Origin of the sequence: Streptomyces sp. NPDC005202 (genome assembly GCF_040608235.1) — a bacterium.
GTDB lineage: Bacteria > Actinomycetota > Actinomycetes > Streptomycetales > Streptomycetaceae > Streptomyces.
The window spans coordinates 1-56,713 of the sequence record NZ_JBEXHW010000020.1 but is presented as its reverse complement, the minus strand read 5'-3'; the positions used below and the strand labels follow the sequence as shown (position 1 = coordinate 56,713).

Here is a 56,713-nt window from a genome sequence, read left to right as displayed (position 1 = left end):
CTGGATGCCCTTGCGGACGATGTCCGCGGCCTCGTTCGGGTTGCGGTCCAGCCAGTCGTTGAGGTGCTCGTAGACCACCTTCTGGACGAAGGTCTTCGCCTCGGTGTTGCCCAGCTTGGTCTTGGTCTGGCCCTCGAACTGCGGCTCGCCCAGCTTGACCGAGATGATCGCGGTCAGACCCTCGCGGATGTCGTCACCGGTGAGGTTGTCGTCCTTGTCGCGCAGCAGCTTCTTGTCGCGCGCGTACTTGTTGATCAGCGAGGTCAGCGCGGCACGGAAGCCCTCTTCGTGGGTACCGCCCTCGTGGGTGTGAATGGTGTTCGCGAAGGAGTACACGCCCTCGCTGTAACCGCTGTTCCACTGCATCGCGACCTCGACGGACAGGAGCTTGTCCTTGTCCTCGGCCTCGATGTCGATGACGGAGGGGTGCACCACGTCTCCCTTGCGGGAGTTGAGGTACTTCACGAAGTCGACGATGCCGCCGTCGTAGTGGTACGTGACAAACTTGACCTCGGCCTTCTCGTCGGCGCCCGCCTCGTCCGCCCCGGTCGTGGCCTTCGCCGACTCACGCTCGTCGGTGAGCCTGATCGTCAGGCCCTTGTTGAGGAACGCCATCTCCTGGAAGCGCCGGGAGAGCGTCTCGAAGGAGTAGTCGGTCGTCTCGAAGATGTCCGGGTCCGCCCAGAAGGTGACCGAGGTACCGGTCTCGTCCGTGGGCTCGTGCTTGGCCAGCGGGGCCGTCGGGACGCCCATCTTGTAGTCCTGCGTCCAGCGGTAGCCGTCGCGCTTGATCTCGACGGAGACCTTGGTGGACAGGGCGTTCACGACGGAGACGCCGACGCCGTGCAGACCGCCGGAGACGGCGTAGCCGCCGCCGCCGAACTTGCCGCCCGCATGCAGCACGGTCAGCACGACCTCGACGGCCGGCTTGTTCTCGGAGGGGACGATGTCCACCGGGATGCCACGGCCGTTGTCGACGACGCGGACGCCGCCGTCGGCGAGGATCGTGACGTCGATGGTGTCCGCGTACCCGGCCAGCGCCTCGTCGACGGAGTTGTCGACCACCTCGTACACGAGGTGGTGCAGGCCGCGCTCGCCGGTGGAACCGATGTACATACCGGGTCGCTTGCGGACAGCGTCCAGACCCTCGAGGACGGTGATGGCGCTGGCGTCGTACGAGGCCGTGACCTCACCGTTCGAGGAGGCGGCCCCGTTCGCGCCGGCGTCGGTGGACGGGATGTTCTCGTTGGGGTTGCCGGAATCGGCCACGAAGCGCCCTTTCTGGCACAGCACGAGCCGGGCTCGTCGGCGGGTTGCCGGAGCGGCTGCGGCATGTTGCGTTGGTAAGCCTTGATCAGCGTTGCTCAGCTTTTCCCGGACGGTCCCCACGATTGGGGCGGGATTGCCCTCCAGTCTACCGGTAGCGCCGACAGCGATGGGGTTTTGCCGGTACCTGAGTCCGCATGTGGCGCCCTGAACCGGTCTCCGCCGGGTCCCGATATGCGGATGGGGGCTCCAAGAGGCTCACAGCGGCACTCAGCGCTTCGAGGTGTCAACCCTTCGCTACTCAAGGGTCAGGTCGGGATTCGCAAGCGCGGTTGCGCGACGGACCGCCGCGGGCCTGCCACGGCCGGACCGCTGTGACCATGTTGTGTGAGGTCTGTCACCCGTAGGTGTCGCCGGGCCCGATGCTGCCCGGAGCGCGCAGCGGGCCGTAGCGGCGGGCCGGGCCGCCGGGGCCGTTGACCTTGATCAGCCGGACCGTGCCGTGGCCGAGGTCCTCGTTGAGGCGGGCGACGAGCGTCGGCGCGAGCAGGCGCAGATTCGTCGCCCAGGCCGTGGAGTCGCAGCGTACGGTCAGCACGCGCTCGTCCTCGTCGTACTTCTCCGGAACGCAGTGCTTGGCCACGTCCTCGCCGACGATCTGGGGCCAGCGGCCCATCACGCCGCCCACCGCGGCCGGAGCCTCCCAGCCGCGCTCGGCGATGAGCCGGTTGATCGCCGCGCCGAGCGCCATCGGATCGCGGCCGTCGGCGCGCGCGCCGGAGCGCAGACCGCCGCGCCGCGCCTGCTTCTTCTGGCGCGCCGCGTCCCCACGCGCGCGTGCCGCCTCCTTCGCCGCCCGAAGCGCCACGCGCGCGAGGTCGACGCCGGAGGGCTCGGGGGTCTTCTTGGCGGCCGGTTCCTCTGTGCTCATGCGCGTTCCACCGTTCCGTCGGACACGGCGAACCGCGTCCCCGTCAGTACGTGCGGTACGTCGTCGTCGACCGCGGCGGTCACCAGGACCTGCTCGCCGGGCGCGACCAACTCGGCCAGGCGTTCGCGGCGACGGGTGTCCAGCTCGGCGAAGACGTCGTCGAGGATCAGCACCGGCTCGTTGCCCTCCGCGCGGAGGAGGTCGTAGGAGGCCAGGCGCAGCGCCAGCGCGTAGGACCATGACTCGCCGTGGGAGGCGTATCCCTTCGCGGGAAGCTGTCCGAGCTTGAGCACCAGGTCGTCCCGGTGGGGCCCCACCAGGGTGACGCCCCGCTCGATCTCCTGTTTGCGGGCGTCGGCGAGCGCGGTCATCAGCTGCTCGAAGAGGTCTTCGCGCGTGTGCGCCTCGCCGGGCGCGGACGGTTTGTACTCCAGAGCGACGGGACCGCCCCCGGGGGCGAGCTGCTCGTACGCCTTGTCGGCGAGCGGCTGGATCGCGGCGATCAGGTCCAGGCGCTGGGCGAGCAGCTCGGCACCCGCGCGGGCGAGGTGCTGGTCCCAGACGTCGAGCGTGGACAGGTCCATGGAGCGGCCGCCGTGCCGGCGGGCCAGCGCGGCCGACTTCAGGAGGGTGCTGCGCTGCTTGAGGACCCGCTCGTAGTCGGAGCGCACGCCGGCCATGCGCGGCGAGCGAGCGGTGATCAGCTCGTCGAGGAAGCGGCGCCGCTCGCCGGGGTCGCCCTTGACCAGGGCGAGGTCCTCTGGCGCGAACAGCACGGTCCGTACGATGCCGAGCACGTCACGGGGCCTGACCTGCGAGGATCTGTTGATGCGGGCGCGGTTGGCCTTGCCGGGGTTGAGCTCCAGCTCGACCAGCTGCTGCCGGTCGCCCTGCCGCACCTGCGCCCGGATGATCGCGCGCTCGGCACCCATGCGGACCAGAGGGGCGTCGGAGGCGACGCGGTGGCTGCCGAGGGTGGCGAGGTAGCCGACCGCCTCGACGAGGTTCGTCTTGCCCTGGCCGTTGGGGCCGACGAAGGCGGTGACGCCCGGCTCGAGCGGGACTTCGACCCGGGCGTACGAGCGGAAGTCGGCCAGCGACAGATGCGTGACGTGCATGGTCGTTCGCCGACCTCCCCCAACGTGGTGCTTCGGGCGTCCCGGGCAGCCCGGGACGCCGTGGCCTTCAGGTTTCCCCCGGCTCGTCCACGGCCTGTGGACAACCGGGCCGTTCCCGAGGGCGCCAGGGCGTCACCCCCAGGGTGTGGATTACTTCTTCTCGACCGCGTGGCCGCCGAACTGGTTGCGCAGCGCCGCGATCATCTTCATCTGCGGCGAGTCCTCCTGGCGGGAGGAGAACCGCGCGAACAGCGACGCGGTGATCGCCGGCAGCGGCACCGCGTTGTCGATCGCGGCCTCCACCGTCCAGCGTCCCTCGCCGGAGTCCTGTGCATAACCCTTCAGCTGGTCCAGGTGCTCGTCCTCGTCGAGGGCGTTCACCGCGAGGTCGAGCAGCCAGGAGCGGATGACCGTGCCCTCCTGCCAGGAGCGGAACACCTCCCGGACGTTCTCCACGGAGTCGACCTTCTCCAGGAGCTCCCAGCCCTCGGCGTAGGCCTGCATCATCGCGTACTCGATGCCGTTGTGGACCATCTTCGCGAAGTGGCCCGCGCCGACCTTGCCGGCGTGCACCGAGCCGAAGTCGCCCTTCGGCTTGAGGGCGTCGAAGATCGGTTGCACCTTGGCAACGTTCTCCGGGTCGCCGCCGTACATCAGCGCATAGCCGTTCTCCAGGCCCCAGACGCCGCCTGAGACGCCACAGTCGACGAAGCCGATGCCCTTGGCGGCCAGCTCCTCGGCGTGCTTCTCGTCATCGGTCCAACGGGAGTTCCCGCCGTCCACGACCACGTCACCGGGCTCGAGCAGCTCGGCGAGCTGGTCGATCGTGGTCTGGGTGGGCTCGCCGGCCGGGACCATCACCCAGACCACGCGCGGGCCCTGAAGCTTGCCCACAAGCTCTTCGAGGCTGTGGACGTCCGCGAGGTCGGGGTTGCGGTCGTATCCGATGACGGTGTGGCCCGCGCGGCGTATCCGCTCGCGCATGTTGCCGCCCATCTTGCCGAGGCCGACGAGACCGAGCTCCATCAGTTGTGTTCCTTAGGTTTCACGACGTGGCGTTACGGCACTTTCGTACCTGCGTCCGAGCCTAAACCCGGACGCTCGCGCACATCCGTGGGCATACGCGCTCACCCGTACGCCCCGACCTGCGGCGTCGCCCGACGTGCCGTGATCCACAGGGCCCCGGGGCGCTGTGGACGGCCTCTGTCCGCCGAGGTCCCCGACCTCAGCCGCTCAGGCGCACCGGCATACTGCGATCTTGTGGGGGACGCCTACCACGCCCCGGCAGTCGTCCGCCCCGAGCCCGGTCGAACGCTCAGCCGCTCAGGCGCACCGGCATGATCAGGTACTTGTAGGCCTCGTCCGCCTCGGCGTCCACCGCCGGCTTGCCGCTGAGCAGCGCGGGCTTCGTGGACGTCGTGAAGGACAGCTGGGCCACCGGGGAGTCGATGGCGCTGAGGCCGTCCAGCAGGAACGTCGGGTTGAAGGCGATGGAGATGTCGTCGCCGTCCAGCTGGGCGTCGACCCTTTCCACAGCCTGTGCGTCGTCGCTGGAGCCGGCCTCCAGGATCAGCACGCCCTGCTCGAAGCTGAGGCGCACCGGGGTGTTGCGCTCGGCGACCAGGGCCACGCGCTTGACGGCCTCCACGAAGGGGGCGGTCTCGATGGTGGCGACCGAGTTGAACTCCGTCGGGAACAGCGTGCGGTACTTCGGGAGGTCGCCCTCCAGCAGCCGCGTGGTCGTGCGTCGCCCGGAGCCCTCGAAACCGATCAGGCCCTCGCCCGCACCGGAGCCGGACAGCGCCAGGGTCACGCTGTCGCCGGCGCTCAGCGACTTGGCGGTGTCCAGGAGCGTCTTGGCGGGCACCAGGGCGACCGCGGAGGCGTCCGGGTTCTCCGGCTTCCACAGGAACTCTCGGACCGCGAAGCGGTAGCGGTCGGTGGAGGCCAGCGTCACCGTGTCGCCCTCGATCTCGATGCGGACACCGGTGAGGACGGGCAGCGTGTCGTCGCGGCCGGCGGCGATCGCGACCTGCTGCACGGCGGAAGCGAAGACCTCGCCGGGGACCGTGCCCGTGGCGTTCGGCATCTGGGGCAGGGCGGGGTACTCCTCCACAGGCAGGGTATGGAGGGTGAAGCGGGAGGAGCCGCAGAGCACCGTCGCCCGTACACCGTCTGTGGAAATCTCCACCGGGCGGTTGGGCAGGGCGCGGGAGATGTCGGCGAGCAGACGGCCGGAGACGAGGACTGTGCCCTCCTCCTCGACCTCCGCCTCCACGGACACGCGCGCGGAGACCTCGTAGTCGAAGCTGGACAGGCTCAGCTGGCCGTCCTCGGCCTTCAGCAGCAGGCCGGCGAGGACAGGCGCCGGCGGACGGGCCGGGAGGCTGCGTGCCGCCCAGGCCACTGCCTCCGCGAGTACGTCGCGTTCCACCCGGATCTTCACCGTAAGCCGCCTCCTGCTGTTGCTACTGAGTCCTCCGACTCGGTGTCACCGCCCACTGCGACGGGAAGGACACCGGGGACCAGTCTGACGCACGGCACTGACAGTAGGTGCCTGTCGGGGTCAAGTCGCACCGAGGGGCGGTCGGGCCCGAGAGGGCGAGTTGTGCACAGGTCCCGCTTCGAAACGAATTCAGCGCTCTCTCTAGTCGGGAGTAGTAGTAGGGCCTGTGGATACCGTGGATAACCACGTTTGCGCAGCTCAGCGCGGAGATTTTGTCCACGGGCCCTGTGGGCGGCGGCAGTGGACAACTGGGGGTCTCTGTGGAGAACAGAAAGTTCTGCACACCCCACCCACAGCCCGAGGGCACTTCTCCCCAGCTGCGTCCCCAGATTTACCCACGTTTCCCACACCCCAATCCGGCACCTTGGTGTGACGCCTTTCACTCGACGCGGTGATCAGGTGCGTCGCGTTGCCGAACAGTGGACAGGGATGTGGAGAAGAGGCCGATCACTGGGGACAACCTGCCGCAGCCTGTGGGCAGCCCGTGGACAACTCCGTGCACACCCTGTGGATCCCCGCTTCGTCCACAGTCTGTGGAGATCGCTCGTCCACGATTCCACAGGCGGCTGAGCTGGGCTGATGGTCATTCAACAGCACAGCCTGTGGATGCGATCTGGACAACTGAGCAGTCCCCAGGATGTGGACGGGAAAAAGTCCCCGAATCTGTGGAGAGTGGCCGTAACCCGACACGTATTCGAACAGCGGGGGGGAGGGGGGCCGGGGTGCGCCTTCGGAACGGCCGGGGGGCGCCCCGGATCGGCATTCGCGTCGGAGGACGACGAAGGGGCCCGAGAGCGGCAGGGCATCCGCGTCGGAGGACGACGATGGGGCCTCGGGAGGGGGCAGGGCACCCGCGTCGGAGAACGACTGAGGGCGCCCCGGGATCTCCTCCCGTGGCGCCCTCAGGGACGTGTCCGGTGGCCTTCAGCCGTTCTTGATGCGGTTGGTCAGCTCGGTGACCTGGTTGTAGATGGAGCGCCGCTCGGCCATCAGCGCGCGGATCTTGCGGTCGGCGTGCATCACGGTCGTGTGGTCGCGGCCGCCGAACTGCGCGCCGATCTTCGGCAGCGACAGGTCGGTCAGCTCCCGGCACAGGTACATGGCGATCTGGCGGGCCGTCACCAGGGCGCGGCCGCGCGAGGTGCCGCACAGGTCCTCGACCGTGAGGCCGAAGTAGTCGGCCGTCGCGGCCATGATGGCCGTCGCCGTGATCTCCGGGGCCGTGTCCTCGCCGCCGGGGATCAGATCCTTCAGGACGATCTCCGTCAGGCCGAGGTCCACCGGCTGCCGGTTGAGCGACGCGAACGCCGTCACGCGGATCAGCGCGCCCTCCAGCTCACGGATGTTGCGCGAGATCCGGGAGGCGATGAACTCCAGCACCTCCGGCGGGGCGTTGAGCTGCTCCTGCACTGCCTTCTTGCGCAGGATCGCGATGCGCGTCTCCAGCTCAGGTGGCTGGACGTCGGTGATCAGGCCCCACTCGAAACGGTTCCGCAGCCGGTCCTCCAGGGTCACCAGCTGCTTGGGCGGCCGGTCGGAGGACAGCACGATCTGCTTGTTGGCGTTGTGGAGCGTGTTGAAGGTGTGGAAGAACTCCTCCTGCGTCGACTCCTTGTCCGCCAGGAACTGGATGTCGTCGACGAGCAGGATGTCCATCTCGCGGTAGCGCTTGCGGAAGCTGTCGCCCTTGCCGTCGCGGATGGAGTTGATGAACTCGTTGGTGAACTCCTCCGAGCTCACGTACCGCACACGCGTGCCCGGGTAGAGGCTGCGCGCATAGTGCCCGATCGCGTGCAGCAGGTGCGTCTTGCCGAGCCCCGACTCCCCGTAGATGAAGAGGGGGTTGTACGCCTTCGCGGGCGCCTCGGCGACGGCGACCGCGGCCGCGTGCGCGAAGCGGTTGGACGCGCCGATGACGAACGTGTCGAAGAGGTACTTCGGGTTCAGGCGTGCGGTCGGCTCTCCCGGCCCGGTCGCCGGCGCGGGCTGTGCGGCCAGCGGACCGGGGGCGCCGGTGGTGGGCAGGTTCGGGCCCACCGGACCGCCGCGGTGCACGTGTCCGGAGCCGCCCGGCGGCTCGGGCAGGTCACGGCGGACGGCGTCACGCTGATCGTAGTCGGCGTGTGACGGCTCGTAGTCGGAGCGCTGCTGGTTGTACGACCGGCGCTCCATCGGCTGCGGACGGTAGTCCTGCGACGGGGCGTATGAGTCGGGGGCATAGGAATCGGGCGCGTAGGAGTCCGGCGCGCCGTACGAGTCCTGCGACGGTGACGCGTACGGGTCCCGCTCCGGGAAGCCGAGCCGCTGCTGCTGCCAGCCGTAGTCGTCCTGCGACGGACGCGGCCAGGCGCCGGGTTCGGGACGCTGGTACTCCGCGTACTCCGAGGGGTACGCGGGACGCGCGGTCGGAAGCGGATCCGTGCCGTCGCCCGGCTGCGGGCCCGATCGCGGCGGCGGCAATTGCTCACCCGGGGCACCCGGAAGCTGGTCGGCGCGGCCCGACCGGTGGCCGTCGGCCCGGTGACGGCCGTAGCCCTCGTATCCGCCGTGGCCGGAGGGCAGCTCCTGCTCCTCGTAGCGCGGCGGGGCGGGAGGCGCGGGGGCCGGGGGCTCGCCCACGGTGCTGTCGACGGTGATCGCGATGCGGATCGGCCGACCGCACTCACGGCTCAGGGTCTCGCTGACGATCGGGGCGAGACGTCCCTCGAGCACGCCTTTCGCGAACTCGTTCGGTACGGCGAGCAGGGCGGTGTCCGCGACGAGTGCGAGGGGCTGGCAGCGCCGGATCCAGTGTTCGTCCTTCGCCTCGACACCCTGCCCGCGGCCCTCGCCGAGAAGCTGCTCCAGTACTCGTGGCCACACTGCGGCAAGATCGGCAGGTACGTCAGCCACAGGGCACGCTCTCTCACAGGTCCCACGAACGTGTGGTTCGGGACGGGTCGGGATGTAAACGGGGTGGGCAGGGACAAGGGAACGAATCGGAGTCCAGCCACGGTAGTCAGGGCGACGGGTGCGGTTCAAGTTGTTGTCCCCAGCCTGTGGACAGTGTCCCTCTGTGACCCCTGGTTTGACCGGATGGCGTAGCCGCGCGTACCGTAACCAGGTCGAGTTGTCGATGGCTGCTGCCGCCTGCCTCCGAAGGGCACAGATCGCGTCAGGTGATCGGTAAGCGGTGCACTCGGGCGTAACGCGAGCTACTCGTGGGCGCACGGTGACAGCCAGGACGGCACCCCGCAACTACCAATCTCTTTCTGGAGCCCCCGAGTGAGCAAGCGCACCTTCCAGCCGAACAACCGTCGTCGCGCGAAGACCCACGGCTTCCGGCTGCGTATGCGCACCCGTGCCGGCCGCGCGATTCTCGCGTCCCGCCGTAGCAAGGGTCGCGCCCGTCTGTCCGCCTGATCCCGGTCAGGTCATGACGTCGTGCTGCCCACCGAGAACCGGCTGAGGCGGCGCGAGGACTTCGCGACCGCGGTACGACGAGGACGCCGGGCCGGACGCCCACTCCTCGTCGTCCACCTTCGTAGCGGTGCCACGGACCCGCACGCGCCCGGGGAGAGCGCTCCCCCGACGCGTGCGGGTTTCGTCGTGAGCAAGGCTGTGGGTGGCGCGGTCGTGCGCAACAAGGTGAAGCGCAGACTTCGCCATCTGATGCGTGACCGAGTCGCCCTGCTGCCCCCCGGTAGCCTGGTAGTCGTACGAGCGCTGCCCGGAGCGGGCGACGCCGACCACGCACAGCTGGCCCGAGACCTGGATGCCGCCCTTGAGCGGCTGCTGGGAGGGGGCACGCGATGAAGTACCCGCTGCTGGCGCTGATCAAGCTGTACCAGTGGACCATCAGCCCGCTGCTCGGGCCGGTGTGCAAGTACTACCCGTCGTGTTCCCACTACGGCTACACGGCCATCGACCGGCACGGTGCGATCAAGGGAACGGCACTCACCGCCTGGCGCATCCTGCGGTGCAATCCGTGGTCGCTCGGCGGCGTGGACCACGTCCCGCCGCGCAAGCGTCCGCGGTGGCACGAAGTGCTGCGCAGCGCTTGGCGCGCACGCAAGGGCGGGCCCTCCGCCGGCGAACCGGCCACCGACGGGGACATCCCTTCGAGCCCGGCCGCAGAGACCTCGTCCCATGCCCAAGGAGCATGATTAGTGGACACGATTGCCAGCCTCTTCAGCTTCATCACCACACCCGTTTCCTGGGTCATCGTCCAGTTCCACTCGGTGTACGGGAAGATCTTCGGTCCCGACACGGGGTGGGCCTGGGGCCTGTCCATCGTGTCCCTGGTGATCCTGATCCGCATCTGCCTGATCCCGCTCTTCGTGAAGCAGATCAAGGCCACGCGCGCGATGCAGACGCTCCAGCCGGAGATGAAGAAGATCCAGGAGCGCTACAAGAACGACCGGCAGCGTCAGTCCGAAGAGATGATGAAGCTGTACAAGGAGTCGGGCACCAACCCGCTCTCCTCGTGCCTTCCCATCCTGGCGCAGTCCCCGTTCTTCTTCGCCCTGTACCACGTGCTCAACGGCATCGCGACGGGCAAGACGATCGGCGTCATCGACGATCAGCTGCTGGCCAGTGCCCGTAAGGCGCACATCTTCGGCGCACCGCTTGCCGCGAAGTTCACGGACAGCGCGGACAAGGTGGCCCAGCTCGGCGCCACGCTGACCGACGTCCGGGTCGTCACCGCGATCATGATCGTCCTGATGTCGGCGTCGCAGTTCTACACGCAGCGCCAGCTGATGACGAAGAACGTCGACACGACGGTGAAGACGCCGTTCATGCAGCAGCAGAAGATGCTGATGTACGTCTTCCCCGTCATGTTCGCGGTCTTCGGCATCAACTTCCCGGTCGGTGTCCTCGTCTACTGGCTGACCACGAACGTGTGGACCATGGGCCAGCAGATGTACGTCATCCACAACAACCCGACTCCGGGTTCCAAGGCCCAGGCCGCCTACCTGGAGCGCCTGTACAAGCACGTCACGCACCACGGCAAGACGCGCAACCGCCGGGAGCGGGCCATTGTCAAGGCGATCGTCTCCAAGGGCCGCGACCGCAACGAGTTCGAGCGCAAGTTCATCAACGGTCTGAACAAGGCGGGCCTGGCGGCCCAGGCCGACGGCACCGTGGTCAAGAGCGAGAGCGCCGCCGTTGCCCAGTCCGAGGACGGTACGACGACGACCACCACGACGGGCACGGCCCCCAAGCGCCAGCAGCCCAAGCGGCAGACCAAGGCCCAGCGCCAGTCGGGCGCGGCGAAGCCGGCGGGCGACGCCACGTCGTCCACGTCGCTGAGCAAGTCCGACGAGCCGCAGGACGCCCCACCCGCCGCTGCCAAGAAGGCCGCTCCGAAGCCCGGCAACGGCACCCGGAGCAAGGCCCAGTCCGGCCAGCGCAAGGGTCCGCAGCGGCCCAAGTCCCCGTCCAAGAAGTAAGAAGGAGCCCATCCCGTGACGGAAGGCACCACCTCCGCCGCTGCCGAGGGTGCAGACGCCCTGACCCGCCTGGAGCAGGAGGGCGAGATCGCGGCGGACTACCTCGAGGGTCTGCTGGACATCGCCGACCTCGACGGCGATATCGACATGGACGTCGAGGCCGACCGCGCCTCTGTCTCGATCGTCAGCGACACCGGCAGCCGCGACCTGCAGAAGCTGGTCGGGCGCGACGGCGAGGTGCTGGAAGCGCTGCAGGAGCTGACGCGCCTGGCAGTGCACCGGGAGACCGGCGACCGCAGCCGCCTGATGCTGGACATCGCGGGCTACCGTGCCAAGAAGCGGGCCGAGCTGTCCGAGCTGGGCGCCAAGGCCGCGGCCGAGGTCAAGAGCAGCGGCGAGCCCGTGAGGCTGAAGCCGATGACCCCGTTCGAGCGCAAGGTCGTGCACGACGCGGTCAAGGCCGCGGGCCTGAGCAGCGAGTCCGAGGGCGAGGAGCCGCAGCGCTTCGTCGTGGTGCTCCCCGCCTGAGCGGTCCCACGTTCCATCGGCCCCGTCTGTTGCGCAGGCGGGGCCGAACTTTGTCAGGCTGGTGTGGCGCATCCTCGTCAGGTCGGCCCCGACGCATCTCTGTCAGCCTGGTCCTGATGGCTGATGGTCCCTGGTAGTCCTGGTGGTCAGCGCTCAGAGCGCTGTGGCGATACGGAAGGACGGTCCTTCGTGACGGAGGCAGCGGAGCTTCCCCCCGCGCCCGAGCAGGCGCGCGAGGTCTTCGGTGATCGCTTCGCGGATGCGGTGCGCTATGCGGAGCTGCTCGCTGAGCCGGGTGTGCAGCGAGGGCTCATCGGCCCCCGTGAGGTGCCCCGTCTGTGGGAGCGGCATTTGCTGAACTGCGCAGTGCTCTCCGAGGTCGTCCCCGAGGGGGTGACCGTGTGCGACGTCGGCTCGGGCGCCGGTCTTCCGGGCATCCCCCTGGCCCTCGTCCGGGACGACCTGAAGATCACGCTGCTGGAGCCGCTTCTGCGGCGCACCAACTTCCTCACCGAGGTCGTCGAGCTCCTGGGGCTCGACCATGTCACCGTCGTCCGTGGCCGCGCCGAGGAGGTCATGGGAAAGCTGCCGCCGGTCCATGTGGTGACGGCCCGGGCGGTGGCGCCACTGGACCGTCTGGCCGCCTGGGGCATTCCGCTGCTCCGCCCGTACGGAGAGATGCTCGCGCTCAAGGGGGACACGGCGGAGGAGGAGCTGAAGAGCGCGGCCACCGCGCTGAGCAAGCTCGGTGCCGTCGAGACCTCCATCCTGCACGTGGGTGAGGGGGTCGTGGATCCCCTTTCCACGGTGGTGCGGGTCGAGGTCGGGGAGAGCCCGGGCGGTGTGCGCTTCGCGGCGAAGCGCGCGAAGGCGGCCCGGACGGGGCGGACGCGTCGGCGCCGGTAATCCGGCCTGACGACCAGCCGTACTCCACACAAGCTGCCAAACCTACGCATACCGGAGTGTCGCGACACTTCGGCCACTGCTGCTGTGCATCGTGTTTCACGTGAAACGTCGCTCACTGCTGCACGGCATCATCAACCGTGGTCGCGCTGCGGCCCAAGCCCGCGACCGTAAGCCTCTCGGTTCACTCCGAGAGGGAACGGAGTTGTCCACAGAGGTGGATTTCTCCACAGAACGCAAGGCCTCACTGGTTCGCGACCCCGAAGACATGGGAGGCTCTGTTCATTGCGAGCCTGAAGTCGAGGAGAGTGAATCCTTGCGGTCCGACGCCAACATCGCGGGACCGATGACCGATCCGGTCCCCGGTCCCCGTACCGAGTCGATGGGGGAGGATGTTTCACGTGAAACACCGCCCCCGATGGACGACACTCCCATCGGTCGTGCTGCCCAACTGGCGGTCGAGGCTCTAGGCCGCGCCGGCGAGGGTCTACCACGACCCCAACAGACCCGCGTCATCGTGGTCGCCAACCAGAAGGGCGGGGTGGGCAAGACGACGACGACCGTCAACCTTGCCGCTTCGCTGGCTCTGCACGGCGGCCGTGTCCTGGTAATCGACCTCGACCCTCAGGGCAATGCCTCCACCGCGCTGGGAATCGACCACCACGCCGAAGTCCCCTCCATCTATGACGTACTGGTGGAGGGCAAGCCGCTCGCGGAGGTCGTCCAGCCCGTCCTCGATGTCGAGGGTCTCTTCTGCGCCCCCGCCACGATCGATCTCGCCGGTGCGGAGATCGAGCTGGTGTCCCTGGTGGCACGGGAGAGCCGGCTGCAGCGGGCCATCCAGGCCTACGAGCAGCCGCTGGACTACATCCTCATCGACTGCCCGCCCTCGCTCGGCCTGCTGACGGTCAACGCGTTGGTCGCCGGGCAGGAGGTCCTCATCCCGATCCAGTGCGAGTACTACGCCCTGGAAGGCCTGGGCCAGCTGCTGCGCAATGTCGACCTGGTGCGGGGGCACCTCAACCCCGCCCTGCACGTGTCGACCATCCTGCTCACTATGTACGACGGCAGGACGCGGCTTGCGTCCCAGGTCGCGGAAGAGGTGCGCAACCACTTCGGCGACGAGGTGCTGCGGACGAGCATCCCCCGCTCGGTCCGTATCTCCGAGGCGCCGAGCTACGGGCAGACGGTGCTGACTTACGATCCAGGATCGAGCGGTGCCCTCTCTTATCTTGAGGCGGCACGAGAAATTGCGCTGAGGGGTGTCGGCGTCAGCTACGACGCGACGCACGCCCACATCGGCGCCCAGAGCGACCCAAGCATGGTGGAGGGGATTCAGTGAGTGAGCGACGGAGGGGGTTGGGCCGTGGTCTCGGCGCACTGATCCCTGCTGCCCCGACGGAGAAGACACCGACCCCAGCCGCAGTGGGGGGCGCTGCTTCCACGTCCCCCACGGCCGTGCCGGTGCTGACTTCCGACCGCGGGGTGGCCGCGGCGAAGGTGGCCACGCTGCCGCCTGTTTCACGTGAAACGGAGGAGCCGTCGACGAGCGGCGCCGTGGAGACACCCGCTCCTCCGATGGGCGCCCACTTCGCCGAGATCCCCCTCGACTCCATCACGCCGAACCCGCGCCAGCCGCGTGAGGTCTTCGACGAGGACGCGCTGGCCGAGCTCGTCACCTCCATCAAGGAGGTCGGTCTCCTCCAGCCTGTCGTCGTACGGCAGCTCGGTCCCGCGCGCTACGAGCTCATCATGGGCGAGCGGCGCTGGCGGGCCTGCCGTGAGGCGGGACTCGAGGCGATCCCGGCGATTGTGCGGGCCACTGACGACGAGAAGCTCCTCCTGGACGCCCTGCTGGAGAACCTGCACCGGGCCCAGCTGAACCCGCTGGAAGAGGCGGCCGCCTACGACCAGTTGCTGAAGGACTTCAACTGCACGCACGACCAGTTGGCGGACCGCATCGGCCGATCCCGCCCGCAGGTCTCCAACACCCTGCGTCTGCTGAAGCTTTCCCCGGCGATCCAGCGGCGGGTCGCCGCCGGAGTCCTCTCCGCCGGGCATGCGCGGGCGCTGCTCTCCGTCGAGGACTCGGAGGAGCAGGACCGTCTGGCTCACCGGATCGTGGCCGAGGGGCTTTCGGTCCGGGCCGTCGAGGAGATCGTGACCCTGATGGGCTCGCGCCCGAAGGCGGCTCCGCGCTCCAAGGGCCCGCGGGCCGGCGCACGGGTCTCCCCGGCCCTGACCGATCTCGCGACCCGTCTGTCCGACCGCTTCGAGACCCGGGTGAAGGTCGACCTGGGGCAGAAGAAGGGCAAGATCACCGTAGAGTTCGCCTCCATGGAGGACCTTGAGCGGATCCTCAACACGCTCGCCCCGGGCGAGGGGCCGGTCCTGCAGAAGAGCCTTTTGGAGGGCGGGTCGGAGGAGACGGACGACTGAGCCCCATCCGATGGAGGGGTTTCGGCTCGGCCGATTGGCGGAAGCGGGCCGTGTCCGGTGTGTACCGGAACACGGCCCGCTCTTTGCTTTCATGCGGTATCGACGGAATCGCATCATGGATACGATGCGTTCGGGTATGGCGCATCGACCAGGCGGCACCTCTGAGTGGGAGGCGGGGGCCATGCGAACGGTCAGCCGCACCGGACTGGTGGGCGCGGCCCTGGGACTGGGTGCGGTCGGCGGCTTCGTCGGCAGCCTGCTCAGGGAACGAAGCGCTCTGACAGCTGCCCGCGATGCTGCGGGCGAAGGAAGCGAGGAACAGCCTTCATGGGCCGTAGGCTCGTACCGCTCACGCTGGACAACCTTCAGGACCTTCCCAAGCGCTGTCGCGCGTGTGTCTTCTGGGAGTTGGACCCAGTCAGCGGCGAAGGAGCGGTGAAGGCGGGCACGGCCGCACTGGAGAAGGAAGCCTGGATTTCAGCCGTCCTGCTGGACTGGGGGTCCTGCGGTCGGGTCGTCTACGTCGACGACGTACCGGTGGGCTTCGTGCTCTACGCTCCCCCTGCCTATGTGCCCCGCTCCACGGCGTTCCCCACGAGCCCGGTCTCCCCGGACGCGGTGCAGCTGATGACCGGCTTCATCATGCCGGGCTACCAGGGGCAGGGACTGGGCCGTGTGATGGTCCAGACGGTCGCCAAGGACCTGCTGCGGCGGGGCTTCAAGGCCATCGAGGCGTTCGGAGACGCCCGCTGGAAGGAGCCCGCCTGCATGCTGCCGGCCGACCATCTGCTGGCCGTGGGCTTCAAAACGGTCCGGCCTCATCCCACTCACCCGCGGCTGCGTCTGGAGCTGCGGTCGACGCTCTCCTGGAAGGAAGACGTGGAGATGGCGCTCGACCGGCTGCTGGGGGCCGTCCAGAAGGAACCGGCGCTGCGGCCGCTCTAGGGCCGCCGTCGGCAGCTGCCGTCAAAACGAATGGGCCAACCCCTTCGGGTTGGCCCATTCGTGTTTCACGTGAAACATGCGCCGCCGACTCGACGGCGTGCCGGTCATTCGGCGATGAAGTCCTCGAGGTCGCGGACGATCGCGGCCTTCGGCTTCGCACCCACGATGGTCTTGGCGACCTCGCCGTTCTGGTAGACGTTCAGGGTCGGGATGGACATGACGCCGTACTTGGCGGCCGTACCCGGGTTCTCGTCGATGTTGAGCTTGACGACCTCGATCTTGTCGCCGTACTCGGCGGCGATCGCCTCGAGGGACGGAGCGATCTGGCGGCAGGGACCGCACCAGGCGGCCCAGAAGTCCACCAGGACGGGCTTGTCGCTCTTGAGGACGTCCTGCTCGAAGGAGTCGTCGGTCACGTTCTTCAGGGTGCCGGCCACGGCTGGGCTCCTTAACTGGTCGTGCGGTGGGATGGGTGGGGGTCTCAGACGGTGGTCTTCTCGGGCTCGGCCTTCTGCTCGTTGTTCGCGAGGGCGGCGAGGAAGCGCTCGGCGTCGAGGGCGGCGGAACAACCGGTGCCGGCTGCGGTGATCGCCTGGCGGTAGGTGTGGTCGACCACGTCACCGGCAGCGAAGACACCGGTCAGGTTGGTGCGCGTGGACGGCGCGTCGACCTTCAGGTAGCCCTCCTCGTCCAGGTCCAGCTGGCCCTTGAAGAGCTCGGTGCGTGGGTCGTGGCCGATCGCGATGAACAGGCCCGTCACCGGCAGGTCCGAGAGCTCGCCGGTCTTGATGTTGCGCAGCTTCAGGCCGGAGAGCTTCTGGTCGCCCTGGATCTCGGCGACCTCGCTGTCCCAGACGAACTTGATCTTCGGGTCGGCGAAGGCACGCTCCTGCATCGCCTTGGAGGCACGCAGGGTGTCCCGGCGGTGGACGATCGTCACGGACTTGGCGAAGCGCGAGAGGAAGGTGGCCTCCTCCATCGCGGTGTCGCCGCCGCCGATCACGGCGATGTCCTGGTCCTTGAAGAAGAAGCCGTCACAGGTGGCGCACCAGGAGACACCGCGGCCGGAGAGGGCGTCCTCATTCGGCAGGCCGAGCTTGCGGTGCTGCGAGCCGGTGGTGACGATGACGGCCTTGGCCCGGTGCACCGTGCCCGCCGTGTCCGTGACGGTCTTGATGTCACCGGTCAGGTCGACGGAGACGACGTCGTCCGGGACCAGCTCGGCACCGAAGCGCTCGGCCTGGGCGCGCATGTTGTCCATGAGCTCGGGGCCCATGATGCCGTCGCGGAAGCCCGGGAAGTTCTCCACCTCGGTGGTGTTCATCAGCGCACCACCCGCGGTGACCGCGCCCTCGAACACCAGCGGCTTCAGCGACGCGCGTGCGGTGTAAAGCGCCGCCGTGTAGCCGGCGGGCCCGGAGCCGATGATGATCACGTTACGGACGTCGCTCACGGCTTGATTCCTCGTCTCTGGACTGTGTCGTACGGCCGGTGGGAGCCTCTCTCACAGCTCTCACCCCACCCAACGGATCCTACGGGGCGCGCATTCCCGGTGTGCTTGGGCACACGGAGGCGGGACAGCGTACGGGATACCACGCAGGGCGAAGGCCACGCGTTCGCGCTCAGGAACGCGCGTAGGAGTGCAACAGCAGAACCTTGGCGGAGGTCGACGGGTGCTGCACACAGGTCGCGTCGACGACGTAGGCCGTGAGCCGGGTGGTGTCGCCGGAGGCGTCGGGCAGCACGACGAGATAGGCGTCCTTCCCGTCGTAGGTGCCTTCCTGAGCCGCCAGGGGTGTGCCGGTGCGGTCGATGCCCTGCCGGACGCATGTGGGGACCGAGACGGTGGGCTGGTTCTTCAGCACGTTCGGCTTGTCGGTGCCCGGAGCGGAATCCACGCCGAAACTGTGCGGGGGGTGGGTGGTGCCCTGCGACTTCTGAGCCTTGGTGAGGAGATCCGCGACCTGGTTCTTGAGCGTTCCCTCGGAGAAGGTGTCCGCGGAGGCGGACGGCTGGCCATGAGCCGCGGTGTCGGATCCCTTGTCGTCGTGCAGAGACGCCAGCACCACGGAGACCACACCGAGGGCGGCGACCGTGAACACGGAGCCCAGGACCGCGATCCTGCGGCGTCCGCGCCGTTTGTGGTCCTTGCGGCCCGGGCCGGTGGTGGAGGGCCGAGCGTGACCCGATGGACGATCCGCCGCCGATGTTTCACGTGAAACATGCGCGTCGCCGTCGGCCGCTGCGGGCTCCGCAGGGGTGACACTGACGAGGGCCGGTGTGTCGGTGTTCTCGGGTGCCGTGGCGTTCAGCAGCGCCTCTGCGGCGAGAGCCGCGTCGATCCGGCCGACGACGTCGGCGGGCATGCGCGGGGGGCCCGGCAGCGTACCGAGCAGGCCCCGGATCTCCTCCAGGGACGCGTAGACGTCCGCACACAGCTCGCACTCGTCCAGATGCCGGCGTACGTCCGCGGTCCTGGACGGAGCGAGCAGACCTTCGGTGAGGTCGGAGATCTCCGCGACGTCCGGGTGCCCGGCCGTGTCTGTCGTGGATGTCACGCTCGCCCACCTCCGCCCTTCACAGCAGCTGAATCGCTCGGCCCCGTGTCCCGTGGACCTCTGTCATGAGGTTCCGCTGCCGGTGGGACGGATGTCCCCTGCGTCCGGTTCCGTTCCAAGCCCGGTTCCCATTTGTCACCGGTGCTGTCCGGCCGCAGATGCGTGAGCAGGGGCAGGAGTCTGGCTCTGCCCCGGGCGCAGCGGCTCTTCACCGTCCCGGTCGGCACGTCGAGAATGCGGGCGGCCTCGGCGACGGGGTAGCCCTGCATGTCCACGAGCACGAGGGCGGCCCGCTGGTCGGGCGGGAGGGTGCCGAGCGCCTCGACGAGCTGCCGCTGCACGTCGTTCCTCTCAGCGGGCGCCGACGCCGACTCATGCGGCTCCAGCAGCTGCTCCAGACGCTCGGTGTCGTCCACCGGCGAGGTCTTCCGCGAGGCCGCCTTGCGGGCCCGGTCCAGGCAGGCGTTCACCGTGATCCGGTGCAGCCACGTCGTGACTGCCGACTGCCCCCGGAAGGTGTGGGCGGCCCGGTAGGCGGAGACGAGGGCGTCCTGGACCGCATCAGCGGCCTCCTCGCGATCCCCCAGCGTCCGCAGGGCGACTGCCCAGAGGCGATCACGATGCCGCCGCACGATCTCCCCGAAGGCGTCCGGATCGCCCTCTACATGGCGGGCCAGGAGGTCCTGATCGCTTGCGTCGCCGTATGCGGTGTCATCTGCCATCGGACCCCCTCCCCTTAAACGAAGTGCTCAGCCCGTGAACTTCAGGTCCGTGATGGCCTGCTTGTAGCCCGCGTCGCTGTAGGTGTCGCCTTGCGCGTACGGCAGCGCGGTGAACCACACCAGCACGTACCGGCTCTTCACCGGCTTGGCGACGGTCACCTTGGCAGTCGTGCCGACGGTGGTCACCGATCCGAGCTTCTTCATCGAAGTCAGCGGGACCGACGAACTCATGGAGTCCGTTGCGTACAGGGTGACTGTGGTGTGGTCGCCGCCGAACAGGAGCCCTATCGAAGCGGCCGAGACCTCCTGCGCCGAGCCAAGGTCGTAGACGATACCGACGCCGGGCTTGAAGGCCGGGTTCATGTCCGGGCCGTCCTTGTAGCTGGCGGTGCGCCAGTACGTGGTGCTGTCGCCGTCGTACGTCTTGTCGACGTCGTTGGGGTGCTGGGCGCTGCCCTTGGCGATGTACTCCTGCGCGCCCTCGATCTTGAGCGTCCTGACCGGCTTCGGCTGCTTGCCGTCCTTGTCGTTGCCGTCCTGCGTCTGGTTCGTGTTGTCGGACTTGCCGCCCTGGTCCATCAGGGCGTCCGCGAGCTGCCAGCTGCCCAGGCCGAGGGCGGCGATGAGGAGGGCCGAGACGGCCCACTTCAGGGCCTTGCCGGTGCGGCTCTGCAGCGGGGGCGGCGGGGCCGGGACCGGCTGGGTGGCGCCGGGGCGCGGGGCCTGACGGCCGTACGAGCCCTGCTGGTACGTCGTGCGCTGGTACTCCGGCGGCGCGGTGAACGCGGGCTCCGGCGGGCGGATGCGCGGCATCTCGCCGATCGCCTTCACCAGCTCCTCCGGCGTGGTGCAGGGGGACTCGTGGCGGGAGGCGGTGGCGCCGTCGTTGGCGAGGGCGCGCATGGCGAGTTCGGACAGACCGCGGTGGACGCCGGCCCGCACCTGGTCGGGCGCGATGAGACCGACATCCTTGGGCAGGCCGGACAGGCCGTAGGCGTCGTTCTCGTACGGCCAGCGCTGGGTGAGCGCCGCGTACAGCAGCGCGCCGATTGCCTCGGTGTCGGTGCGCTGCGGGGTGTCGGAGCTGATGCCGCGCAGTGCGGCGTTCACGGCGAGGCCGCGGATGCGCCACTGGCCGGTGGAGGCGCGCAGCACGGCATTGGGGTTCAGACGCAGATGGGCGAGGCCCTCGCGGTGGGCGGCGGCCATGGCGGAGGCGACCTGGCTGACCATCTGGTAGGCGTCGTGCGGTTCCAGCGGCCCGGAGGAAAGGAGCGTGGTCAGTTCGGTGGCATCCGGCAGCCACTCGTGGACGACGTAGACGAGGTCGTTTTCCTCGACGGCGTCCAGGACCTGGACGAAACGGGGATCGCCGAGCAGGGCGGAGGAACGGGCCGCGGCCAGCACGGAGCGGGCCCGCGCATGGTCCGCGGGCAGGATGTGGACGCCGACGGCGCGACGGAGTTTCTCGTCCACCGCTCGCCAGCTGCTGAATCCGTCCAGACGGGTGACGCACTCCTCGAGGCGGTAGCGTCTGGCGAGCTTGTGACCGCTGTGCAGTTCGGGCGGTGAGGCCTTTCCGGGACCCTCGGTCCCGCCGCTCCCCTGTGCCTCGTTGTTGTCCGTGTCCCGCTCCCGCTTCTGGGCCACCCCGTCGGCCGTGGACTGGTCCGCCTTGGCGGTCAGCGACTCGTCGCCGCTGTTGTCTGCCACGTCGACGGCAGCCGTGCTCCGTTCCGCCACCGTCGCTCCTGCCTCCCCATCCGTTGCGCGCTGTCCGACGCCGAAACCAATTGTGCCCACAGTCCGCCGCTATGCACGACACACAGCTGCGGACGATGGTTGTGCGCGTACCCCCGCCTCAACGCCCCAGGCGCCCGCGGACCATACCCACGAGCGAGTTGAGTTCCTCGATGCGCATGCGGCGGGCGGCGACGAAGAAGATCCCGAACAGGAGGACACCGCCGGCCAGCAGCGCTGCGAACGAGCCGACGACGCCCTGGCCGAGGGTGTGGCCGATGCCGTAGCAGGCCGCGCCGCTGAGCAGAGCCGCCGGTACCGAGGCGATGCACAGCCGGGCATATGTCTGCAGGACGCGGGAGCCGTCGAGGTCGCCGCCCAGCCGCTTGCGCAGCCGGTTCCACGCGACGCCGACGCCGATGGCGTAGGCGAGGCCGTACGAGGCGGCCATGCCGATCACGGCCCAGCGGGCCGGGAGCAGGAAGTAGCAGAGGGCCGAGGCGCCCGCGTTGACCGCGGCCACGATGACCGTGTTGTAGAAGGGGGTCCGGGTGTCCTCGTAGGCGTAGAAGGCGCGCAGGACGACGTACTGCACCGAGTACGGGATCAGGCCGAGGCCGAAGGCCATCAGCATGTAGCCCATGTTGGTGGCCTCGCTGGTGCCCGAGGAGCCGAAGATCAGCGTGCACATCGGGATGCCGAGCGCGACGAAGCCGAAGGCGACCGGCACGATGGCGACGGCCGTGGTGCGCAGACCCTGCGAGATGTCGTCGCGGACGGCGCCGCCGTCGCCCTCGGCGGCCGAGCGGGAGATCCGCGGCAGGAGGGCGGCCATCAGGGAGACGGTGATGATGGCCTGCGGCAGGCCCCAGATCAGCTGGGCGTTGGCGTAGGCGGCAAAGCCGGTGCCGTCGACGGGCGAGTGCTTGCCCGCGGACGTGGACAGCTGAGAGACGACGAGCGCGCCGGCCTGGTTGGCGAGGACGAACAGGACGGTCCACTTGGCGAGCGTCGCGGCCTTGCCGAGGCCGTGGCCCCGCCAGTCGAAGCGCAGCCGCAGCCGGAACCCGGTCTCGCGCAGGTACGGGATCATCGCCAGGGCCTGTACGACCATGCCGAGCAGCACGCCGACGCCGAGGAGCCGCTGGCCCTCCGGCGGGATGTTGGTGACCTTCATCCCGGAGTCGGCGGCGGTGCCGTACACCCAGATGAACGTGCCGAGCGTGACGATGATGACGATGTTGTTCAGGACCGGGGTCCACATCATCGCGCCGAACTTCCCGCGCGCGTTGAGGACCTGCCCCATCACCACGTGGATGCCCATGAAGAAGATCGAGGGCAGGAAGTAGCGGACGAACGTGACGCCGACCTGATTGGCCGCCGGGTCGCCGGCGACCGAGTCGGACAGCAGGCGGATCAGGAAGGGCGCCCCGAGGACGGCGACGACGGTGAGTGCGCCGAGCGCCACCATGACCAGGGTCAGCAGCCGGTTGGCGTAGGCCTCGCCGCCGTCCTCGTCCTCTTTCATGGCCCGGACGAGCTGCGGCACGAACACGGAGTTGAGGCCGCCGCCGACGGTCAGGATGTAGATCATCGTGGGCAGCTGGTAGGCGACCTGGAAGGTGTCGCCCAGCAGGCCGACGCCCAGCGCCGACACGATCAGCGCGGAGCGGATGAAGCCGGTGAGGCGGGAGACCATCGTGCCCGCCGCCATCACGGCGCTCGACTTCAGCAGGCCCGAGGCCCGTCCGCCCTTCTTCGCGGCCGGAGCGGGCGCGGCTGCCGCACCGGCCGCGGCCGGTGCCGGTGCGTACTGCCCCAGCGGTCCCTGACCGGTGACCGGGGCCGGCGAGGGGCCGGGGACCGAGGGGGCGTCCATCGGCGGGCGCCCTCCGGCCTGCTGCGTGTTCTGGAAGCCGCCCGGCCCGGGGTCCTGGTATCCGCTCTGCCCGGGGTCCTGGAAGCCGCCGCCCTGATGGGGGCTGGGAAAGCGGCCCTGCCGTGGGTCGGGGAACCCGCCCTGCTGCTGGTCCCGGAAGAGGTGCGCGAAGGCGTCCGGCTCGTTGCGCTCCTCGCCGGAGTGGGTGACCAGGTCGTCCACGCCCACGTATTGCGTGGTCCGCGGATCGTCGCCCTGGGGCAGGTACTGCGTCGGTCCCGACGGCTCCGGCGGCGGGGTCTGGGCCCACACGCGCGGGTCGGGGGCGTACGGCGACTGCGGCGGCGGCCCGTACAGCGGCTGGTGCGGCTGGTACGTGCCCGGGGACGGCGGGGGGTGTGCGGCACGGTCGTACAGCGCCTCGCCGACCGGGTCCTGCGCGGTGAGGTCCTGCGCCCGGTAGGGGTCCTCCGCGTAGGCGTCCTGGAGGTACATGTCCGCCGGAGGCTGCGGCGGCACCTGGCCGTGCTCGGGCGGCGGGGCCTCGGGGTAGCCCGAGCTGCCCACGGCCTGGCCGCGGTCACCGTCGTACGGCGCGTTCATGGTTACCCCACCTCATCGTCCCGGGCCCACCGGCCACGACATCCTCAACGGTCCACTCTCTCACCCGTCCCGGACGGGTCGGCGCTTTCCGCTGCGGTGTCCGGTGTCGGGTCACTCGGCTGCTCCGGGTCGTCCGGCCCGGACCGGGTGCCGGACTCCTCCTTGAGACGGTCCGCGGGGCCCTCGGGGTTCTCCGGCTCGTCAACGGTCTCGCCGGTCTCGTCTGGGCCGTCCTCCGCCGCCTCCCGGGCGGCCGCGCGCTTGCGCTGGGTGTACATGCGGAAGCCGGCCAGGACGAGCAGCAGGACGCCGCCGCCGATGACCAGCATCACGGTGGCCGTGACCTCGGTGACCTTCACGTCGAAGGTGACGGGATCCCCGTACTCCTGGCCGTCCTGCGTGTACAGCTGGGCCACCACCGTCACGCGGCCGTTGGCGTTGGCCGACGTGGTGAACTTCACGGACTGGCTGTGCCCGCCGGAGACCGCTACGGGCTGCTCCGCGTAGGCCTTGCCGCCGATCTTGAGGCGCGTGGGGTTGGTCGAGGTGAGCCGCAGCACGAGGTGGTCGACGCCCTGCACCAGGTTGTTCTGCACGGTCACCGGGATGGTGGCGCTGCGCCCGGAGAGCTTCGTCTCCGACTTGTCGATCAGCTTGACCTGTTCGGCGAGGTCGTCGAGGTACCTTTCCACGCCGTTCCGGAAGGTCTCCGCCGCAGCGGTCCGGCCGCGCCAGGACGTGGACATCTCGCGGTTCATGGCCCGTCCGAAGGGCGTGACGACCCGGGACTGGTCGGTCAGTACCACCTTGAAGTTGTCGACCTTGTCCTGCGTCCTGGCGATCGCTTCGAAGGCGGGGCGCGTCAGCTCCCGCTTGCGCAGCGAGGAGGGGTAGTCCGAGGTCGACGGGACCCTCGTGGTGGCTCCGGGGTCCGGCTTGGCCTTGGCGGCCGCGGCGAGGTCCTGGGACTGCGACCAGGTGCCCTGCTGGAGGGCCGTCAGCGCCTGCGCCATGGCCTGGGCCTGGCTCGCGGTCGGCATGCGCTGCGGGGCGACGACGATGCTGCGCTGCTTGCCCGTCTGCAGGTTGAGCGCGAGGCTCTGGGCGAGGAACTGCTGCACGGCGAGCGTGGTGGTGCCGGCCTGCGTCATGTCGCCGTCGAACGCCGTCGACAGCGGCGCGTCCGCGACCACCGCCGTGGTGCCGCCGCCGACGGGGCGGGCCGCGGACGGCGTGTAGGTCAGGCCGCCGGTCTCCTGGAGGCTGTCGCTGCGCGCGATCACCTTGTCGGCGCCCGCGGAGGTGGCGACCTTGACGATCGAGGGGTCGACGGCGCCATCGACGGGCCAGGCGAAGTCCGTGCTCGGTTTCACGTGGAGCACCGTCTCCACCGTGCTGGCGGCGACGTCGGTGGCGTCCTTGAGCTGGCTCAGCGAGCCGGTAACGCTCGTGCCGATGTGGGCGAGGGAGGCCAGGTCGGGGTCGGCGAAGGGCAGCGCCACGACCTCCTTGCCGGCCACCGCCTCCTGCAGCTTGGCGAGCCACTGCTTGGCGACCGCCTGGTGGGTGCCCGCCGTGGTGGTGCCGCTGTCCGTCCGGATGCGGTAATTGCGCGTCATGGCGTCGACCGAAGCCAGCAGGTCCGGGTCGATGACCCAGGTGACGTCGAGGTCCTTGCCCAGCGACAGCATCTCGTCCAGGCGGCCGCCGGGGGCGAGGTCCTTGGCGAGGTCGTCGTTGAGGAAGACCGGCGTCTGCTGTTCACCGGGACCCGTCTCCGCCGTCATGTGGACGGTGGACACGAGCGGCCACAGATAGGTCGTCTTTGTCTTCGTGTCCGCCTCGGCGGGCTGCCACGGCAGGAACGTGTGCTGGATGCCCAGCACCTGTTCCCAGGGCTGCGCGGAGGTCTGGCCCGACAGCGAGACGGAGAACTCGTAGACCCCGTCCGCACCGAGGTTCAGCTTGTCGACCGGCACGGAGATGCTGAAGTGCTCGGCGACGCCCGGAGTGAGCTTGGCGAACTTCTGGACGTACTTGCCGCCGACCTCGGAGCCGTCGGCGCCCGGCACGTACCCGGTGCGCTGGGCGACCGCGTCGATCGCCGAGCGGGTGCTCAGTGCGGGGCCCACGCGCAGGCCCACGTGGGCGCCGGTGACCGCCTGCTTGCCGTTGTTCGTCACCGTGCCGGTGACGGTGAGCGTGTCCCCGTCCGAGGGGGCGCTGGGGCTGAGTGAGTCGAGTGAGACGGCCACCGTACGCGAGCCGGATGCGGCCCGGACGGAGTCCTGGCCGACGGCATGCGCGGACGGTGCGGCGGGCAGCTGGAGCAGGCCGGCGAGCAGGGGAGCCCCGGCGAGCAGTGCCCCGGCGCGCCGTAGCCAGCGGCGGGCAGGTGAGGGACTGGTCCCCTGGAAGTCTGCCGCCTCGGCCACGCGCTCGCCCGTCCCTCGTCGTCGTCAGTGGTCGTCGGAATGTGCGTCCAGGCATGGTAACGATGTGCGCCGAGCGGAAGTGCCGCGGAGTCTTCCACAAGATCGGGAATACCGGTGGGCAGCGCCGAATCTGCCCATATCCGGGGGGAGTGTTCCGTACATCACAAGGGCAGCGCTTTGGCCTGTACAGGGGGATCTGTAGGGGGAGCTGCTTACCGCGCGTGGGGAAAGCCGTCCACGCGCGATTAATGGCGGCGCGGCCGGTCGCCCGGGCCACGTACCCTGTTCTGTTGTGCCGAACGCCAACGAAGACACCCCCACTGCCCTGAGCCAGGTGCAGCAGCGCGCGGTGAGCGAACTGCTGCGGGTGGCCCCCGTCGCCGACGACCTCGCGCGCCGTTTCCAGGAGGCCGGGTTCTCACTCGCCCTGGTCGGCGGCTCGGTCCGGGACGCGCTGCTCGGCCGGCTCGGCAACGACCTGGACTTCACGACCGATGCCCGCCCCGAGGACGTACTGAAGATCATGCGGCCCTGGGCGGACGCGGTGTGGGAGGTCGGGATCGCCTTCGGCACGGTCGGGGCCCAGAAGCAGGGCTACCAGATCGAGGTGACCACCTACCGGTCGGAGGCCTACGACCGCTCGTCGCGCAAGCCCGAGGTGTCGTACGGCGACTCCATCGAGGAGGACCTCGTCCGGCGTGACTTCACCGTCAACGCGATGGCCCTGGCGCTCCCGGAGAAGAAGTTCATCGACCCGCACGGCGGGCTCGAGGACCTCGCGGCGCGGGTGCTGCGCACCCCCGGCACGCCCGAGGAGTCCTTCTCCGACGATCCGCTGCGGATGATGCGGGCCGCGCGCTTCGCCGCCCAGCTCGACTTCGAGGTAGCACCCGAGGTCGTCACGGCCATGAAGGACATGGCCGAGCGTATCCAGATCGTCTCGGCCGAGCGGATCCGGGACGAGCTGAACAAGCTGATCCTGTCCGCGCACCCGCGCAAGGGCCTGACGCTGCTGGTCGACACCGGGCTCGCCGACCGGGTGCTGCCCGAGCTGCCCGCCCTGCGTCTGGAGAGCGACGAGCACCACCGGCACAAGGACGTCTACGAGCACACGCTGATCGTCCTGGAGCAGGCGATCGCGCTGGAGGGTGAGGACGGCCCCGACCTCACCCTCCGCCTGGCCGCCCTGCTGCACGACATCGGCAAGCCGCGCACGCGCCGCTTCGAGAAGGACGGGCGGGTCTCGTTCCACCACCACGAGGTGGTCGGGGCGAAGATGGCCAAGAAGCGCCTGACGGCCTTGAAGTACTCCAACGAGCTGGTGAAGGACGTCTCGCGTCTGGTGGAACTCCACCTGCGCTTCCACGGCTACGGCACCGGCGAGTGGACGGACTCCGCCGTCCGCCGCTACGTCCGTGACGCCGGTCCGCTCCTCGACCGCCTCCACAAGCTGACGCGCTCCGACTGCACCACGCGCAACAAGCGCAAGGCGGCTGCGCTGTCCCGCGCGTACGACGGCCTGGAGCAGCGCATCGCGCAGCTCCAGGAGCAGGAGGAGCTCGACGCCATCCGCCCGGACCTCGACGGCAACCAGATCATGGAGATCCTGAGCGTCAAGCCTGGACCGGTCGTCGGCCGCGCCTACAAGCACATGCTGGAGCTCCGCCTGGAGTATGGGCCGATGGAGCACGACGCGGCGGTGGCGGCCCTCAAGGAGTGGTGGGCCGAGCAGGGCTGAGGTCGCAGGTCGCAGGCCGCGAAGCGCGGGTCATGTTTCACGTGAAACATGACCCCCAGGAAGCGCCGAGGGGCGATGTTTCACGTGAAACATCGCCCCTTCGTCATGAGTTGACCGAGGTGTTACTTGGTCTCCTTCAGGCAGAGCACCACGTCGTGGCCACCGCCGTACTGGACATAGGAGATCGTTGCGTCCGTGACGGCCTTGCACTTGTCCGTGTCGGTCGAGCCGTCGAACTTCTGGACCACCTTGTACTGGGCCTCACTGGACGAGCAGTCGACCTCCTTGAGGTCGGCCTTGGACATCGTGCCGTCGTTGTGCATGCAGGCGCCCACGGAGGTGGTCTCCGCGTCGTCGCGCGTCAGGAACCAGCCCGCGCCGAACTTGAGGATGCCGACGATGACCGCGACGACGATGGTGCCGACGATGCGTATGGCCTTCTTGCCCATGCGCTTGCCGGCCGGCGCGGGCGGCGGGGGAACGGGGGCGCCCTGCTGCTGCGGGAACGGGGCGTACGGCTGCTGCGGCGGGACTCCGGGCTGGCCGGTCTGCTGCGGGAAGCCACCCTGCGGCGGGTAGGGTGCCTGGGCCTGGGCCTGCCCGTAGGGCTGCTGGTCCTGGGCGTACGGGTTCTGGCTCTGGGGCGGCGGAGTGGTCACTTGGGGGTCCCCCTAGAACATCGGCGCGTGTGACGCGGGCATGGCGCGAAATAAGACGCACGTAAGCTACCGGTCCTCACTGACAACCCTGTAACCCAGAGGGGCCCTGTGTCATTGATGTGACACTTACTGACGCCCAGAACGGGCCATAGCCACCGCAACTGCTCCGTAGGCAAGGGCCACTGTGACCACCAGCACCGCGGAGTGGCCGTCCGGTGGCAACATCAGAGCGGCCACCCCGGCCGCCCCGACAAAGGCGACATTGAACAACACGTCGTAAACGGAGAAGATCCGGCCACGGAAGCCGTCGTCGACCGCGGACTGCACGACCGTGTCCGTGGAGATCTTCGCGCCCTGGGTGGTCAGACCCAGGACGAAGGCTGCGACCAGCAGGGGGCCGGTGGCGAACGGAAGGCCGAGGGCGGGTTCCAGAACCGCGGCGGACGCGGCGCACACGACGATCCAGCGGGTGGGACCGAGTCGCCCGGCCGCCCACGGGGTCACGACCGCCGCCGCGAAGAATCCGGCGCCGGAGACGCCCAACGCCAGCCCCAGCAGGCGCACCCCGTCGTCCGCGTTCGATGTCAGGCCGTACCGGCACAGCATCAGCACCATGACCGTCAGCGCGCCGTAGCAGAACCGCATCAGCGTCATCGAGGTCAGCGCCCAGGCGGCCTCCCTGCGCGGCGGGGCGGTGAGGTGCCGTATGCCCGCCACCAGGTCGCGCGCGGTGCCGGTCAGCGCAGCGGAGAGCCGTGGCTGCACCAACTCCTGGTCGGGGCCGAGCAGTTCCGGCGCCATGAGCAGCGACGCGAGAGCCGCGCACAGGTAGAGGGCGGCTCCCAACAGCACCACGGCCGCGTCGGAGTGCGCCGCCACCAGGCGTGCGACGAAGGCTAGGCCTCCGCCCGCGAACGCGGCCAGGGTTCCGGCGGTCGGCGACAGGGAGTTGGCCATCACCAGGCGCTCGGCGTCGACCACCCGCGGCAGGGCGGCGGACAGGCCCGAGAGGACGAAGCGGTTGACGGCGGTGACGCACAGCGCGGAGACGTAGAACAGCCAGTCCGGGACCGCGGCGACCATCAGCGCGGCCGTCGCCGCCGCCATCACCGCGCGCACCAGGTTGCCGTACAGGAAGACCTGGCGGCGCCGCCAGCGGTCCAGCAGGACGCCGGCGAAGGGGCCGACCACGGAGTACGGGAGCAGCAGCACCGCCAGCGCGGAGGCGATCGCGGCGGCCGAGGTCTGCCTCTCCGGGGAGAAGACGACGTAGGTGGCGAGCGCGACCTGGTAGACGCCGTCGGCGCCCTGGGAGAGCAGCCGTACGGCGAGCAGGCGCCTGAAGCCCTGGAAGCGCAGCAGGACGCGCAGGTCACAGACGACGGCCATGGGGCACAGCCTCACATACGCGAGGTCCCCGGGTCGTACAACCCGGGGAACCCCAGCAGCCCTGGCAGGAGCAGGCTTGGCGCGCGGCGCGGTGTCGAGCTAGCGCGCGGCGCTGTGCTAGCGCTCGACCTCACCGCGGATGAACTTCTCGACGTTCTCGCGGGCCTCGTCGTCGAAGTACTGGACCGGCGGGGACTTCATGAAGTACGAGGACGCCGACAGGATCGGGCCGCCGATGCCGCGATCCTTGGCGATCTTCGCGGCGCGCAAGGCGTCGATGATGACGCCGGCGGAGTTCGGGGAGTCCCACACCTCGAGCTTGTACTCCAGGTTCAGCGGGACGTCGCCGAAGGCGCGGCCCTCGAGGCGGACGTAGGCCCACTTGCGGTCGTCGAGCCAGGCGACGTAGTCGGACGGGCCGATGTGGACGTTCTTCTCGCCGAGGTCCCGGTCGGGGATCTGGGAAGTGACGGCCTGCGTCTTGGAGATCTTCTTGGACTCCAGGCGCTCGCGCTCGAGCATGTTCTTGAAGTCCATGTTGCCGCCGACGTTCAGCTGCATCGTGCGGTCCAGAATGACGCCCCGGTCCTCGAACAGCTTCGCCATGACGCGGTGCGTGATGGTGGCGCCGACCTGCGACTTGATGTCGTCACCGACGATCGGGACGCCCGCCTCGGTGAACTTGTCCGCCCACTCCTTGGTGCCGGCGATGAAGACCGGGAGGGCGTTGACGAAGGCGACCTTGGCGTCGATGGCGCACTGGGCGTAGAACTTCGCCGCGTCCTCGGAGCCGACGGGCAGGTAGCAGACGAGAACGTCGACCTGCTTGTCCTTGAGGACCTGGACGACGTCGACCGGCACCTCGGCGGACTCCTCGATAGTGGCGCGGTAGTACTTGCCGAGGCCGTCGAGGGTGTGGCCGCGCTGGACCGTCACACCGGTGGTGGGCACGTCGCAGATCTTGATGGTGTTGTTCTCGGAGGCGCCGATGGCGTCCGCGAGGTCGAGGCCGACCTTCTTCGCGTCGACGTCGAAGGCGGCGACGAACTCGATGTCACGCACGTGGTAGTCGCCGAACTGCACGTGCATGAGGCCCGGGACCTTGGACGCCGGGTCGGCGTCCTTGTAGTACTCGACGCCCTGTACCAACGACGCGGCGCAGTTGCCCACGCCGACGATGGCTACGCGAACCGAACCCATTCCGGTTGCTCCCTGTGTGTACTCGGTGAAGCCCCGACGGGACCTCACGTGGCGGTGTCGTCGGGCGTATCCGGCCGGGGAGACTCCCCGGACCGGGGCAGGCCGCCCGTCGCTCCAGATGTGGTGTCCTGCTGAGCGGACCCGCCGGAGGCGGAACCCTTGAGATCCCGCCCGGCCCGCTCGCTCTCGATGAGCTCGTTCAGCCAGCGCACTTCGCGCTCCACGGACTCCATCCCGTGGCGCTGGAGCTCGAGGGTGTAGTCGTCGAGGCGCTCCCGGGTGCGCGCCAGGGAGGCGCGCATCTTCTCCAGGCGTTCCTCCAGCCGGCTGCGGCGGCCCTCGAGCACGCGCATGCGTACGTCGCGCGACGTCTGCCCGAAGAAGGCGAAGCGCGCGGCGAAGTGCTCGTCGTCGTACGTGTCGGGGCCGGTCTGCGAGAGCAGCTCCTCGAAGTGCTCCTTACCTTCCGCCGTCAACCGGTAGACGATTTTGGCGCGGCGCCCCGCGAGCGGGGCGGCGACGGCGTCCTCGGAGGTGTTCCCCGGCTCCTCGGTCAACCAGCCGTTGGCGACCAGCGTCTTGAGGCAGGGGTAGAGCGTCCCGTAGCTGAAGGCACGGAACACACCCAGTGACGTATTGAGTCGTTTGCGCAGCTCATAGCCGTGCATCGGGGATTCGCGGAGCAGGCCGAGTACGGCGAACTCGAGGATTCCGGAACGCCGGCCCATCGTCGCCTCCTCTCTGCCGCGACCCGTGGTGACAGGTGCCGTGACGGTTTTATGTCGCGCTGATATATCGACTCGATACATCACGACGATAGAACGGCCATCCGGATGCGACAAGAGGGGGCATGGTGAACGGGATCACATCACCGATTCGTTGGCGGCAAGTTGCCTTATTTGGGGTGAACTTCAGGGCTAGGCAGGTTTTGACGGTGCGTAGTCTGTGCGCCATGCACACCACCGGGAACCGAGTGACGCCCGGGGACGTCCTCGTCCTCGGTGCAGTACGGGTGAATGCAGAACCGACCACATCCGTACTTCGGGGGGACCGGAAACCAGCCGCCGTTTCCAGGCGCGCAAGGGTGCGCCTGCCCGAGGAGTAATCGTTCGATGAGCGAGCACCGTCGCAAACCGCCGCAGCCGCAGGGAGGCGGACGTGCCGCGGCCCGACGCGGCCAGCCCGGCTCGTCCTCCGGTCGCCGTGCGGCACCGCGAGGCGCCACCGGATCTCCTGCCGACTCCTATGGGTCCAGTTCCTATGGGTCGGGTTCCTATGGCGCGGGGGGTGAGGAGCGCCCGTACGGCGGCCGTGCCGAGGCCCGGCGGGCGGCGCAGAGAAACGCCGGCCGGCGCAGAGCGGCCGAACCCGGCCGGCGCGGCGGTCCCGGCGGCCCGAACGGGCCCGGGCGCGGGCGGACGGCTCCGCCCGGCAGGAAGCGGTTCATCGACTACCCGCGCGCGGGTAAGTACGGCGCAGCACGCTGGCTGCCGTCCTGGAAACTCGTCACCGGGACCTTCCTCACCTTCATCGGCGGCCTGATGGTCGCCGCCGGCATCGGGTACGCCATGGTGAGCGTCCCCGTCGCCAACAAGACGGCCCTGGCCGAGAACAACGTCTTCTACTGGTCCGACGGCAGCCAGATGGCGGCCACCGGCGGCCAGACCAACCGCCAGATCGTGCAGCCCTCGGAGATTCCGAAGGACATGAAGAACGCGGTGGTCTCCGCCGAGAACGCGTCCTTCTACAGCGACAAGGGCGTCGACCCGATGGGCATCGCGCGCGCCCTGGTGAACATGGCCCGGGGCGGCCAGACGCAGGGTGGCTCGACCATCACCCAGCAGTTCGTGAAGAACACCTACCTGAGCCAGGAGCAGACGCTTACCCGCAAGTTCAAGGAGCTCTTCATCTCCATCAAGGTCAACTCGAGGATGTCGAAGGACGAGATCCTCGCGGGTTACCTCAACACGGCCTACTACGGCCGCAACGCATACGGGATCCAGGCGGCCGCCCAGGCCTACTTCGGCGTGGACGCCAAGGACCTCACCACCGAGCAGTGCGCCTTCCTCGCGGCCGTCCTCAAGGGCCCGAACCTGTACAACCCCGACGGCGGCGTCGGCGCCAGCGCCACACCGGATGCCAACACCCAGCGGGCCAAGGCGCGGTGGAACTGGATCCTGGGCCGGATGGTGGAACTGAAGAAGCTGTCCGCTTCCCAGCGGCCCTCGCCCAGCCAGTTCCCCAAGTTCAAGAAGCAGTCGTCGTCCCTGTCCGGGCAGACCGGATACCTCGTCGACATCGCCAAGGAGTACGTGGCGAAGAAGGCCGGGCTGACGCCCGAGGACCTGGAGAAGGGCGGCTACCGGATCTACACGACCTTCGACAAGAAGAAGGTCAACGAGCTGGAAGCGGCTGTCAAGAAGACCGAGAAGAGCTTCCTCAACCCCAAGATCCGCCCGGAGGACAAGCACGTCCAGTTCGGTGCGGCCTCGGTCGACCCGAACAGCGGCGCGCTCGTCGCCCTCTACGGCGGTGAGGGCTACGACAAGGGGCACTACACCAACAACGCCAACACGACGGGTGTCCCGGTCGGCTCCACCTGGAAGCCCATCGTGTTGGCCGCCGCGATGAAGTACGGCACCTACAAGACCCGCCCGGAGCCCCTTTCGCCGCTGGCCAAGTACAACGGCAACGACCTCGTCGTGATCCGGAACCAGAACGGCGACCCGATCATGGGCAACAACGGCAAGCCGTTCCGCCAGAAGAACGAAGGCACCACCAACTGGGGCATGGTCACCCTCAAGAAGGCCATGGAACAGTCGATCAACACGCCGTTCGCCCAGCTGGGCATCGACGTGGGCCTGGGCAGGACGCGGGACGTCGCGCAGTCGATCGGCATCCTGCCGGAGTCCTTCGACAAGGGGAACCTCAACAACGTGTCCTTCTCGCTCGGTACGTCGACGCCGAGCGCCATCCGCATGGCCGACGCCTACGGCACGTTCGCCGCCTCCGGTGAGCACCACGAGCCGTACTCGGTCATCAAGGTGATGAAGGACGGCAAGCAGCTCCCCGGCTTCACCGCCCCCAAGGCACAGGAGGCCCTGGACGCGAACGTCGCCAACAACATCACGGACGTCCTGCAGAACGTGGTCCGGAACGGCACTGGCAAGAAGGTCGCGGACATCGGCTTCCCGGTGGCCGGCAAGACCGGTACGACCGACAAGAACAAGTCGGCGTGGTTCGTCGGATACACCCGGGAGCTGTCCACGGCTGTCACGCTGTTCCGCACCGACCCGGCCAAGGGCAAGCTGCTGTCAATGAACGGCACCGGCGGTGTCCCCTCCATCCACGGTGGTGACATCCCGGCCCAGATCTGGAAGGACTACATGGCGGAGGCGCTGAAGGACGCCTCCCACAAGCCCTTCCCGCCTGCCGAGCCCATCGGTGAGGTCATCAACGACACCCCGACCCCGTCGGCGACCCCGACCCCGACGCAGACCGTCGAGGACAGCCCGACGCCGACCCCGACGCCCAGCCAGACCACCACCAGCCCGACACCCACGCCGACCGATACCTGCGGCTTCTTCGGCTGCAACAACGGCGGTGGGAACGGCAACGGAGGCAGCACGGACGGGGGCACCACCCCGACCCCGACACCGACGGACACCGGTGGCGGCGGCACCAGCAGAGGCAACGGCAACGGTGGCTTCTTCGGAGGCCCGAACGGTTGAGCGTGGTCGGCCGTCGCAGCCGACACGGCACACGAGGCGGTGCCACCGGTCCATCCGGTGGCACCGCCTCGCGGTTTCCGCCGGAGATACCGACCCCCTACGCGGACGCTCGGCCGGTAAACCACCGCCGGTCCGCCCACGAGCTTCCCGGGCCGTCCCGCACGGCGAACGGACCGGGTGGCTGTGCCACGGGTCACAGCACGGTGAGGACGATTGGTTGTGACTGCCCAGGAGAGGCGGAACTCCGACGGCGGTGATCGCGGCGGGAGGAGTTCCGGCGGGGCTGATCCAGACCACCTGGAGACGGCGCTCCTGGGCCGCGACTCGGGACGACGGGGCAGCCACGCTCAGGGACGTACGGCAGGATGTGGCCCATGCCCAGTGCTGAATCGACGCACGCGCGCGTGCACGAGCCCGACCCGGTGCGGCCGACCAAGGAGGACGAGGTCGCCGCGGCCGGCAGCGAGCTGATCGGCGGCCCCGTGGGGCGGCGCGCCCTGCTCGGGACGTCCTGGTGGACTCCCGTGCGGGTCGTCGCGCTCGTCGCGATCGGCTTGTTCGCCCTCGGCCTGGTCCAGAAGGCGCCCTGCTACAACGGCGCCTGGTTCTTCGGTGCCAGTTCGCAGTACACGAAGGCCTGCTACTCGGACATCCCGCACCTGTACCAGGGGCGTGGCTTCGCCGACGGGCTCGTGCCGTACTTCGACAAGCTTCCCGGCGACATGGACTACCTCGAGTACCCGGTGCTGACCGGCGTGTTCATGGAGGTGGCCGCATGGCTGACGCCCGGCAGCGGCAGCATCCAGCACCAGGAGCAGTGGTACTGGATGGTCAACGCCGGGCTGCTGATGGTGTGCGCGGCCGTCACCGCCGTCTGCGTGGCCCGCACGCACGCCCGGCGGCCGTGGGACGGCCTGCTGGTCGCCCTGGCGCCGGCCTTCGCGCTGACCGCCACCATCAACTGGGACCTGCTGGCGGTCGCCCTGACGGCCGCCGCGATGCTGATGTGGTCCCGGGGCCGGTCCCTCGCCTTCGGCGTCCTGCTGGGGCTCGCCACGGCCGCCAAGCTCTACCCCGCCTTCCTGCTCGGCCCGCTGCTCGTGCTGTGCTGGCGCGCCGGCAAGTGGCGGGAGTACGGCAAGGCGCTGGGCGGCGCCATGGTCGCCTGGCTGGTGGTGAACCTCCCCGTGATGCTGTTCGCTTTCGAGGGGTGGTCGAAGTTCTACCGGTTCAGCCACGACCGGGGCGTCGACTTCGGGTCCTTCTGGCTGATCATGGCCCAGAACTCCAGCAACCCGCTCAGCACCGACACCGTCAACACGCTCGCCACGCTGCTCATGCTGCTGTGCTGCGGGGGCATCGCGGCGCTCGGGCTGACCGCCCCCCGCCGCCCACGCTTCGCCCAGCTGGCCTTCCTGATCATCGCGGCCTTCATCGTCACCAACAAGGTCTACTCCCCGCAGTACGTCCTGTGGCTGGTGCCCCTGGCCGCGCTGGCCCGGCCGAAGTGGCGGGACTTCCTGATCTGGCAGGCGTGCGAGGTGGCGTACTTCCTGGGGATCTGGATGTACCTCGCGTACACGACCAGCGGAGAGGCCCACAAGGGTCTGCCGACCGACGGCTACCACTGGGCGATCGGCATGCATCTGCTCGGGACGCTGTACCTGAGTGCGGTCGTCGTGCGCGACATCCTCATGCCGGAGCGGGACGTGGTGCGCCGGGCCGGGGACGACGACCCCTCGGGCGGCGTGCTCGACGGCGCGGAGGACGTCTTCGTGCTCGGCGCCGCTGCCCATCCGCCGCGCCACGCGGCCCACTTCGACGGGCCGCAGGTGGAGTGGGGCAGCCCCGGCACGTCCTCCCCGGGAGACAGTTCGCTCTGAGCGAACAAGGCGTAGGAAGGCCACACGAAAGAAGGCCGTACGAAAAGGCCGTACACGGGACCTCCCGTGTACGGCCTTTTCGTACGGCCTTTCGTTTACGCAGAGACTCTCAGCGGTCCACGAGGCGGTCGAACTGTGTCGTGGTGTGCCGCAGATGGGCCACCAGCTCGTCGCCGACCTTCGGCTCCGGGGCGTCCGCGGGCACGAACAGGATCGAGACCTGCATGTGGGGCGGCTCCGCGAACCAGCGCTGCTTGCCGCCCCAGACGAACGGAGAAAGGTTCCGGTTGACCGTGGCGAGGCCGGCGCGCGCGACGCCCTTGGCACGCGGCATGACGCCGTGCAGCGCCTTCGGGGCCTCCAGGCCCACCCCGTGCGACGTACCGCCCGCCACGACCACCAGGAAGCCGTCGGAGGCCGCCTTCTGCTGCCGGTAGCCGAAGCGGTCGCCCTTGGCGACACGGGTGACGTCCAGGACCGCGCCGCGGTACTCGGTGGCCTCGTGGTCCCCCAGCCACAGCCGCGTGCCGATGCGGGCGCGGAAGCGGGTCTGCGGGAACTGCTGCTGCAGCCGGGCGAGTTCCTCGGCCTTGAGGTGGCTCACGAACATCGTGTGCAGCGGCAGCCGGGCCGCGCGCAGCCGGTCCATCCAGCCGATGACCTCCTCGACGGCGTCCGAGCCGTCGGTACGGTCCAGCGGCAGGTGGATGGCGAAGCCCTCCAGGCGGACGTTCTCGATGGCGGCGTGCAGCTGCGGCAGGTCCTGCTCGCTGATGCCGTGCCGCTTCATCGAGGACATCACCTCGATGACGACGCGGGCCCCGACGAGGCCGTACACGCCGTCGACCGACGACACCGAGCGGACGACCCGGTCGGGCAGCGGCACGGGCTCCTCGCCGCGCCGGTACGGCGTCAGCACCAGCAGGTCACCGCTGAACCAGTCCTTTATGCGCGCGGCCTCGTACGTCGTGCCGACGGCGAGCATGTCCGCGCCCAGCCGCGTGGCCTCCTCCGCCAATCGCTCGTGCCCGAAGCCGTAGCCGTTGCCCTTGCATACCGGGACGAGCCCCGGGAACTGCTCCTGCACGTGCTTGTGGTGCGCCCGCCAGCGCGCGGTGTCGACGTAGAGCGTGAGCGCCATGGCCGGACCTGGAACCTTTCTGGTTGCTGCGGTGTATGGGAGGTATGAGAGGAGATTGTGGCGACTCAGCGGCGCGACATGTAGATGTCGAGCGCCTTGTGGAGCAGCTTGTTCAGCGGGAAGTCCCACTCGCCGAGGTACTCGGCGGCCTGACCGCCGGTGCCCACCTTGAACTGGATCAGGCCGAAGAGGTGGTCGGTCTCGTCCAGCGAGTCGGAGATGCCGCGCAGGTCGTAGACGGTGGCGCCGAGCGCGTAGGCGTCGCGCAGCATCCGCCACTGCATCGCGTTCGAGGGCCGGACCTCACGGCCGATGTTGTCGGAGGCGCCGTAGGAGTACCAGACGTGCCCGCCGACGATCAGCATCGTCGCCGCCGACAGGTTCACACCGTTGTGGCGGGCGAAGTACAGCCGCATGCGGTTGGGGTCCTCGGAGTTGAGGGCCGTCCACATGCGCTGGAAGTACGCCAGCGGGCGGGGCCGGAAGTGGTCACGCACGGCCGTGATCTCGTACAGCCGCTGCCACTCGGGCAGATCCTCGTAGCCGCCCTGGACGACCTCGACGCCGGCCTTCTCGGCCTTCTTGATGTTGCGGCGCCACAGCTGGTTGAAGTTCTTGTGGACCTCTTCCAGGGAGCGGTTGGCGAGCGGCACCTGGAAGACGTAGCGCGGCTGTACGTCGCCGAAGCCGGCGCCGCCGTCCTCGCCCTGCTGCCAGCCCATGCGGCGCAGCTTGTCGGCGACCTCGAAGGCGCGCGGCTCGATGAAGTCGGCCTCCAGGTCCCGCAGACGCTTCACGTCCGGGTCCTGGATGCCCTGCTTGATGGTCGACGCCTCCCAGCGCCGGATGACCACCGGCGGGCCCATCTTCACGGAGAAGGCCCCCTGCTGCTTGAGGTGCGCCAGCATCGGCTGGATCCAGTCGTCGAGGTTCGGCGCGAACCAGTTGATGACCGGGCCCTCGGGCAGATAGGCAAGGTACCGTTTGATCTTGGGCAGCTGGCGGTAGAGGACGAGGCCCACGCCGACCAGCTCGCCGGTCCGGTCGTCGAACCAGCCGAGGTTCTCCGAGCGCCACTCCGCCTTGACGTCCGCCCATGCCGGAACCTGCATGTGACTCGCCGCGGGCAGGCTCTGGATGTAGGCCAGATGCTGCTCTCGACTGATGGTCCTCAGGGTCAGGCTCATTCGGGGCGCTCCTCGGGCTGGCGTGTCCCCATGGGTTCAGGGGCTCCGGCTCTCGCGCCGAAGCCTACTGCGCCTTGGGAGCGCCCCAAATGACCGTACGGAACCTTCGTCCCGGCCTGTGGGCCGCCGAGGCGTTGAGCAGTAACAGATGGAGGGTGCGCCTGGCGTCAGCCGACGAGGCCGCCGAAGAGGCCGCCGTGCGCCATGCCGAGAAAGAAGCCGACCGCCGAGGCACCGAGGCCGAGGATCAGCCCGAAGCGCTGGCGCGTCGTCTCCGAGACCCACTGGCCGTACGCACCGGTGAGGATGCCCACCAGGCCGGTCCAGGAGCTCAGCAGGTGCAGGTTCTCGAACATCGCCGTGATGATGGCCGTCACGCCCAGCACCAGGGTCACCGCGAGGAGGGTGTCCTGGAGCGGGTGGGACTTGCCGTCCGTGGCGAAAAGGCCGCCGGCGGCGGTGTTGGGTCGCATCGTCTGTGCCATGGGGCACCTCCTGCGAAAGGGCGGCGCATCGTAGCGCCGTGCACACCCGAGGTGTCCAGGTTGACGGGTCCTGCGACCCGATTTCAACCGGAAGCGGGGGTGCGGGTACTCTGTACGGTCTGCACCGGTGTCTGCCCAGGCAGAGTCAAGGCGAACCTGGCGATTCCGTCGGCTGACCCCCGATTGTCAGTGGCGGCCGATACCGTTGCGTACGCATCACAACCCTCCTGCCACGGAACGACCGTGGCCGCTGAGTCCAAAGGAGGTGGGTTCCACATGCGTCACTACGAGGTGATGGTCATCCTCGACCCCGATCTCGAGGAGCGCGCTGTCTCCCCGCTGGTCGAGAACTTCCTTTCCGTCGTCCGTGACGGTGGCGGAAAGGTCGAGAAGGTCGACACCTGGGGCCGTCGTCGTCTCGCGTACGAGATCAAGAAGAAGCCCGAGGGCATCTACTCGGTCATCGACCTGCAGGCCGAGCCTGCGGTCGTCAAGGAGCTCGACCGCCAGATGAACCTGAACGAGTCGGTCCTCCGGACCAAGGTCCTCCGCCCCGAGACCCACTGAGCTCTCCCGCTCAGCTGATCCCGGGATTCGAGTAGCAGCACAAGCAGCCAGCAGCAGCAAACCCGCCGAGAGGTTCCCCCATGGCAGGCGAGACCGTCATCACGGTCATCGGCAATCTTGTCGACGACCCCGAGCTGCGCTTCACCCCCTCCGGTGCGGCGGTCGCGAAGTTCCGTGTCGCGTCCACCCCCCGCACCTTCGACCGCCAGACCAACGAGTGGAAGGACGGCGAGAGCCTCTTCCTGACCTGCTCGGTCTGGCGCCAGGCGGCGGAGAACGTCGCCGAGTCGCTTCAGCGAGGCATGCGTGTCATCGTGCAGGGCCGGCTGAAGCAGCGGTCCTACGAGGACCGCGAGGGCGTCAAGCGCACGGTCTACGAACTGGACGTCGAGGAAGTCGGCGCCAGCCTGCGCAACGCCACGGCCAAGGTCACCAAGACCACCGGCCGCGGTGGCCAGGGCGGTTACGGCGGCGGTGGCGGCCAGGGCGGCGGCTGGGGCGGCAGCCCCGGTGGCGGCCAGCAGGGCGGTGCTCCGGCCGACGACCCGTGGGCGACCGGCGCTCCCGCCGGTGGCAACCAGGGCGGCGGCTGGGGCGGCGGCTCCGGCGGCTCCGCCGGCGGTGGCGGCTACTCGGACGAGCCCCCCTTCTAGGCCTTCTGGCCGGGTCCTTCGGACCGGGCCGGGTCGAGGGTGGGTCGTACCCAAACTTCTTGATCACACAGGAGAAACACCATGGCGAAGCCGCCTGTGCGCAAGCCGAAGAAGAAGGTCTGCGCTTTCTGCAAGGACAAGGTCACGTACGTGGACTACAAGGACACGAACATGCTGCGGAAGTTCATTTCCGACCGCGGCAAGATCCGTGCCCGCCGCGTGACCGGCAACTGCACGCAGCACCAGCGTGACGTCGCCACGGCCGTCAAGAACAGCCGTGAGATGGCGCTGCTGCCCTACACGTCCACCGCGCGCTAAGGGAGGGTGAGTCACTCATGAAGATCATCCTCACCCACGAGGTCTCCGGCCTCGGTGCCGCGGGCGACGTCGTCGACGTCAAGGACGGTTACGCTCGCAACTACCTGATCCCGCGGAAGTTCGCGATCCGCTGGACCAAGGGGGGCGAGAAGGACGTCGAGCAGATCCGTCGTGCTCGCAAGATCCACGAGATCCAGACCATCGAGCAGGCCAACCAGATCAAGGCCCAGCTCGAGGGTGTGAAGGTCCGCCTGGCCGTCCGCTCCGGCGACTCCGGCCGTCTCTTCGGTTCCGTCACCCCGGCCGACATCGCCTCGGCGATCAAGGCCGCCGGCGGTCCCGAGGTCGACAAGCGTCGCATCGAGCTGGGTGCGCCGATCAAGACCCTGGGCGCCCACGAGACGTCCGTGCGTCTGCACCCCGAGGTTGCCGCCAAGGTCAACATCGAGGTCGTCGCGGGCTGATCGCCGGGCTCGGCTGGAACAGCTGACAGAAGGGGCCGTACCCCGTGGGGTACGGCCCCTTCTCTGTGGTCGAAGGCGGAAGCGGGGCATGTTTCACGTGAAACGGCGTGAAGGGGGCGTTGTTTCACGTGAAACGGACGGCGTCGAGGTCGGCTCGCTCAGCGCGTCGCCCCCGTCACGAGCCATCGGCCCGAACGGGCGCGTAGCCACAGCGTCAGCATCCGCACGGTCATCATCAGGGTCATGGCCGCCCAGAGCGCGGTGAGTCCGCCGCCGAGCGTGGGGACGAGCAGGGCGGCCGGGGTGAAGACCACCAGGGTCAGCAGCATCGCCCATGCCAGGTACGGACCGTCACTCGCGCCCATCAGCACTCCGTCGAGGACGAAGACGATGCCGCAGATCGGCTGGGAGAGCGCCACCATGAGCAGGGCGGGAAGTGCGGCGCCCTTCACAGTGGAGTCGTCGGTGAACAGCGGCAGGAAGAGGGGCCGGGCCACGATCACCAGAAGACCTAGCAGCACACCCACCCCGATACCCCACTGCACCATGCGTCGGCAGGCTTCCCGGGCCCCCTGGGCGTCCTCGGCGCCGAGATACCGCCCGATGATGGCCTGCCCGGCGATCGCGATGGCGTCGAGTGCGAAGGCGAGCAGACTCCACAGCGACAGGATGATCTGGTGGGCGGCGATGTCCGCGTCACCGAGGCGGGCCGCGACCGCGGTGGCGATCATCAGGATTGCCCGCAGGGAGAGCGTGCGGACGAGAAGAGGCACACCGGCCTGCGCACAGGCTCTGATACCGGAGGCGTCCGGACGCAGGGAGGCGCCGTGTCTGCGGGCTCCGCGGACGACCACAGTGAGGTAGACCGCGGCCATGCCGCACTGGGCGATGACTGTGCCCCAGGCCGAGCCCGCGATGCCGAGGCCGGCGCCGTAGACGAGACCGGCGTTGAGAGCGGCGTTGCCGACGAAGCCCGCGAGGGCGACGTGGAGCGGTGTCCTCGTGTCCTGCAGTCCGCGCAGGACACCCGTGGCGGCGAGCACCACGAGCATGGCCGGGATGCCCAGGGCCGAGATGCGCAGATACGTGGTCGCGTACGGAGCCGCTGTGTGCGAGGCACCGAAGAGGTCGACCAGGGCGGGCGCGGTGGGCAGGACGACCGCGATGACCGCGGCGCCCAGCAGCAGCGCCAGCCAGATGCCGTCCATGCCCTGGCGGATGGCGGCCTGGAGATCGCCCGCACCGACGCGCCGGGCGACGCCTGCGGTGGTGGCGTAGGCGAGGAAGACGAAGACGCTGACGGCGGTCGTCAGGAGGGCCGAGGCGACGCCGAGTCCGGCGAGCTGCGCAGTGCCGAGATGGCCGACGATCGCACTGTCGGCCATGACGAAGAGCGGCTCGGCGACGAGTGCGCCGAAGGCCGGGACGGCCAGCGCGACGATCTCTCGGTCGTGCTGTCGCCGGGCGGCCGTGGGGCGTGCGGAGGCCTGTGTCACGAGCACCAATCTAATCGTCCACAGGTAAGAGATGCAAAGGCTTTGCACCCCTTACTTGTCGTCTCGAGGCGTGCACTTGTGTGCACCGTTCGAAGCGATCTTGGCCCGACTGGGGAAGTTTTTCTTCTGCACAGCCGGTGGACTGTAAAAGCACAGGTCAGAGGGGGTCTGTTGAAAACGGTGAGGGCTTGTTCACAGCCCTGTCCACCGGGTCGTGCACAGGTTTCGCGGAGTTCTCCACAGCATCCGCGCGCTCGTCCACATGGCCTGTGGATAACCAGATTGGCTGACGGTGCTCGGAGGCCTACCGTGGTCCGGCGCCCGCTCCGTCCGTCGGCTTCCAAAGCGTCACAAACCTGACGCGCCAGAAGCGGAGATGGGCCTCTCATTTGTCAGTGCCGTGCCGTAGAAAGAGGGGCACGGCGAGGTCCGCTCGGCGGACGGGAGGAGGTCGCTCGGTGAGCATTTCCGAGCCCTTGGACGACCCGTGGGCCGACAGCGGTCCTGGTGATCGTCTGCCCGCCTCTCGCCGGCGCCCCGACGGAGGCCGCGGCCGCGACGATCAGCACGACCGCGGCCGGGACAACGGCGCGTGGGACGGCGCGAGCTCCTCCTTCGAGCGCGTCCCGCCGCAGGACCTCGACGCCGAGCAGTCCGTCCTCGGTGGCATGCTCCTGTCCAAGGACGCCATCGCCGACGTCGTCGAGATCCTCAAGGGCCACGACTTCTACAAGCCCGCCCACGAGACGATCTACCAGGCGATCCTTGACGTCTACGCCAAGGGCGAGCCGGCCGACCCCATCACGATCGCCGCCGAGCTCACCAAGCGCGGCGAGATCAACAAGGTGGGTGGTGCCTCGTACCTCCACTCGCTCGTCCAGACCGTGCCGACGGCGGCGAACGCCGCGTACTACGCGGAGATCGTCCACGAGCGCGCCATCCTGCGCCGCCTGGTCGAGGCCGGCACACGCATCACGCAGATGGGATACGCGGCCGACGACGACGTCAACGAGATCGTCAACCGGGCCCAGGCCGAGATCTACGCGGTCACCGAGCAGCGCACCAGCGAGGACTACCTGCCGCTGGGCGACATCATGGAGGGCGCGCTCGACGAGATCGAGGCGATCGGCTCGCGCAGCGGGGAGATGACCGGTGTCCCCACCGGGTTCACCGACTTCGACTCGCTGACGAACGGCCTGCACCCGGGCCAGATGATCGTCATCGCCGCGCGTCCCGCCATGGGCAAGTCGACGCTCGCGCTGGACTTCGCGCGGGCGGCGTCGATCAAGCACAACCTGCCGAGCGTCATCTTCTCGCTCGAGATGGGGCGCAACGAGATCGCGATGCGTCTGCTGTCCGCCGAGGCCCGCGTCGCTCTGCACCACATGCGCTCGGGGACGATGACCGACGAGGACTGGACGCGGCTGGCCCGCCGGATGCCGGACGTCTCCGCGGCTCCGCTCTACATCGACGACTCCCCGAACCTGTCGATGATGGAGATCCGTGCCAAGTGCCGGCGCCTCAAGCAGCGCAACGACCTCAAGCTGGTCGTCATCGACTACCTCCAACTGATGCAGTCCGGCGGCTCCAAGCGCGCCGAGAGCCGTCAGCAGGAGGTCTCGGACATGTCCCGCAACCTCAAGCTGCTCGCCAAGGAGCTGGAGATCCCGGTCATCGCGCTCTCCCAGCTCAACCGTGGTCCCGAGCAGCGCACCGACAAGAAGCCGATGGTCTCCGACCTGCGCGAGTCCGGATCCATCGAGCAGGACGCCGACATGGTCATCCTGCTGCACCGCGAGGACGCCTACGAGAAGGAGTCGCCGCGCGCGGGCGAGGCCGACCTGATCGTCGCCAAGCACCGCAACGGTCCCACGGCGACGATCACTGTTGCCTTCCAGGGCCACTACTCGCGGTTCGTGGACATGGCGCAGACCTGATCGACGGATGTGTAGGGTCTCAGATTTCGCGGCACAGTCTCATCTCCGATGGCACATCGGCGGCACTTATGCCGTCTTCGTGAGACTCGCTGGTCGGGGTTCTCACCCTTTCGGGTGGCGGGGTTCCGGCCCGCTCCGCCCGTCAGTGCCTGCGTGACGGGCGCTCAGCGCCTCGTCTCGTACCTGGTCAGGATCACGCCGCAGGGAAGCGTCCGCGTCTCCACCAGGTTCACGTTCACCCAGCTGTCCAGCGCGGTGAAGAACGGCGTGCCGCCGCCCACCAGGACCGGCGCGGTGGCCAGCACGTACTCGTCAATCAGCCCGGCCCGCATGGCCGCCCCGGCGAGCGTCGCGCCGCCGATGTCCATCGGGCCGCCGTCCTCGGCCTTGAGCCGGGTGATCTCGGCGACCGCGTCGCCGGTGACCAGGCGGGTGTTCCAGTCGACCTTGTCGATCGTCGAGGAGAACACCACCTTCGACATGTCCCGCCAGCGGCGCGCGAACTCGATCTCCGCCGGGGTGGCGTTGGGCTGCTGGTCGCCGGTCGGCCAGTAGGAGTTCATCGTCTGCCACAGCTTGCACCCGTACAGCGACAGGTCGGTCGCCTGCAACTGGTCGGACCAAAACTGGAACAGCTCGTCGCTCGGCACGCTCCAGCCGATGTCGTCGCCGGGCGCGGCGATGTAGCCGTCCAGGGTCAGGTTCATGCCGTAGATCAGTTTCCGCATGGCGCCAGCCTTCCGTGAGTCGGTCTCACGCGTACAGACCGGCGCGGCGCGGGAAACTCATCGGTGCGCGATCTGAGCTCGCATGTAGTCCTCGTGCTCGGTGGCTCAGCCGCAGACTCATCGTTCCGCCGAGGAAATGGCATCGATCTGAGACTGATCTTGGGTGACATCGCGGTGAGACAACAGAGAACCAGCAGGTCACAGAAGATCGACATGTCATCGGCGGCGAGACCCTACAGGATGGCCCGCGCGATGACTACTTGGGACGTGCTGTCGATCGCCGCGGACGAAGTCCGGGACTCACCGCTCAGGCCCCTGCCGCCGACAGCGGCCGACCTGGTGCAGCGCGTTGGCGTCCCGCCTCGTCTCGTCGCCCACCTTCGAGCGGTCCACGACGTGGCGTCGCAACTCGTCGACTGGATCGAGCTGCACTCTCCCACGCTGGTCTTCGACCGGGAGACGGTGCTCTTCGGCGCCGCCACGCACGACATCGGCAAGGCGCTGCACATCGCCGAGCTCTCCGGCCCCGGACCACAGCACGAGGAGGCCGGGCAGGAACTCCTCCTGGCTCACGGGGTGAGCCCCGGTCTGGCCCGGTTCGCCGCCAGTCATGCCTCGTGGGGCGCCCCGGGTGTCGGCATCGAGGATCTGCTGGTGAGCCTGGCGGACAAGATCTGGAAGAACCAACGCGTCTCCGAGCTCGAGGACCTCGTCGTGGCGGAGCTCTCCCGTGGCGGGTGGCAGACCGGCGTGGGAGGAGTTCGTGCAGTTGGACGAGGTCCTCACCGGCATCGGCGAAGGCGCCGACAAGAGGCTGGCGTACCACATGTCCCACCCAGTGCAGGGGTGAAGCCACCAAATACGCTCGACGTGCGCTGCCGCGCCGGATGGACTGGGGGCATGACGACAACCCAGGAAGAGCTGCTGCCCACCACGCGTCGCGCGCTGTTGCACCGGATCGCCTCGCTCAGGCCGAAGGACGCGCGCCGTCGCTGGTGGCGGCGGTCGTGCGGGACGGGCGTGCCGTGTGGCACGGGTCGCGGACCTCGGTGGACGGGCACGGGCCGGACGAGAACGTGCAGTACCGGATCGGCTCCATCACCAAGACCTTCACCGCCGTCCTCGTGCTGCGGCTGCGCGACGAGGGCGTTCTCGACCTCGGCGACCCGCTGGAGAAGCATCTGCCCGGCACCGGAGTGGGCGAGGTCACCGTCGCCGAACTCCTCGCACACACCGGCGGGTTGGCGGCCGAAACACCGGGGCCGTGGTGGGAGCGCACCCCCGGGGCGCTGCGCCCCGGCCTGGCGGACCTGCTCGGCGAACAGCCCTTCCGGCATCCCGTCGGCCGGCGGCACCACTACTCCAACCCCGGTTACGCGCTGCTGGGGGCGTTGGTGGAACAGGTGCGGGGAGCGACCTGGGAGGACGTACTTCGACGCGAAGTGCTCGAGCCCCTGGGCCTGGATGGGACGAGCGTGCGGCCACAGATGCCGCATGCGGGCGGCTGGGCCGTCCATCCCTGGGCCGATGTGATGCTGCCCGAGCCCGCCGAGGATCTCGGACGGATGGCCCCGGCCGGCCAACTGTGGTCGACCACAGCGGACTTGGCCCGCTTCGCCGCCTTCCTGGTTCGGGGTGACGATCGGGTACTCAGTGCGGAGTCCGTGCAGGAGATGCGCACGCCCGCCGCGCCGGCCGAGGCGGCGGATGTGGCGGACGGCGTCACCTACGGACTCGGGCTGCAGATCCAGCACCGGGAGGGCCGGTTGCTGGCGGGGCACTCCGGATCCCTGCCGGGCTTCCTGGCGAACCTCACCCTCAGCGTGGAGGACGACGTGGCATCCGTCGTCCTGGCCAACTGCACCTCCGGCCCTCTGCTGTCCGCGGTGGGCGCCGATCTGGTGCGCATCGTCGCCGAGGCCGAGCCGCGGATCCCCGAGCCGTGGCGGCCACTGCGGGACGTCGACCCGTCCGTCCTGGAGTTGGCGGGGCAGTGGTATTGGGGGACCCAGGCCATCGCCCTGCGATTGACGGCTGACGGGCTCGTCTCGCTGGAGCCGCTGTCCGGGAAGGGCCGACGTTCGCGGTTCCGGGCGAATGGTGACGGCACGTGGACGGGCCTGGAGGGCTACTACGCCGGAGAGCTGCTGCGGGTCGTGCGGCGCCCCGACGGCTCGGTGAGCCATCTCGACCTCGGGTCGTTCGTCTTCACGCGGCAGCCGTACGACGAGGCAGCGCCGGTGCCCGGTGGGGTGGACCCGAAGGGGTGGCGCGGGGTGGGGTAGGGCCTTGCTCACCGAGGAGGGGCCTGTTTCACGTGAAACAGGCCTTTCTGGGCGTTCACAGCTGGAGCTTGAAGCCCACGTGCGAGGCCGTGAAGCCGAGCCGCTCGTAGAAGCGGTGGGCGTCCGTGCGGGTCTTGTCGGACGTCAGCTGCACCAACTGGCAGTTCAGACGCCGGGATGCGTCGATCGCCCACTCGATGAGCCGTGTCCCCAGGCCGCTGCCGCGTTCGTCGGCATGGACGCGCACGCCCTCGATGATCGAGCGGGTCGCACCTCTACGGGAGAGTCCGGGGACGACCGTCAGTTGAAGGGTGCCGATCACGCGGCCTTCGCGTACCGCCACGACGAGATGCTGGTTCGGATCCCCGCTCAGCCGCTCCAGCGCTGCCAGGTAGGGGGTCAGGTCGTCCGGTGACTCCCGCTGGGCGCCCAGCGGATCGTCCGCCAGCATCTCCACGATCGCAGGGATGTCGTCCGGGGTCGCGGGCCGTATCTCAAGATCTCCCATGCGCGAACCCTACGCGGGCACGTGCAAAGACTCCACGGCGCGGACCAGAGGCGCCAGCTCGGGGTTCTTCGCGGCCTCGTCGAGTGCCTCGCGCAGCGCGGCGTCGTTGGTCGGCCGGGCCTCCTCCAGGAGCTTGAGGCCGGCCTCGGTGACGTTGGTGTAGATGCCGCGGCGATCGGTGGGGCACAGGTAGCGCTCGAGCAGGCCGCGGTCCTCGAGTCGGGTGACCAGCCGGGTGGTGGCGCTCTGGCTGAGGACGACCGCGTCGGCAACCTGTTTCATCTGCAGATGGCCCCCCTCGCCGTCGTGCTGTCGGCTGAGCACGTCGAGCAGGGAGTACTCGCGCACGCTCAGGCCGTGCCCGGCCTGCAGGGCGCGCTCGATGTGCGCCTCGATCCTCCCGTGCAGCAGGGAGAGGGCGCACCAGCCCTGGGCGAGGGCAGTGAGCGCGGGGTCCGTCGCTGTCATTGGCGTTTCCTCCGTCCCGGAGCGGCTGAATCCAGGATAGGGCAGCGCTGAAATAGCCTGCGGTTGCATATAGCCAGCGTCTGCAACTATTGTGAACGCACGTAAAGCGCATCTGCAATCGTCTGGGAAGGTGTACCCCCCCATGCCTCTCGCGCTTCTGGCCCTCGCGATCGGGGCCTTCGGAATCGGGACGACCGAGTTCGTGATCATGGGCTTGCTGCCCGAGGTCGCGAGCGACTTCGGGGTCTCCATCCCCATGGCCGGCCTCCTGGTGACCGGCTACGCGCTCGGCGTCATGTTCGGCGCCCCGCTGATGACCGTGCTCGGCACCAAGATCTCCCGCAAGCGGATGCTGATGCTGCTCATGGTCCTGTTCATCGCCGGGAACCTTCTCTCCGCGCTCGCCCCCGCCTTCTCCGTCATGCTGATCGGCCGGGTGATCGCCTCCCTCGCCCATGGCGCCTTCTTCGGCATCGGCTCGGTCGTCGCCGCGGACCTGGTCGCCCCGGACAAGAAGGCCGGCGCCATCGCGATGATGTTCACCGGTCTGACCGTCGCCAACGTCGTCGGCGTCCCGCTCGGCACCCTGGTCGGACAGTTCGCCGGCTGGCGCGTCACCTTCGCCGTCGTCGCCGCCCTCGGCGTCGTCGGCCTGGCCGGCATCGCCAAGCTTGTCCCCGAGATGCCCAGGCCGAAGGGCGTGCACCTGCGCCACGAACTGGCCGCGTTCAAGAACGCCCAGGTCCTGCTCGCCATGGCGATGACCGTCCTCGGCTTCGGCGGTGTCTTCGCGGCCATCACCTACATCGCGCCGATGATGACCCACATCGCCGGCTTCGCCGACGGCTCCGTCACCTGGCTGCTGGTCCTCTTCGGCCTCGGCATGGTCGGCGGCAACCTCGTCGGCGGCAGGTTCGCCGACCGGGCCCTGATGCCCATGCTGTACGTCTCCCTGGGCGCCCTGGCCATCGTCCTGGCGGTCTTCACCCTCACCGCGCACGACAAGGTCCTCGCGGCTGTCACGATCGCCCTGATCGGCGCCCTGGGCTTCGCGACCGTACCGCCGCTGCAGAAGCGCGTCCTCGACCAGGCGCACGGCGCACCGACGCTGGCCTCGGCCGTGAACATCGGCGCCTTCAACCTCGGCAACGCGCTGTCCGCCTGGCTCGGCGGCCTCGTCATCGCCGCCGGCTTCGGCTACACCGCCCCCAACTGGGTCGGCGCCGCCCTCGCCGCGGGCGCCCTGCTCCTCGCCGTCCTCTCCTCCGCTCTGGAGCGCAGGGACACCGCCCCCAGCACGGTCGTCGCCGGTGCCACCCCGGCCGAGCAGCGGACCGCCGTCCACCTCTGAACCGGACCGGACCGGTTGCGGGGCCAGGGCCGTCCCCGCGCCTTCCGGCTCACCACCCCTTCATGGCAATACCCGCAAGGAGAAACGCGCTCATGAGCACCACCACCGCCGTCGCACCGCTGACCATCCAGGACGCCGAGGTCCTCGTCACCGCCGCCCAGAGCGCCGCCGAGGCCGCCGGAGTCACCGTCAGCGTCACCGTGCTGGACGCCGGCGGTCACCTGCTCGCCTTCCGGCGCGACGACCGGGCCGTGCTGATCTCCGGGGAGACCAGCACGCGCAAGGCCTATACGGCCCTCCAGTTGGACACCCCCACCGCCGACCTCGTCGACGCCGTGCAGCCCGGAGGCCTCTTCAACACGCTGCCCACCGCGCTCGACCGGCCGCTGCTGTTCATCGCGGGCGGCGTGCCCGTCCACCGTGACGGTCGCCTGATCGGCGCGATCGGCGTGGGCGGCGGCGCACCGGAGCAGGACCACGCCTTCGCCGTCGCCGCCGTGGAGACGCTCGCCTGACGCCTCTCTCAGTGGCAACGCCGGTTCCCGACCCAGCTCGGGGACCGGCGTCCTGCTGTAAGGGGGTGGGCCGGGCCCCTCAGCCTGCCGCCACCGTCAGCGGGGCGAACCGGCGGGTCCAGTCCCCCGGCAGCTCGGTGATCCCGTGCGTCATGACGGCGTTGAAGGCGACGGAGGCCAGCCCGCGCTCCTTCACCCAGGCCAGCAGTTCCTCGTGCCGTACATCGATGTCGGTGCGCAGCGGACGGTCGGTGTGGGCGGCGAGCGAGGCGAGAAGGGCCATGGCCGTCTCCGCGTCCCGTGCGATCAGCGGGCCCACGACATGGGTGTCCATGTTGGGCCAGGCCGCCGCGTACCCGATGATCCGGCCGCCGGCCTCGGCGACGCGCAACTGGTCGGCGAACGCGGGCAGCCGGGTGACGATGGGGGTGCGGTCGGCGCCGAACACCTCCTCGTCGAGCCGGAGGATGCCCCTGAGGTCCTCGGCGGTGGCGGCACGCGTGGCGACGCGCAGCTGCGGCCCACCGGACGTGAAGTGCCCGCGCACCGTCTCCGCCCGGCCGGTGACCTTGAAACCGAGCTCCTCGTAGAGCGGGCGGCCGTACGGCGTCGCGTGCAGTGTCAGCGGTGTGGTGCCCATCGCCGAGACGACGTGGCGCATCAGCCGGCGTCCCACGCCCTGGCGGGCATGCCTCTCGGCCACCAGGACCATGCCGATGGCACCCAGATCCGGACGGCCCTGCGGTCCGTACTCCGTCACGACGCACGCGGCGACGAGTCCGCCGTCGGGGTCATCGATGCCGTATCCCTTCCCGGCTGTGAGGAGGAAGCTCCACTTATGCTCCTCGCGCGGCCATCCCCGGTTCTCGGACAAGTCGGCGCAGGCGGTGAGATCGCGAAGCGTCAGACGGCGAATGGGCAGAGCGGCGGGGGAGGGAGTCAACACGCAGGTCAGGCTGTCCGACGGGCGCCCCCGGCGTCCACCCGTTTCGGGGGAGACGTACGTGGTTTTGGCCATGTCGTGGCCACCTGCGGAGCACGCAGACAGGCGCCGGGTGTTTCACGTGAAACTGGAGCGAACGAAAGATGTTCGAGGCGAGGTCCGCGCATATGGGCCGTGGAACGAGTACGACGCCTTTCCCTGGGGCCCGCCCGGCATGATCCGCAGCGGGGTGGACGCGCTGCGGATCGATCGACGTCCCCTCGGAGCGCATCCGCACGACTCGGTCGGGGAAATCGTCGCCGCCGGGCACTGACCCGGCGCTCCCGGTGGCTGTCAGCCCAGGTCAGGGGCGTGCATGGCCCGTACGCCCTCGATGTTGCCGTCGAGATAGTGCCGCAGCGACAGCGGGACGAGATGGACGGAGGCGATCCCGACCCGGGTGAACGGCACGCGCACGATTTCGTACTCGCCGGCGGGCTCGTCCACCTCGGGGCCGTGCCTGAGGGACGGGTCCATGGACTCCAGCCGGCAGACGAAGAAGTGCTGCACCTTCACGCCGGTCGCGCCGCCGTCCTCGCCGATGTGCTCCACGGTGTCCACGAAGCAGGGCACCACGTCGGTGATCTTGGCGCCGAGCTCCTCGTACACCTCGCGGTGCAGGGCGTCGACGACGGTCGTGTCCGCCGGCTCGACCCCACCACCGGGAGTGACCCAGTAGGGATCGACACCGGGCTTGGTGCGCTTGATCAGGATCAGGTCGTCGCCGTCGAGGAGAACGGCGCGGGCGGTGCGCTTGACCACGGGTCGGACGGTCATGGGAGAAATGTGGCCCGGTTGGTTCCACGTGAAACATCGCGAAACGTCACCAAGCGAGCTCACCGGGTGACACCTCTCGGGCGGGGGTTCAGCACCACTCGGCAGCCGCCCGCAGCAGCCACTCGTGGGCCCGCGCGATGTGCGGCATGGCCAGCGTGCCGGTGCGGACCACCAGGAAATACGTCCGCAGCGGGGGCACCGCCGGTTCGTAGAGGGCCACGATGTCACCGCGCTCGAGGGCGGTCGCACACAGATAGCGGGGCAGCACCGCGAGCCCGGCGCCCGCCACCGCGCAGGCGAGGACGGCACGCAGGTCGGGGACGATCACGGTGCCCGAGGCGGCGGGCCGGGAGTCGAAGACGGAGGCCCAGTAGCGGGAGACGAAGGGAAGCGACTCGTGGACCTCGACCACGGGGACGTTCTCCAGGGCGGGCGCGTCCTTGCGGTGCAGCTTCAGGGAGCCGATCTCCTCCGCCCAGCGTGGGTCGGCGACCAGAACGTGCTCCTCGTCGCACAGCGGAGTCGCCGTGAGCAGCGCGCCGCGCGGCCGTGCCGTACTGATGGCCAGATCGTGATGTCCGGCGGACAGCCCCTCCAGGGTCTCCTCGGCATTTCCGAACGAGGCGCGCAGCGCGAACCCTTGCCCGTCGTCGCCGGTCAGCTCGGTAAGCGCGGGCAGGGCCCGCTCGGCGGTGAACTCGGGCGGCCCGGCGAGGTGCAGGGTACGTAAGGAGGACTCGTCGTCGAGGCCCGACTCGGCGATCTCCACCAGGGCGTCGAGATGCGGCGCGGCCTTGTGGGCGAGCTCGTCGCCGATGGTCGTCGGCGTCACGCCGCGGGCCTGGCGCAGGAACAAGGGGCGGCCCAGCTGCCGCTCCAGCGTGCGGATCTGGGAGGTGACGGCCGGCTGCGAGAGGCCGAGCAGCGCCGCGGCCCGGGTGAAGGAGCCCGCCCGGTGCACGGTCACGAACGTACGCAGAAGCGCCAGATCCATGGCACGCCTCCCCTCTCGGTGCCCTCTACCCGGCCCCCCGGCCGCGCCCAACTATAAATATGTCGATAGGTCTCTGTCGCTACCGTGATTGGACACTGACACAGAGTCAACTAGCCTTGGTCGCACGGTTCTTCGCGCGCGGAACCGAGGACGGTCCGAGCCACGAGGGGGGAGGCTCGGACCGTCCGTTGTGCGTAGACGGACATCGCACGGCGTCCGGAAAACAGTCAGTCCGCCGACTCGTCCAGCGCACGCAGCACATCCGCCACGAGGTCCTCAGGGTCCTCGGCACCGACCGAAAACCGGATGAAGCCCTCCGGCACCGCGTCTCCGCCCCAGCGCCCGCGCCGCTCGGCCGTGGAGCGCACTCCACCGAAGCTCGTCGCGTCGTCCACGAGTCGCAGCGCGCCCAGGAAGCGGTCGGCACGCGCGCGTGTGGGCAGCGTGAAGGACACCACGCACCCGTAGCGCCGCATCTGCCGCGAGGCGATCTCGTGCGAGGGATCGTCGGGCAGCCCCGGATAGCGCAGTCCGGTCACCTCGGGGCGCTCACGCAGCGCCTCGGCGAGTGTGAGGGCGGTGGCGTTCTGCCGGTCGACGCGCAGCTGGAGCGTGGCGATCGAACGGTGCGCGAGCCAGGCCTCCATCGGCCCCGGGATCGCGCCGACGATCTTGCGCCAGCGGCGTACTGCGGCCATGGCCTCGGCGTTGCGGCCGGTGACGCATCCCAGCAGGATGTCGCCGTGTCCGGTGAGCTGCTTGGTGCCGCTGGCCACCGAGAAGTCGGCGCCGAGCTCCAGTGGCCGCTGGCCGAGGGGCGTCGCGAGCGTGTTGTCGACGGCGACCAGGGCGCCACGCGCGTGTGCCGCCTCGACCAGCCGCCGGATGTCGCACACGTCGAGCCCCGGGTTCGACGGTGACTCGATCCACAGCAGCCGCGCGCCGTCCAGGACGCCGAGCTGGGCGTCGCCGCCGGTCGGCGCGGTGCGCACTTCGATGCCGTACGCCTCCAACTGGGCGCGTACCAGGGGCAGCACCTGGTAGCCGTCGCTGGGCAGGACCACCGCGTCCCCGGCGCGCAGCTGCGAGAAGAGCACCGCCGAGATGGCGGCCATTCCGGAGCCAAACACCAGCGTCTCGACGCCGTCCTGCCCGGGCGCCTCCAGCTCGCCGATGGCCCGCTCCAGCAACGTCCAGGTCGGGTTCTCGTCGCGGCCGTAGGTGTACGGACCCGTCGGGTCGCCCGGCAGGTGGAAGTGGGCGGCGAACACCGGTCCCGGCAAGGCAGGCTCGTGCTTGACCGGCTCGGGCAGCCCGGCCCGCACCGCGCGCGTGCCCTCACCGGCGGCAGGCAGAGCCGCCGTACCGCTCTCGTTCTCCGCAGCGGAATCGTTCATGCGGCCTGTCCCTCCACGTGTTCTCGCACCGCGGCGAGCAGACCCGTGCTCGCCGCCTCCACCATCTCAAGGCACTCCTCGAAGCCGTCCATGCCCCCGTAGTACGGGTCGGGGACGTCGAGGTCGGGGCCGGCAGCGGGGTCGTAGGAGCGCAGCAGCCGTACCTTCGCCGCGTCCTGCTCGGTCGGCGCGAGGCGGCGCAGCGCCCTGAGGTGGCCGGAGTCGAGGGCGATCACGAGATCGAGTCGGGCGAACCAGGACGGCTGGAACTGCCGCGCCGTGTGATCGATCTCGTAGCCGTGCTCCTCCAGGACGGCCACGGTGCGCGGGTCGGCGCCGTCGCCCTCGTGCCAGCCGCCCGTGCCGGCGCTGTCGACCTCGATCAGGTCGTCCAGCCCGGCCTCCTCCACACGGGCGCGGAAGACCGACTCGGCCATCGGGGAGCGGCAGATGTTGCCGGTGCAGACGAAGCAGACGCGGAAGGTCATGGGCTCGCTCAGTCCTCGTCCGGCAGGAGGATGTGCAGCGCCCATGAGACGACCGAGATGATCAGGCCGCCGACGACGGCGGTCCAGAAGCCCTCGACGTGGAAGCTCAGGTGGAGCTTGCCGCACAGCCACGAGGTCAGCAGCAGCATCAGCGCGTTGACCACCAGGGTGATCAGGCCGAGCGTCAGGATGAACAGCGGGAAGGTCAGCACCTTCACAATCGGCTTGAACAGGAAGTTCACCAGGCCGAAGACCAGGGCGACGCCGATCAGGGTGCCGACCTTCTTGCCCGTGCTGTCACCGGTCAGGGTGATCTTGTCGAGCAGCCACACGGCGACCGCCAGGGCGCCCGCGTTGGCGGTCGTCTTGACTACGAAATTCTTCATGTGTCTGATCGTGGCAGACGAGATCGGCTACGAGCGTGGGCGAGGGCGATGAAGGCATTCCGGCTGGACGAACTGGAGGCGGAGCGTGCCGCCAACGAGGGCGCCTACCTTCAGTTTTTGCGGGAGCGGAACATGTCGGTCGGTCTGTACGCGCTCGACGCGGGCGAGCACGACCCACAGAAGCCGCACAATCAGGACGAGGTGTACTTCGTCGTCAGCGGCCGCGCCTCGATCACGGTCGGCCTGGAGACCACCGAGGTGGCGCGCGGCAGCGTGGTGTACGTGCCGGCCGGAGTCGCCCACAAGTTCCACCACATCAGCGAGGATCTGCGGGTCCTGGTGGTGTTCTCTCCGCCGGAAGCCTGACGCGCCGTCTCGGGGTTCCCTAGGGGATCGGTCAGGGGAGGACAAGGGATGCGAGGCCACCGCCGGGCCCCCTGCCGGCCCTAGCATCGAGTGCAGGACATCAACAGGATCCGGCGCCAAGAGGTGCGGAACACCGACAGGACCCGGCACCAGCAACGGGCGGAGAGGTAAGGACGAGGGCAATGGGAGAGATCTTCGCGGGTCTGCCGTGGTGGGTGAAGTGGATCGCGGTGCCGGTCATTGCCCTGGTCGTCTTCGGCAGCGTGATCGCCAGTGTCGTCGGCTTCGTGATCGGCCTGCTGTTCAAGGTGCTGGTTTTCGTGGCCCTGGTCGGCGGACTGATCTACGTCGTGCGGAAGTTCATGTCGAGCTCGTCCTCGCGCGGCGACTGGTGAGCAGTGTGGGTACCGGTGACCGGTAACAGGAATCACCGGTTCCCTCGCGGGAGGGAAGTTTGCCGGACAGGCCGTCTGCGAGCGGTGGCAGGCGGATAGGGTCCGGAAATCGACGCGGGGGTCGACCCCCACCCGTGCGGAGGCACACGGGTGGGGCCGCCCCGGGCGCCACGGAAGTCCCCGAAGCGCCCCCGGCACCCCCGGCAGCCCCCGACCCGGC

Annotated in this window: 52 protein-coding genes and 2 pseudogenes (1 of these 54 cut by a window edge); 23 read left to right on the top strand and 31 right to left on the bottom strand. The window is 69.2% G+C overall.

Features of this window, described 5'->3' with window-relative positions:
* From gyrB to dnaA, 6 genes are all read right to left on the bottom strand, one after another.
* A protein-coding gene (gene gyrB / locus ABZV31_RS25210; RefSeq protein WP_355897904.1) for a DNA topoisomerase (ATP-hydrolyzing) subunit B crosses the window boundary here: on the bottom strand, positions 1-1,293 show its 5' portion. 789 nt of this gene lie to the left of the window's left edge; the window shows 1,293 of its 2,082 coding nt (coding positions 1-1,293); it begins with the start codon at positions 1,291-1,293; the stop codon falls past the left edge of the window.
* Between the two features lie 370 nt (positions 1,294-1,663).
* Complete coding sequence (locus ABZV31_RS25205) at positions 1,664-2,197, bottom strand: DciA family protein (protein WP_355897902.1); 534 nt, start codon at positions 2,195-2,197, stop codon at positions 1,664-1,666.
* A complete protein-coding gene (gene recF / locus ABZV31_RS25200) occupies positions 2,194-3,315 on the bottom strand; it encodes a DNA replication/repair protein RecF (RefSeq protein ID WP_355897899.1) in 1,122 nt (373 codons plus the stop codon). Before recF ends, ABZV31_RS25205 begins: the two co-directional genes overlap by 4 nt.
* Positions 3,316-3,465: 150 nt before the next feature.
* On the bottom strand, positions 3,466-4,341 hold the full coding sequence (gene gnd / locus ABZV31_RS25195; protein WP_355897896.1) for a phosphogluconate dehydrogenase (NAD(+)-dependent, decarboxylating): 876 nt from the start codon (positions 4,339-4,341) through the stop codon (positions 3,466-3,468).
* A 289-nt stretch (positions 4,342-4,630) separates the two neighbouring features.
* On the bottom strand, positions 4,631-5,761 hold the full coding sequence (gene dnaN / locus ABZV31_RS25190; protein ID WP_355897894.1) for a DNA polymerase III subunit beta: 1,131 nt from the start codon (positions 5,759-5,761) through the stop codon (positions 4,631-4,633).
* Between the two features lie 984 nt (positions 5,762-6,745).
* Complete coding sequence (dnaA, locus tag ABZV31_RS25185; RefSeq protein WP_355897892.1) at positions 6,746-8,713, bottom strand: chromosomal replication initiator protein DnaA; 1,968 nt, start codon at positions 8,711-8,713, stop codon at positions 6,746-6,748.
* Positions 8,714-9,085: 372 nt separating this feature from the next.
* On the opposite strand from dnaA, the gene rpmH reads away from it, so the two are divergent.
* From rpmH to ABZV31_RS25140, 9 genes are all read left to right on the top strand, one after another.
* Positions 9,086-9,223, top strand: coding sequence for a 50S ribosomal protein L34 (gene rpmH / locus ABZV31_RS25180; RefSeq protein WP_003956500.1), 138 nt, complete (start codon positions 9,086-9,088; stop codon positions 9,221-9,223).
* Between the two features lie 21 nt (positions 9,224-9,244).
* Positions 9,245-9,616: a ribonuclease P protein component gene (rnpA, locus tag ABZV31_RS25175; protein WP_355897889.1), complete on the top strand. Its 372-nt coding sequence runs from the start codon at positions 9,245-9,247 to the stop codon at positions 9,614-9,616.
* Complete coding sequence (gene yidD / locus ABZV31_RS25170) at positions 9,613-9,966, top strand: membrane protein insertion efficiency factor YidD (protein ID WP_355897886.1); 354 nt, start codon at positions 9,613-9,615, stop codon at positions 9,964-9,966. Before rnpA ends, yidD begins: the two co-directional genes overlap by 4 nt.
* A gap of 3 nt (positions 9,967-9,969) precedes the next feature.
* On the top strand, positions 9,970-11,253 hold the full coding sequence (gene yidC / locus ABZV31_RS25165) for a membrane protein insertase YidC (protein WP_355897883.1): 1,284 nt from the start codon (positions 9,970-9,972) through the stop codon (positions 11,251-11,253).
* A gap of 15 nt (positions 11,254-11,268) precedes the next feature.
* A complete protein-coding gene (locus tag ABZV31_RS25160; protein WP_355897882.1) occupies positions 11,269-11,781 on the top strand; it encodes a R3H domain-containing nucleic acid-binding protein in 513 nt (170 codons plus the stop codon).
* Between the two features lie 189 nt (positions 11,782-11,970).
* Positions 11,971-12,687: a 16S rRNA (guanine(527)-N(7))-methyltransferase RsmG gene (rsmG, locus tag ABZV31_RS25155; RefSeq protein WP_355897880.1), complete on the top strand. Its 717-nt coding sequence runs from the start codon at positions 11,971-11,973 to the stop codon at positions 12,685-12,687.
* A gap of 265 nt (positions 12,688-12,952) precedes the next feature.
* Positions 12,953-14,026, top strand: a complete 1,074-nt coding sequence (locus ABZV31_RS25150) for a ParA family protein (RefSeq protein WP_355898050.1) — start codon at positions 12,953-12,955, stop codon at positions 14,024-14,026.
* Positions 14,023-15,123 (top strand): ParB/RepB/Spo0J family partition protein, encoded by a 1,101-nt coding sequence (locus tag ABZV31_RS25145; RefSeq protein WP_355897877.1) that lies wholly within the window; start codon positions 14,023-14,025, stop codon positions 15,121-15,123. The genes ABZV31_RS25150 and ABZV31_RS25145 overlap by 4 nt, the downstream gene beginning before the upstream one ends.
* 327 nt (positions 15,124-15,450) lie before the next feature.
* Positions 15,451-16,068, top strand: coding sequence for a GNAT family N-acetyltransferase (locus ABZV31_RS25140; protein WP_355897874.1), 618 nt, complete (start codon positions 15,451-15,453; stop codon positions 16,066-16,068).
* 104 nt (positions 16,069-16,172) lie between these two features.
* Here the strand turns inward: ABZV31_RS25140 and trxA are convergent, their stop codons facing one another.
* The 7 genes from trxA to ABZV31_RS25105 form a co-directional block, all read right to left on the bottom strand.
* Entirely contained in the window at positions 16,173-16,505 is a 333-nt protein-coding gene (gene trxA, locus ABZV31_RS25135) for a thioredoxin (RefSeq protein ID WP_003999720.1), read from the bottom strand.
* A 44-nt stretch (positions 16,506-16,549) separates the two neighbouring features.
* On the bottom strand, positions 16,550-17,521 hold the full coding sequence (trxB, locus tag ABZV31_RS25130) for a thioredoxin-disulfide reductase (RefSeq protein WP_355897871.1): 972 nt from the start codon (positions 17,519-17,521) through the stop codon (positions 16,550-16,552).
* A gap of 169 nt (positions 17,522-17,690) precedes the next feature.
* A complete protein-coding gene (locus tag ABZV31_RS25125) occupies positions 17,691-18,626 on the bottom strand; it encodes a hypothetical protein (protein ID WP_355897869.1) in 936 nt (311 codons plus the stop codon).
* Positions 18,623-19,348 (bottom strand): RNA polymerase sigma factor SigM, encoded by a 726-nt coding sequence (gene sigM / locus ABZV31_RS25120; protein WP_355897866.1) that lies wholly within the window; start codon positions 19,346-19,348, stop codon positions 18,623-18,625. The genes ABZV31_RS25125 and sigM overlap by 4 nt, the downstream gene beginning before the upstream one ends.
* 27 nt (positions 19,349-19,375) lie before the next feature.
* Positions 19,376-21,091, bottom strand: coding sequence for a protein kinase family protein (locus tag ABZV31_RS25115; protein WP_355897863.1), 1,716 nt, complete (start codon positions 21,089-21,091; stop codon positions 19,376-19,378).
* Between the two features lie 118 nt (positions 21,092-21,209).
* On the bottom strand, positions 21,210-23,570 hold the full coding sequence (gene murJ / locus ABZV31_RS25110; protein ID WP_355897860.1) for a murein biosynthesis integral membrane protein MurJ: 2,361 nt from the start codon (positions 23,568-23,570) through the stop codon (positions 21,210-21,212).
* Between the two features lie 44 nt (positions 23,571-23,614).
* Positions 23,615-26,005: a DUF6049 family protein gene (locus ABZV31_RS25105; RefSeq protein WP_355897857.1), complete on the bottom strand. Its 2,391-nt coding sequence runs from the start codon at positions 26,003-26,005 to the stop codon at positions 23,615-23,617.
* 292 nt (positions 26,006-26,297) lie between these two features.
* Between ABZV31_RS25105 and ABZV31_RS25100 the strand changes: the two genes are divergently transcribed.
* Entirely contained in the window at positions 26,298-27,743 is a 1,446-nt protein-coding gene (locus ABZV31_RS25100; RefSeq protein WP_355897854.1) for a CCA tRNA nucleotidyltransferase, read from the top strand.
* A 122-nt stretch (positions 27,744-27,865) separates the two neighbouring features.
* On the opposite strand, the gene ABZV31_RS25095 is transcribed toward ABZV31_RS25100, so the two are convergent.
* From ABZV31_RS25095 to ABZV31_RS25080, 4 genes are all read right to left on the bottom strand, one after another.
* Positions 27,866-28,402, bottom strand: a complete 537-nt coding sequence (locus ABZV31_RS25095) for a hypothetical protein (protein ID WP_355897851.1) — start codon at positions 28,400-28,402, stop codon at positions 27,866-27,868.
* A 126-nt stretch (positions 28,403-28,528) separates the two neighbouring features.
* The gene (locus ABZV31_RS25090) at positions 28,529-29,791 is read right to left on the bottom strand and encodes an MFS transporter (RefSeq protein WP_355897849.1); all 1,263 of its coding nucleotides are present in this window, start codon (positions 29,789-29,791) and stop codon (positions 28,529-28,531) included.
* Between the two features lie 117 nt (positions 29,792-29,908).
* On the bottom strand, positions 29,909-30,991 hold the full coding sequence (locus tag ABZV31_RS25085) for an inositol-3-phosphate synthase (protein WP_355897846.1): 1,083 nt from the start codon (positions 30,989-30,991) through the stop codon (positions 29,909-29,911).
* Positions 30,992-31,035: 44 nt separating this feature from the next.
* Complete coding sequence (locus ABZV31_RS25080; RefSeq protein WP_355897843.1) at positions 31,036-31,719, bottom strand: helix-turn-helix transcriptional regulator; 684 nt, start codon at positions 31,717-31,719, stop codon at positions 31,036-31,038.
* Positions 31,720-32,103: 384 nt separating this feature from the next.
* Here ABZV31_RS25080 and ABZV31_RS25075 point away from each other — a divergent pair, with 384 nt between their 5' ends.
* The gene (locus tag ABZV31_RS25075; RefSeq protein WP_355897840.1) at positions 32,104-34,722 is read left to right on the top strand and encodes a transglycosylase domain-containing protein; all 2,619 of its coding nucleotides are present in this window, start codon (positions 32,104-32,106) and stop codon (positions 34,720-34,722) included.
* Between the two features lie 374 nt (positions 34,723-35,096).
* On the top strand, positions 35,097-36,605 hold the full coding sequence (locus tag ABZV31_RS25070; protein WP_355897837.1) for a glycosyltransferase 87 family protein: 1,509 nt from the start codon (positions 35,097-35,099) through the stop codon (positions 36,603-36,605).
* A 109-nt stretch (positions 36,606-36,714) separates the two neighbouring features.
* Here ABZV31_RS25070 and ABZV31_RS25065 read toward each other — a convergent pair whose 3' ends face one another.
* The 3 genes from ABZV31_RS25065 to ABZV31_RS25055 form a co-directional block, all read right to left on the bottom strand.
* The gene (locus tag ABZV31_RS25065; protein WP_355897834.1) at positions 36,715-37,746 is read right to left on the bottom strand and encodes an alanine racemase; all 1,032 of its coding nucleotides are present in this window, start codon (positions 37,744-37,746) and stop codon (positions 36,715-36,717) included.
* A 65-nt stretch (positions 37,747-37,811) separates the two neighbouring features.
* Positions 37,812-38,933, bottom strand: coding sequence for a peptidoglycan bridge formation glycyltransferase FemX (gene femX / locus ABZV31_RS25060; RefSeq protein ID WP_355897831.1), 1,122 nt, complete (start codon positions 38,931-38,933; stop codon positions 37,812-37,814).
* Between the two features lie 167 nt (positions 38,934-39,100).
* The gene (locus ABZV31_RS25055; RefSeq protein WP_355897828.1) at positions 39,101-39,418 is read right to left on the bottom strand and encodes a hypothetical protein; all 318 of its coding nucleotides are present in this window, start codon (positions 39,416-39,418) and stop codon (positions 39,101-39,103) included.
* A 276-nt stretch (positions 39,419-39,694) separates the two neighbouring features.
* Between ABZV31_RS25055 and rpsF the strand changes: the two genes are divergently transcribed.
* The 4 genes from rpsF to rplI all read left to right on the top strand — a co-directional run bounded on the left by rpsF (position 39,695) and on the right by rplI (position 41,420).
* On the top strand, positions 39,695-39,985 hold the full coding sequence (gene rpsF, locus ABZV31_RS25050) for a 30S ribosomal protein S6 (protein WP_355897826.1): 291 nt from the start codon (positions 39,695-39,697) through the stop codon (positions 39,983-39,985).
* 80 nt (positions 39,986-40,065) lie between these two features.
* Positions 40,066-40,638, top strand: coding sequence for a single-stranded DNA-binding protein (locus tag ABZV31_RS25045; RefSeq protein WP_355897823.1), 573 nt, complete (start codon positions 40,066-40,068; stop codon positions 40,636-40,638).
* An 81-nt stretch (positions 40,639-40,719) separates the two neighbouring features.
* On the top strand, positions 40,720-40,956 hold the full coding sequence (gene rpsR, locus ABZV31_RS25040; RefSeq protein ID WP_003949403.1) for a 30S ribosomal protein S18: 237 nt from the start codon (positions 40,720-40,722) through the stop codon (positions 40,954-40,956).
* Between the two features lie 17 nt (positions 40,957-40,973).
* Positions 40,974-41,420 carry a 50S ribosomal protein L9 gene (gene rplI, locus ABZV31_RS25035; protein ID WP_355897821.1) on the top strand — a complete coding sequence of 149 codons (447 nt, stop codon included), beginning with the start codon at positions 40,974-40,976 and terminating at the stop codon, positions 41,418-41,420.
* A 158-nt stretch (positions 41,421-41,578) separates the two neighbouring features.
* On the opposite strand, the gene ABZV31_RS25030 is transcribed toward rplI, so the two are convergent.
* Positions 41,579-42,916: an MATE family efflux transporter gene (locus ABZV31_RS25030; RefSeq protein WP_355898047.1), complete on the bottom strand. Its 1,338-nt coding sequence runs from the start codon at positions 42,914-42,916 to the stop codon at positions 41,579-41,581.
* A 458-nt stretch (positions 42,917-43,374) separates the two neighbouring features.
* Here ABZV31_RS25030 and dnaB point away from each other — a divergent pair, with 458 nt between their 5' ends.
* Positions 43,375-44,853 (top strand): replicative DNA helicase, encoded by a 1,479-nt coding sequence (gene dnaB, locus ABZV31_RS25025; RefSeq protein WP_355897818.1) that lies wholly within the window; start codon positions 43,375-43,377, stop codon positions 44,851-44,853.
* A 164-nt stretch (positions 44,854-45,017) separates the two neighbouring features.
* Here dnaB and ABZV31_RS25020 read toward each other — a convergent pair whose 3' ends face one another.
* Positions 45,018-45,581, bottom strand: a complete 564-nt coding sequence (locus ABZV31_RS25020; RefSeq protein WP_355897815.1) for a dihydrofolate reductase family protein — start codon at positions 45,579-45,581, stop codon at positions 45,018-45,020.
* A 300-nt stretch (positions 45,582-45,881) separates the two neighbouring features.
* Positions 45,882-46,154 carry a hypothetical protein gene (locus tag ABZV31_RS25015; RefSeq protein WP_355897812.1) on the bottom strand — a complete coding sequence of 91 codons (273 nt, stop codon included), beginning with the start codon at positions 46,152-46,154 and terminating at the stop codon, positions 45,882-45,884.
* A gap of 327 nt (positions 46,155-46,481) precedes the next feature.
* Between ABZV31_RS25015 and ABZV31_RS25010 the strand changes: the two are divergent.
* Positions 46,482-47,866: pseudogene (locus ABZV31_RS25010) on the top strand (serine hydrolase domain-containing protein).
* Positions 47,867-47,921: 55 nt separating this feature from the next.
* Here ABZV31_RS25010 and ABZV31_RS25005 read toward each other — a convergent pair.
* Together ABZV31_RS25005 and ABZV31_RS25000 are read right to left on the bottom strand one after the other, a co-directional pair.
* Positions 47,922-48,374 (bottom strand): GNAT family N-acetyltransferase, encoded by a 453-nt coding sequence (locus tag ABZV31_RS25005; protein WP_355897809.1) that lies wholly within the window; start codon positions 48,372-48,374, stop codon positions 47,922-47,924.
* A gap of 9 nt (positions 48,375-48,383) precedes the next feature.
* Complete coding sequence (locus ABZV31_RS25000) at positions 48,384-48,842, bottom strand: MarR family transcriptional regulator (protein ID WP_355897806.1); 459 nt, start codon at positions 48,840-48,842, stop codon at positions 48,384-48,386.
* 142 nt (positions 48,843-48,984) lie between these two features.
* On the opposite strand from ABZV31_RS25000, the gene ABZV31_RS24995 reads away from it, so the two are divergent.
* Positions 48,985-50,193, top strand: coding sequence for an MFS transporter (locus tag ABZV31_RS24995; protein ID WP_355897804.1), 1,209 nt, complete (start codon positions 48,985-48,987; stop codon positions 50,191-50,193).
* Positions 50,194-50,285: 92 nt separating this feature from the next.
* Positions 50,286-50,708 (top strand): heme-binding protein, encoded by a 423-nt coding sequence (locus ABZV31_RS24990; RefSeq protein ID WP_355897802.1) that lies wholly within the window; start codon positions 50,286-50,288, stop codon positions 50,706-50,708.
* Between the two features lie 79 nt (positions 50,709-50,787).
* On the opposite strand, the gene ABZV31_RS24985 is transcribed toward ABZV31_RS24990, so the two are convergent.
* Positions 50,788-51,654 carry a GNAT family N-acetyltransferase gene (locus tag ABZV31_RS24985; protein ID WP_355898044.1) on the bottom strand — a complete coding sequence of 289 codons (867 nt, stop codon included), beginning with the start codon at positions 51,652-51,654 and terminating at the stop codon, positions 50,788-50,790.
* Between the two features lie 154 nt (positions 51,655-51,808).
* On the opposite strand from ABZV31_RS24985, the pseudogene ABZV31_RS24980 reads away from it, so the two are divergent.
* Positions 51,809-51,964: pseudogene (locus ABZV31_RS24980) on the top strand (flavohemoprotein); the annotation flags it as partial.
* 20 nt (positions 51,965-51,984) lie between these two features.
* Here the strand turns inward: ABZV31_RS24980 and ABZV31_RS24975 are convergent.
* The 5 genes from ABZV31_RS24975 to ABZV31_RS24955 all read right to left on the bottom strand — a co-directional run bounded on the left by ABZV31_RS24975 (position 51,985) and on the right by ABZV31_RS24955 (position 55,732).
* Entirely contained in the window at positions 51,985-52,467 is a 483-nt protein-coding gene (locus tag ABZV31_RS24975) for an NUDIX hydrolase (protein ID WP_355897799.1), read from the bottom strand.
* A gap of 88 nt (positions 52,468-52,555) precedes the next feature.
* The gene (locus ABZV31_RS24970) at positions 52,556-53,461 is read right to left on the bottom strand and encodes a LysR family transcriptional regulator (protein ID WP_355897796.1); all 906 of its coding nucleotides are present in this window, start codon (positions 53,459-53,461) and stop codon (positions 52,556-52,558) included.
* 227 nt (positions 53,462-53,688) lie between these two features.
* Positions 53,689-54,858: a cystathionine gamma-lyase gene (locus ABZV31_RS24965; RefSeq protein WP_355897794.1), complete on the bottom strand. Its 1,170-nt coding sequence runs from the start codon at positions 54,856-54,858 to the stop codon at positions 53,689-53,691.
* Complete coding sequence (locus ABZV31_RS24960; RefSeq protein WP_355897792.1) at positions 54,855-55,346, bottom strand: low molecular weight protein-tyrosine-phosphatase; 492 nt, start codon at positions 55,344-55,346, stop codon at positions 54,855-54,857. The genes ABZV31_RS24965 and ABZV31_RS24960 overlap by 4 nt, the downstream gene beginning before the upstream one ends.
* A gap of 8 nt (positions 55,347-55,354) precedes the next feature.
* Positions 55,355-55,732 (bottom strand): phage holin family protein, encoded by a 378-nt coding sequence (locus ABZV31_RS24955; protein WP_355897789.1) that lies wholly within the window; start codon positions 55,730-55,732, stop codon positions 55,355-55,357.
* Positions 55,733-55,780: 48 nt separating this feature from the next.
* Between ABZV31_RS24955 and ABZV31_RS24950 the strand changes: the two genes are divergently transcribed.
* Together ABZV31_RS24950 and ABZV31_RS24945 are read left to right on the top strand one after the other, a co-directional pair.
* Positions 55,781-56,098 (top strand): cupin domain-containing protein, encoded by a 318-nt coding sequence (locus tag ABZV31_RS24950; protein WP_146468739.1) that lies wholly within the window; start codon positions 55,781-55,783, stop codon positions 56,096-56,098.
* Positions 56,099-56,280: 182 nt separating this feature from the next.
* Positions 56,281-56,493 carry a DUF5326 family protein gene (locus tag ABZV31_RS24945; protein WP_355897786.1) on the top strand — a complete coding sequence of 71 codons (213 nt, stop codon included), beginning with the start codon at positions 56,281-56,283 and terminating at the stop codon, positions 56,491-56,493.
* Positions 56,494-56,713: the final 220 nt, after the last annotated feature.

Bases quoted from the DNA above. Each gene is read 5' to 3' on its own strand.
- ABZV31_RS25205 (WP_355897902.1), bottom strand. From the start codon at position 2,197: ATGAGCACAGAGGAACCGGCCGCCAAGAAGACCCCCGAGCCCTCCGGC.
- recF (WP_355897899.1), bottom strand. From the start codon at position 3,315: ATGCACGTCACGCATCTGTCGCTGGCCGACTTCCGCTCGTACGCCCGG.
- gnd (WP_355897896.1), bottom strand. From the start codon at position 4,341: ATGGAGCTCGGTCTCGTCGGCCTCGGCAAGATGGGCGGCAACATGCGC.
- yidD (WP_355897886.1), top strand. From the start codon at position 9,613: ATGAAGTACCCGCTGCTGGCGCTGATCAAGCTGTACCAGTGGACCATC.
- ABZV31_RS25150 (WP_355898050.1), top strand. From the start codon at position 12,953: ATGGGAGGCTCTGTTCATTGCGAGCCTGAAGTCGAGGAGAGTGAATCC.
- ABZV31_RS25140 (WP_355897874.1), top strand. From the start codon at position 15,451: ATGGGCCGTAGGCTCGTACCGCTCACGCTGGACAACCTTCAGGACCTT.
- sigM (WP_355897866.1), bottom strand. From the start codon at position 19,348: ATGGCAGATGACACCGCATACGGCGACGCAAGCGATCAGGACCTCCTG.
- murJ (WP_355897860.1), bottom strand. From the start codon at position 23,570: ATGAACGCGCCGTACGACGGTGACCGCGGCCAGGCCGTGGGCAGCTCG.
- ABZV31_RS25090 (WP_355897849.1), bottom strand. From the start codon at position 29,791: ATGGCCGTCGTCTGTGACCTGCGCGTCCTGCTGCGCTTCCAGGGCTTC.
- ABZV31_RS25085 (WP_355897846.1), bottom strand. From the start codon at position 30,991: ATGGGTTCGGTTCGCGTAGCCATCGTCGGCGTGGGCAACTGCGCCGCG.
- ABZV31_RS25080 (WP_355897843.1), bottom strand. From the start codon at position 31,719: ATGGGCCGGCGTTCCGGAATCCTCGAGTTCGCCGTACTCGGCCTGCTC.
- ABZV31_RS25075 (WP_355897840.1), top strand. From the start codon at position 32,104: ATGAGCGAGCACCGTCGCAAACCGCCGCAGCCGCAGGGAGGCGGACGT.
- ABZV31_RS25070 (WP_355897837.1), top strand. From the start codon at position 35,097: ATGCCCAGTGCTGAATCGACGCACGCGCGCGTGCACGAGCCCGACCCG.
- ABZV31_RS25065 (WP_355897834.1), bottom strand. From the start codon at position 37,746: ATGGCGCTCACGCTCTACGTCGACACCGCGCGCTGGCGGGCGCACCAC.
- femX (WP_355897831.1), bottom strand. From the start codon at position 38,933: ATGAGCCTGACCCTGAGGACCATCAGTCGAGAGCAGCATCTGGCCTAC.
- ABZV31_RS25055 (WP_355897828.1), bottom strand. From the start codon at position 39,418: ATGGCACAGACGATGCGACCCAACACCGCCGCCGGCGGCCTTTTCGCC.
- rpsF (WP_355897826.1), top strand. From the start codon at position 39,695: ATGCGTCACTACGAGGTGATGGTCATCCTCGACCCCGATCTCGAGGAG.
- ABZV31_RS25045 (WP_355897823.1), top strand. From the start codon at position 40,066: ATGGCAGGCGAGACCGTCATCACGGTCATCGGCAATCTTGTCGACGAC.
- rpsR (WP_003949403.1), top strand. From the start codon at position 40,720: ATGGCGAAGCCGCCTGTGCGCAAGCCGAAGAAGAAGGTCTGCGCTTTC.
- rplI (WP_355897821.1), top strand. From the start codon at position 40,974: ATGAAGATCATCCTCACCCACGAGGTCTCCGGCCTCGGTGCCGCGGGC.
- ABZV31_RS25020 (WP_355897815.1), bottom strand. From the start codon at position 45,581: ATGCGGAAACTGATCTACGGCATGAACCTGACCCTGGACGGCTACATC.
- ABZV31_RS25005 (WP_355897809.1), bottom strand. From the start codon at position 48,374: ATGGGAGATCTTGAGATACGGCCCGCGACCCCGGACGACATCCCTGCG.
- ABZV31_RS25000 (WP_355897806.1), bottom strand. From the start codon at position 48,842: ATGACAGCGACGGACCCCGCGCTCACTGCCCTCGCCCAGGGCTGGTGC.
- ABZV31_RS24995 (WP_355897804.1), top strand. From the start codon at position 48,985: ATGCCTCTCGCGCTTCTGGCCCTCGCGATCGGGGCCTTCGGAATCGGG.
- ABZV31_RS24990 (WP_355897802.1), top strand. From the start codon at position 50,286: ATGAGCACCACCACCGCCGTCGCACCGCTGACCATCCAGGACGCCGAG.
- ABZV31_RS24975 (WP_355897799.1), bottom strand. From the start codon at position 52,467: ATGACCGTCCGACCCGTGGTCAAGCGCACCGCCCGCGCCGTTCTCCTC.
- ABZV31_RS24970 (WP_355897796.1), bottom strand. From the start codon at position 53,461: ATGGATCTGGCGCTTCTGCGTACGTTCGTGACCGTGCACCGGGCGGGC.
- ABZV31_RS24965 (WP_355897794.1), bottom strand. From the start codon at position 54,858: ATGAACGATTCCGCTGCGGAGAACGAGAGCGGTACGGCGGCTCTGCCT.
- ABZV31_RS24960 (WP_355897792.1), bottom strand. From the start codon at position 55,346: ATGACCTTCCGCGTCTGCTTCGTCTGCACCGGCAACATCTGCCGCTCC.
- ABZV31_RS24955 (WP_355897789.1), bottom strand. From the start codon at position 55,732: ATGAAGAATTTCGTAGTCAAGACGACCGCCAACGCGGGCGCCCTGGCG.
- ABZV31_RS24950 (WP_146468739.1), top strand. From the start codon at position 55,781: ATGAAGGCATTCCGGCTGGACGAACTGGAGGCGGAGCGTGCCGCCAAC.
- ABZV31_RS24945 (WP_355897786.1), top strand. From the start codon at position 56,281: ATGGGAGAGATCTTCGCGGGTCTGCCGTGGTGGGTGAAGTGGATCGCG.